Below are 54,679 nucleotides of genomic sequence, written 5' to 3'. Positions count from 1 at the left end.
GTCGTGCGGCTGCACGTCACCAGCTGGGCGCTGGGCAACCACGACGCCCACCACGGCAACGTCCTGCGCACCCCCGCCGGCGGCCTGGTGCCGATCGACCAGGGCCAGGCGTTCAAGAACTTCGGCCGCGACAAACTCGCCCTCGGCTACCGCCCGAGCACCACGGCGGTCTACCACGAGATCTACGACGCGCACCTGGCCGGCACACTCGGCAAGGGCGTGCAGGTCAACCCGGCCGTCGCGCACTCGGTCATCCGCCGGCTCGAGTCCGTCCCCGACGCCGAGTGGCGCGCCACCCTGCACACCACCGCCTACGCCGGAGCGAGCCAGGACGTCACGTGGGTGGCGCCGATGCGCACCCGGGCGGCGAAGACTCACGGCAGCGCGGAATCCGCGGTCACCTCGAGCCAGATCGCGGAGTCCTTTCTGGACTACGCCGTTGAGCGCAAGAAGAACCTGCGGCGTGACTTCGTGAAGTTCTTCACCGAGGAGGTCAAGATCTCCTCGGCTGCGGCCCTGCAGCACCTCGGCAAGACGTGATGGGCACCAACGCCAAAACCACCCATGTTCCCTACGCCATCACACCAGCTGAGACCGCGACCGAGGCACAGCCCGCCCCAGCCGACGACGCACCGGAACTCGTACCCGTCGCCGATGAACCACTCGAGGTCGAGCCGGGACAGTTGCCGGTCACCCCGATCCCGCTGACCCCTGATGTGGGACATGCGTACGGGGAGCCGGTCCTGGTCGGTGGCGCCGACCTGCTCGCTTCCACCGCCACCTTGGTCAGCTACGAGAGCACGGACGGCCCGCGGATCGTGCTGCACGCGCGGGTGGACGAGGCCGCGGACGCCAAGTTGCTGGATGCGCTCAACATCAGCCCTGAGATGGTTCCGACGCAGGTCGAGCAGCAGGTCACCGGCCGGCTGCCGGTCGACGAGCAGCACGCTCTCGCCGAGAAGCTCATCGCCGCGGCCAAGAGCGTCAGCCACCACATCACCAACGGCACCCTCGACGCGCAGACGGCGCCGCCGGCGACGACCGCGAAGAAGATCGCCGCCGCCGACGCCGCGATCGCCGGGCTCGCGGCCGACCTCGGCGACGCGGCGTCCCCAGTGGAGCAAGCCATGCTTGAGTACTACGTCGGCCGGTTGGAGGCCGTGCAGCACGCCACTACGACCGGTACCCCGATCGACCATGTCGCGCCGTTCCTGCACGAAGGCACCGCGCTGGTCACGGTGATGGTGCCCGCCCTGCCGCCCGAAGCGTCCAGCGACACCGCGGTCGCGGTGCTGCGGGACGCCACCCGGATCAAGCCGAAGCTCGACACCACCACCGGGCAGGCCAGCTGGGACGGTGCCCGCGCGACGAACGTCCTGGGCAAGGAGTACGCCATCGACCTCGGCGACGGGTTCCAGGCCGTCTACCGCCCCTACAGCGTCAATGACCCGGCGAAGTCGGAGTACTCGCTGCGTGGCCGGCTCGAGGTCATCGCGCCCGCAGGCGAGGGCCACGGCCCCGAGCTTGTCCGCCGCCTCGGACAACTGAACCTGGCCAACCGCCCCATGACCCGTGATGAGGGCGAGTACAGCTACCTGACCGCCAACGTCACCGCCCAGAGCCTGGGCACGCACGCCGAGGTTGCTGCGGCGCGGGTGACGGGGGAGCACTTGGAGGAGATGGTCCGGCAGGAGATCTTCTACGAACGCGCCCACGAAGCCGTCGGCATGACCGACACGCAGCTGGCCAGCTTCGCCAAGGGAATTCAGCTCGAAGCCCACACCCGTGCTCTGCCGGCGAAGGTGCAGGTTCTGCGCGACGCGGTCGCCAAGGCGACCGGCTTCGCCGACGGCGCCGCTCTGGCTGGCAGCCCCGGTTACGATCCGGCGCCGCAACGTTCGGCCGGCTGGCTGACCTGGAGCCGGTTCGACGTCGGCAACTCACTGTCGAAGCTCAGCGGCGCCGTCGCCGGCCGGTCGCTGGTGCACAAGACGTCGGCTGCCGGGCTGAAGGCGATGCTGGCGACGGGAGTGCTCGCCTCGACCGAACGCCGCACGACGATGGGTACGCACCAGGGCGTCGGCATGAGTGAAGGGGCGGACAAGCTCAGCGGTGGCGCGAGCTCGGTGTTCCTGCGCGTTCGCAAGACCTCGTTGCTCGAGTCGGAGCCGAGCCTGGTGTGGGATCAGCCCGAGCGGCTGCTCGCCCGCGCGGACTACTACGGCGCCAACGCCGACACCTACGGCGCGGTCAACCCGGCCGGCAACCACTCGATATCGAAGGCCACCCGCGACCCGTTCAAGATTGCGAAATTCACCAGCGCGAGCAACGAAGTCATGTTCGCCGAGGGCATCGACCTGCTCGGTCCCCAAGGCCCCAGCCGAATCCTCTGTGGCAGCAAGGCCCAGCGGGACGAGATCCGCATGATGCTGCTGGCCAAGGGTGTCACCACGATCGCCGGCAAACCCATCGAGGAGGTCGTGACCGTATGACCGACAGCCACCAGCTCTCCCCGGCACAGCTCATCGCCGTCATGGACGATCTGCTCACCGGACGCGGCGACGATGCCGGGCACGACCTGCCCGGCGCGGAGCTTGTCGTGTTCGACGACGACCGTGAGGTGTTCCGCGCTGCTCTCGCCCGCCACGCGCGCCTGGATGACGAGGACCCTGACGTGATCTGGATCCGCCCGATCGTCACCACGGGCGGGTCGGGCTCGGGCCTTCCGGGGTTCGACCTGGCGATTGTCCGCCGTCGAGCCCTGCACGTCGCCGCAGCTCGGCGCGACGGGCGGCGCGTCGTTCTCGACCTCGTTACCGGGCAGCGTGCGCACGTCCGGCCCGCGCGCGGTCCTCAGCTGGCGGTGCTGCAGGACTTCGACACCTGGATGACCACCCTGACCGCCGCGCAGCGCGCCGAGATCGGCGCACTCGATCACGACTGAATCCACGCCGATCCCTGAATCCATGTCTTCAGCGACGGCGGGGCGGTGGTGGGGATGCAGAACGTCAGCGGGCCGGTCCCGCAGCTGGAGATGGTGGAGTGGGTCGTCGACCATTACGAGGCGCACGGCCACCTGCTCATCCACGGCACGACGCTCGGCGAGATCGTCGGCCGGGCAAGGGCACTCTGACCCGGTGGGCTGCCGGCACGCCCGGCGGCGTCCGGCTGAAGATCGTTCATGCTGGGTGGTGGCGGGCCGAGCCGTGCCGGTGCCGCCGGTCGCTGGCCAGCTCGAACCATCCCGGCTGGCACTATCACCGTGCTGCCGCGGGCGACGTTGGCGCGTGGCGAGGTGCCGAAGTCCGTCTCGTGCTCAACCCGTGTCGCCGTGGCGGCGATCAATGAGCCTGCTGCTGCGGGTGATCGCGGCGGGCACGCCGGCCTCATCGTGCATCAACGCCTCATGACCGAGGACATGTCTCCGGTAGAGCAGCCCGGTGATCGGAGACGACATGGACGACTACGCCGAGAACGACCTCGACTACGCCGCGACCTCCGCGGCGCAGCGTTTCGATCTGGACCAGGTTCAGGCCCGCGAACTGGTCGACCTGGTCGCAGGCGCCTTCACCGAAGGCGGCGACGCCGTCGAAGACGCCGCATGGGACGTCCAGGACCGCGAGCCCGGCGTGGCCGGCGAGGACTTCGTCGACGACGTCGCCGAGAACCTCGGCTACGACCTGCCCCGATGACCGCCGCACCCGACGACAGTGCCGCGCGTTACCTCGTGCTGCAGCGCAAAGGCACGCTGTTTCCCGCGATCGCCACTGCGGCCTACCAGCTCGTTCACTCGCCGGTGTGGCGCGGACGGCGCCCGGTCGATCCTGCGCCGCTGCTGGCGACGCTGGAGGACGCTGCCGTGCAGGTCGCGTTCTTCAGCGGCCAGGAGCTCAACGCCACGTTGGAACGGCTCGTCGCCGCGGGGCACGAGTTCGCGGCCGGTGCTCAGGCGATCCAGGCCCGCAGTCGGCCGAGCTTCGGCGGCGCAGTCGAAGAACCGGCCCGAGCAGAGGACGACGCCGCGCGCCGCGCACTCGACCGGGCGATCACAGCGTTTGTTCAAGCAGCACGGGCGGACTTGGGTATCGAGGAGCCGTGGCTGTCGATCCATCCGATACCAGACGTGCGTTCCTGACCAACGCCACAGATCTGTCATGAGGCCGGAGGGCGATCGACGGGCGTGTCGACGAGGTTGACCGTTTTGGAGATTCGTACGGGCGCATCAGCTGGTCCGCGCCAGTGGCCTGCGATCGGCGTCAAGCGGCGGAACTGCCGGCCCGGGCCATAGGCCTGGTTGCGGATGAACGGTGCGACCGGGAACCGGACGCTGACGGTGCGACCGCTCGGTTCGCCCGGCTTGGCGGAGCCTCGAACGCGCTTGCGGCTGACGGAGACGACGCGGACCGGCGTTGCGTTGTGGCCGGCGCGCTCCGCGCGGATGCGTTGCGTGCGGGGAAGGTGTTCCTCGGACGTCTCGGTGAGTGTGTTGGGAGTACAGAAGATCCACGCTGCGTGCACGGTTTGCAGCCAGCCCAGAGTGGTCTGCGCGGCGGCGATCCGCCGGGAATCGACCGCGCGCACCCCGTCTCCCGGGTCCGGCACTTCCGGACGTCCGGCACCCCACGGCATGTAGACCTCGTTGTCCCAGGTGAGTTCCGCGGCTTGCGACCGGGCCATGACGTCGGCCTCCCGCGGGTTCGCTCCGGCGGCACGCGCGAGACGGCGGAAGGCGGCGAAGTCCGTGGCACTCCAGAACGTGACCCACAGCCCGCCGGTCGAGCTGGAAAGCAAGTCGGTCTCGCCCCACGACACAGCCACGATGTCGATGCGCACGCCGTCGTCGCGGATGTACTCGGCCATCGGTTCGGCGAACAGCATGAACCCGGTGTGTGCCGGGATGTCGTGCGGCTGGATGCCCCACTCGTCCTTGAGGCTGGGCGCCGCCTGCCGGATCAGCGTCGTGATGTCGGCGGTCACGTAGAAGAGCTGCGCGTGGCGCAGCCGTTGGTGCTCGTCCTCGAGCAGGAGAGCAGCGCCGACTTCAGGGCCGGTGTCGGGGCGGATCGTTCCGCGGCCCGCCGTCAACGCCGCCAACGTGAACAGATAACCCGGCTCGGACCGTAGGTGGTCAGCCAGGTGCCGCGCAGCGTCGGCAGTTGGCGGGGAGGCGGTGGTTTCCAGGCAGGTGAATCGGCTGGCTGGCTCATCAGGTGACCTCCGCAAACCTTGTGTACTAAGTGTTCTCGGTTTACCGTAAGCAAACATTGAGTACGAAGTCAACAAGGTTTGTCGTGAAGGAGGACGCCGTGAACGATCCGAAGCACCGAACGAGTAAACCGGGCTCCAGCTCACCCATCGACGCCGAATGCCGCGCCCTGAAGATCGCTGTGGACGTCGCCGAGGCCTGGCACAAAGGCAGCGGCCCGGCACGGCCCGAGGTGCCCTTGGGGGTGGTGGCCACCATCGCGGTAGCCGGGATGAACGCGCAGCGTGGCCCGGAACTCGCGCAGGTGCTACGAGAGCAGTCGCCGGAGGAGTTCATCACCATCGCCCGCTACACCTGGGCGGTGACGCTCCACCTGCGACCAGACCTGACAGCCTGGGTTTATCCACTCCTGAGCTGGTTGTTCGAGAACACCGATCAGCAACTGCGTGCCCGGATCAAACGGACAGCGGACGCGGCCTTGGACGCCCGCCAGCTCGACCTGACCGCCACCGACCGCCGCTACGCCGCTGACCTGCTCGGCCCGGTCCTCGGCGCGCTGCGGGCACCGTCCAACGCGAAGGTCAATGCGCAGATGTACACCCCCGGCGACGTCGCCCGCGCCCTGACCGCGCTGACCCTCGACGACATCAAGCCCGGCCGGTCGTTCTGCGACGACACCGTCGGCACCGGGGGTCTCTTCCGGGTGGCCGCCGAGGTGATCCGCAGCCGTGGCCTGGACCCGGCGGACATGGTCTGGGTGGGCGCCGACATCGACGAACTCGCCGTCGCCGCGACCGCGGTCAACAGCGTGATCTGGCGGCTGGGACCCCGGATCGTCCTGTACGTCGGGGACATCCTGACCCAGCCGGACTGGCCCGCCGAAGCCCAGCGGCGACGCGCCCGGTTCCTCGAACAGGCCGACGGGCTGTTCGCCGCGGCGAACGTGCTGGACTTCCTCAAGCGGTTGTGACCTGACACGCCAGGAGCGTCGAAGATCGAGGTTGGCCGCCGCGACCTGCTAGTTTCGCTCGGTGGATCCCGTCGAGCACACGGTCGAGGACGGCCCGCCCGCCGAGGCAGGCACGACCTACCGCTACGTCGACATGGTCGAGATCGGCACCTGGTTCGGCATCGGCCACCGCGCCGTCGCGAACTGGCGCACCCGCTACGCCGGCACCCACCCCTTCCCCGAACCGGACGTCATCATCGGCCGTACGCCCGGCTGGTCACGCGACCGAAAGGGTGAGATCGAGCGCTGGGCGGCCAGCAGGCCGGGCCCCGGGGCGGGCGGAGGACGCCCGCGCAAAGAGCGGTGAAGACGACGGGGAATGTCCCGCGACACCTGTCGCTGCTGCTGGGGCCGGTGTGGAGAACTGCCTGATCTTCCTGTCGACCCAGCGTCGGCGGCGGTCGTCAATGTCGGCGCGGCGCCAACATCATCATGCGGCAAGCACTCCGGCGAACTCACCGTCGCCGTCTACGCCGCCGTTGCTGGTGGCTTGTTCGCGCGTCTACCTGGGGCGCACTACCTGCGCTACCCGCACGACGTGCTCGCGGGCGCAGTTCTCGGTGCCGTGGTCGCGTGCCTGGGCCTGCCGCTGCGGCGCTCGTCAGCCACCTGCGAACCGGTGGGCTGCGGCGCCTGGTCGGGGCCGGTTCGGTAGACCGGCCCACAGTCGAGGTCCGATGACCGCGGTGTCGATACTCGGCACTGACACCGACGAAGGGTCGCGCAAGGTCAACCGTCGAGCAGGATGATGCCGACCTCCACCGGGGGACGGCTGGCGTGGTAGGCGCGGATCTCGTCGGGCCGGCCGGCGGGCCGGGCCACGGCGATGACGACTTGCAGGACGGTAGGCCAGCGGGCGGCCAGGGCCTGGTCGGCGGCGGACAGGACGGGGCCGCCGCCAGGGTGCGAGTGGTAGATCGCGATGATGCGCAGCCCGGTCGCGCGCAGGCGACGCTCGGCGAGGAACTGGGCCCGTGGGTCCGCCAGGAAGGTCCTGGAGCCGGCCACCGGGTCGGTGACATTGGGCAGGGGGATCGCGATCCGGGCGGTGGTGGTTGTGTCGCCGAGCAGGCCGACGGCCTCGGCCGGGATGGCCTCCCGGGCATGCTGGATCAGCTGCTCGTACAGGGCCCTGGTCAATGTCAGCACGGTTACCTTGGCACGAAATCCAGGTGGGCGGGGTCGGGGCGGAAGTGGGCGTCCCGCCAGTGCGAGCTGGGGCGCCTCGGCGTGGCAGAGCATGTGGCCGAGGTCGTCGGCGTCGTAGATGCGCAGGCCGATCTCAGGGGAGAAGGTGCAGACGTAGTCGTGTCCGCTGGCGGCGGCGCCGTCGCCGGCGACGATCATCGCGATCGGTTCGGCATAGCTGAGGTGGCCGCGTCCGCCGTCGGAGTCGGGTTCAAGGGTGGCCGCGTCCAGGCGCATGAGCAGCGGTGGGACGTGCCGGATGGTGTCCAGTTCGACCACTCGCCCCGGGTAGGCGCCGGCGATGTGCCTGGGCAGCAGGCGTGGCCGGAAGCCGCTGAACGAGCAGAACAGACGCCGTCCCGCGGGATCGAGCTGGATGTTGATGGGCAGCCAGGTGTGGCCCAGGGAGGTCCGGCCGGGGTCGTAGGGCCGGGCGAACGTGTTGATCTTCGCCTGCCCGTTGCGCCACTCGTACCGCAGCACCAGACCGTAGTTGAGCGCTTCGACGATCATCCCCGAGTAGTGCTCGGCGACCCTGGCCGGCGGCTCGCCGTAGACGTGGGACCCCGGGTTTCCTCGCCCACGTCAGCTTCCTTGAAGTTGGCGTAGAGCACGAACCCGTTCCGCCCGGAGGCGTCGACGTCGAGATGCGACAGGGCCAGGCCGTCGAGCTCGCGGACGCCGGGCAGCAGCCGGGCCCGCAACTCGGTGCGGCCGTAATCAAGTTCGACGACCCAGACGGTGGATGCCCGCGCTGGTCGCACCGGATGGTCGTCGGTGGCGCGCGGCGTGAGGGTCTCCAGCACCGCGCCGGTGCGCAGTAGCCCGACGTAGCACCGGCCGGCCTCCTCGAAATAGAAGGCCGAGTGGAAGTTGGCCGACTCGGGGGCGTCGTCGCCCGGTGGCGCGACCAGCCGCCACGAACGCTCGCGCCCGGTCTCGACATCGAGCTCGTACGATGACGGCTGACGAACTCGTGTCAGCGACTGGCGGGTTCGTCCTTGACCAGCGAGAACAGCGCTGGTGACCCCCTCACTGTCAGTGAGGGTGGGTCATGGTCCTGACCTGCGACGATAGAGTATCGCCTGGTGAGATGATGCGCTTCGGTGCCGTTGCGGGCAACTGTGTGTTGGTGTGTGCAGTTGAGGCAGGGGGTTTGCCCCAGCTGTGCCCCAGTGAAATCAGTGAGAGGACTGCCGCGCGCATGTCGAACGTCTGGCGCATCCGGGAGGCGACGTGGGCTTGGTTGCACGAGCGCGGTCACCCTCTCGCCTGGCCGTCCGAAGGTGCGGGTCGCTGTGCGGACGCCCGGGCCAGGTAGCGGTCAGTGCGGCCCGGCCCGGCCCGGCCCGGCCCGGCCCGCCCGCTCGATCAGGATCGGCACGAAAGTGTGGAGGTGAGGACCGGAAGGTGTACCGAGGTGAATTACAGAATCGCCGAATGGGATTCGGTTGCCGGAGCGTTTACGCGCGCGGAGGTGGGTACACATTTCAACGGCGGCCGACCGAAGGGCGGGGATCATCGATGAAGCGCGAGACGGCCTGGTGCGGTGCGCGCGACCTCGGCTTGGCCGTGTGCTCGGCGGAGCGCTGATGGGCGCGGTCGGGCTGAACGGGACCGCGGCGCGGGCCGTGGATCGGGTGGCGGCGGCGCGAATCACCAGTACGGGGTGGTCTCGGTGGACACCCGTCGGGGCCGGTGCCATCGCCCTGCACTTGATCGGCCTTGCCGGCATGGTCACGATGCAGCGCCGTCGCGTCGTCCGGCCCGCGACCGTGGTCGAGGCCGCGACCACCGTGGCCGCCATGGCCGCGTCGACCTACAGCTACATCGTCGGCAAGCAGATCCAGCATGCGGCGCTGGACGGCGACGTGACGACCGAGGCCGACCTGGACGCCGAACGCCACCAACGCCTGCTACGCGCCGAGCGCGCTCTGGGGTGGGTGCAGTGGGCGGTGCCCGCACACTCACCACGGCCCTGATCGCCGGCTACGCCCGGGCCGAGCCCGATCGCACGCGGGCCGGGGTCCTGCCGACCACGCGTGTGCGCGTTCGCGGATGAAGCAGTGGATTCCCGCACGGCGGCTGGGCTTGGAGGCGGGCGAAGGCGTCGTCCGTGGTGATCGTGAGTTCGGTGGCGAGCAACTCGAACAGCGGGCTGTTCCTCCGGCGACGGATCCGCAACCCGCAGACACGCCGGGGACGTAGTATCCGGATGTGCAGATACCCGAGGGGGCCGGCACGCCGTCCCCGCCGGCGCACGACCACGTGTGCCGGGGTTACCGTCGGCCGGCGGAGTTCGCCGCCCCGGGCGCAGGAGTTCCTCGCCGAGGGTCTGGCCGCGGGGGAGCGGGTGCTCTACGTCGCCTCCGGCGACCAGGGCTTCCTCGAGGGGCAGTTGCGGGCGGCGGGGCGGTTCGACGCGGGCCTGCGGCGCGGTCCAGGTCGCGTCGGTGGACGCGACCTACACCACCGGCACCGTCGTCGACCCCGCCGGCCAGGTGGAGCTCTACGCCACGGCGACCGCGGAGGCGCTGGCCGCCGGGTTCACCGGGTTCCGGGTCGCGGCCGAAGCGACGTCCCTGGTGCGCACTCCCGCCCAGCTGGACGCTTTTCGCGCGGTACGAGCACCTGGTGGACCGGTTCATGGCCACCCACCCGATGTCGGCGATGTGCGGCTACGACCTGGGCGAGCTCGGCGATGAAGCCGTCGCGCAGCTGGCCTGCATGCATCCCCGAGCCCACCAGGGCGCGACACCGTTTCACCTGCACGGCCACGCGCGGGACGGCAGCACCGCCGCGCTGGAGGGAGACCTTGACATGGAAGCCCGCCGGCTGTGGCCACTGGCCCTCGAGCGCGCCGACCTGCGACCCACAGCGGGAAGGGTCGTGATCGACGCCGCCGAGCTCGGGTTCATCGACCACCGCAGCCTGACCGCGGTGGCCGATTACGCCGAGCGGAACGCCACCGAGGTGGTCCTGCGGACCCGGTTGTCCACTCCGGCGCGCCTCCTGGAACTGCTTGACCTGACCGGTGTCCGCGTGGAGCGCGTGTGATGATGAGCACCGACCTGAAGACCGCCCAGCGGGGCTACGACCACGCCGCCATCCACTACAACTCCGACGCCGGACTGCTGGCCGTCGTCGTGCCGTTCCTCACCGGCGGGCTGACCGCGGGCGAGCCGACCGTGGTGTCCTTGGCGCCGGAGCGGGCCGAGCTGGTGCGCCGGGCCCTGCCACCGGCTGCGGGCGTGGAGTTCCTCTCCACCGACGACGTCTACGCGCGGCCCGCGGCCGCGATCAAGTCCTACCGCGAGCTGATGGCCGATTTTGTCGCCGACGGCGCTTCGGGCATCCGGATCGTCGGCGAGGTGCCGCCCGCGGCGATCGAGACTTCCTGGGACTGGTGGGCCCGCTACGAGTCGGCGGTCAACCACGCCTACGACGAGTTCCCGCTGCGCAGCATGTGCGCCTACGACACCCGCACCACCCCACGGCACGTGCTCGACGACGTCGCCCGCACCCACCCCTTCCTCGCCACGCCCGATGGCGGCCACCACGCCAACACCGGCTACGTCGACCCGCTGTCCTTCCTGGCCGAGCCGCGGCCGATGGTGCCCTACCCGATCCAGCAGACCGCGCCGCTGGCCGAGCTGACCGACCCCCAGCCGAGGGCAGCCCGCCAGGCCGTCACCGACTTCAACAAGACCGATCTGCCCGCCGCCGAGATCGACGATCTCGTCCTTGCGGTGAGTGAGATCGTCGACAACGCGCTGCGCTACGGCCGCTCGCCGGTGCGGATGCGGCTCTGGGCCGACGCCGAGCACATGGTCGTCACCGTCCACGACACCGGCGAGGGGCCCGGTGACCCGTTCGCCGGGCTGCTGCCCGCCGCCCGCGACATCGGCGGTCGCGGGCTGTGGATCACCCACCAGGTGTGCAGCCAGGTCGCCCTGCACCGCGACGACACCGGCTTCACCGTCCGTCTCACCGCGGGACGCCCTGGACATGGCCACCGGGCGCACTGACACGTCTCCCTGTTTATCGCCGCGTTTCCCGGGCACCTACCGGCGAGTAGGAGTCGGGTGAGAGACATCCGGCCGAAGGGAGAACCATGACCAGCGCAGCACGCCCGGCCGGACCCGTGCCCGGACAGCCCGTTCCCGCGAACGCCGCTCCGGCAGGCCCCCAGACGAGGGACCTCGGCCCGGCGGCTTCCGGGCACGCCACGGGGACAGAGACGAAACCGGCTTTCAAGACGACCGAGTTCTTCGTTTTCCTGGCCGGTGTCGTGGCGATCGTGATCACCGCCCTGACGGTCGACGGCGACGCCGCCACCGGCGGTGACCCGTTCAACGCCGAACAGGCGTTGCGCTACATCACGTTCCTCGCCATCGGCTACATGATCAGCCGTGGCTTGGCCAAGGCCGGCGCTCGTCAGCGGGCGGACCGCCGCTGACCGATTCACGAACCGCTCTATCCGGTGAGAGCGGACAACGCCTCCGCTGAACCCGAGAGTGGCAGCCGCACTCCCGGGTTCAGCGGGTGGGCCAGGGCGGGTCGAGCCCGTCCGGCGGGGTACTTCGCGGTCGAATTCCGGGCGAACGCGGCCTGAACCGCGACGACATTGACCCTCGGGGCGGAATCCTTCCGGGGCGTCCAGCGCCACGACGTGCCCGCCGACGATCACCATGGCCGGTTAGTCAAGAAGGTTCGTTGCCGCTGAACGTTCCCCTGCGTGACACCCACGGCGCCTGGCTGGGTGCCGCGCCACGTCGACGTCATCACCGATCTCGACGGCCTTTCATCAGCGACGCCCGGACACAGCCGGTGAAGGCGTCGTTTCCCCGGCGGCCCGAGCACGCGTGACCGCGAGCTGCGCGGCGGCGCCGGCCGCGGTCGCCGCCGGTGTCCTGGTGGTCCAGGAAGCCGGCGGGACGAGCGGTGACGTGCTCGCAGCGGCCGATCCGCGGTGGCGCGCCATGAAGGACATCTTGACCGCGGCTTGGACCGCGCCCGACCGGGTATAGGCCACCAGGACGACCCCGAGGAGGCAGATATGACGGAAGACCAGCACAGCCAGGAGACCGCGGAGCGGCACCCGAGCCCGGAGCAGCAGGAGGGGCAGCAGCAGCCGCACCCGGGTTCGGGCGAGGCCATGGACCCGGCACCGGACCACGGTGAGGAGTCCTACCGCGGCAGTGGACGGCTGGAGGGGCGTCGCGCGGTGATCACCGGGGGTGACTCCGGGATCGGCCGGGCCGTGGCGATCGCGTTCGCCCGCGAGGGCGCGGACCTGGTGCTGTCCTACCTGCAGGAGGAGCAGGACGACGCCGAGCGCACGGCGGAGCTGGTGCGTGCGGCGGGCCGGCGGGTGGTGCTGGTGCCCGGGGACATCCGCGATGAGCGGCACTGCGCGCAGATCATCGAGACGGCGGTGTCCGAGCTCGGCGGCCTCGACGTGCTGGTGAACAACGCCGCGTACCAGATGGCGCAGGAGAAAGGGCTGCTGGCGATTTCCACCGAGCAGTTCGACCGGGTGCTGAAGACCAACCTGTACGCGATGTTCTGGTTGTGCAGGGCGGCCGTGCCGCACATGCCGCGGGGGTCGGCGATCATCAACACCTCGTCGATCCAGGCGTTCCAGCCGTCGCCGGAGCTGCTGGATTACGCCACGACCAAGGCGGGGATCGCGAACTTCACCAAGGGGCTGGCGCAGGACCTGGCGGAGAAGGGGATCCGGGTGAACTCGGTGGCGCCGGGCCCGGTGTGGACGCCGCTGATCCCGGCCACCATGCCCGAGGAGAAGGTGGACTCCTTCGGCGAGCAGACCCCGATGGGCCGCGCCGGACAGCCGGCGGAGCTGGCCCCGGCGTTCGTGTTCTTCGCATCTCAGGAGTCCAGCTACGTCACCGGCGAAGTCCTCGGCGTGACCGGCGGGCAGCCGTTGACCTGACCGGGGTCCTGGCGAAGAAGCACCGCTTCCGCTCGGCGAAGGGTGGGGGAGACCTGCGAGCGGAAGCGGTGGCTTGAAGGGTCGGTACGGGGGGTCGCCTCTCGGCGAGTGGCGCGACCCGGCTCCGGGGTGATCCGGTGGTCCGGGAAGGCGGAAGGGGTGAGGCCCGGGGGACTCCGCCGTACCGACACCCGTTACAACGCCCCGCGCGGCGCGGTGTTCCCCGCTGCCGGTGTCGCGGGCGTGACCTGCGTCGCTCACAGGTCCCGGTGGTGCTCGACGAGCCAGGTGGCGACCTGGTGCAGCTTCATGTTGTTCTGCTGGGAGGCCTCGACGAGGATCCGGAACGCCCGGACCGGGTCGACGTCGTGGTGCTGCATGAGGATGCCTTTGGCCATGCCGATGGTGTCGCGGTGCTCGACCGCGGCGCGCAGGTGGGCTTCCTGCTGGGCGGCGGCGAGGGCGATGGCGGCGTGGGTGGCGAACATGCGGCCGTCCTCGGCGGTCCGGTCGCTGAAGGCGTCCGGGTGGCCGGAGTAGAGGTTGAGGGCGCCGAGCGTGCTGTCGGTGAGGAAGAGCCGGTAGGACAGCATCGACCGCACCCCGGAGCCGGCGGCGGCCGGGGCGAACTGCGGCCAGCGGGGGTCGGTGGCGAGGTCGTCGACGCGGAAGATTTCGTGTTCGGCGATGGCGTCGACGCAGGGTCCTTCGTGGGTGCGGTACTGGATCCGGTCGATTTCGGTCACCAGGTCCGCGGTCGGGGCGACGGTGCGGATCCGGCCGCGGCGTTCGGCGAGGGAGATCCCGGCTTGTTCGGCGCCGTCGATGTGGTCGACTGCGGCCTTCACGATCGCCCGCAGCGTCGTGTCGACGTCCGGTTCGGCCTGCAGTGTGCGCGCGATCCGGCCGAGGACCTCGGCGAGCCCGGTGTCGGCCTCGGTCCCGTGTTCGCTGTGGTTCATCCCCCGCCTCCCGCCCTGTTTTCGACGCTGCCGGATACCCACTTCCGGGTCGATCATCACATTCGGGGAGCCGCGGACCGGCGGCTGTCCGGACGGGACGACGGGCCAGGTGGACGCTCCGGATTTTCTGCATGCCCGGGGTTCACCGGCCCAGGGTTCCATCGGCATTCGGATTTCGAGACCTGGCGGCCGAGGACGGCATGCCCCGCGCCCCGGGCGTGAGCCTGTCGCCGGCGTTGTGCGACAACTGCGTGGCCGACGTGCCGAACTGCCGTTCGAACCTCCCGGCCGGACGCTCGGCGGCCAGGAGCTGCGGGCGATCGCGGCGAAGGTGGCGACGTCTCGTGTGGTGCGGGGCATGATCCGGCACGAGCACCTGCGGCTCGGAGACCGTCCCGTCGGCGCCGCCGTGACGGTTCCTGCTTCGACGACGCCTTCCTCCACCGGGTACGGCCGGAATCGCGCGCGGGGCGGTCGAGTAAAGGGATCCGCGAGCCCGGCCCGGCCGGTTCGAGTCGGCTACCCGCCGCGCCTGGACCGATGCGCCCGGCGGTCCTGCCGGCAGGACGTGCAGATCATGACCTGGCCGAGGAGTGCCCCCTCGCCCGAGACCACTCTGGCGACGTAAAGGGTGTCCCGGCCGCATCGCTCACACGGAATGGGGCTGGTGTCAGGGCTGATCAACACCCGGTTCGGCGCACGACGTCCTGCCGGCGAAGTCGATTCCGACGGCGACGGGGTGTCAGACACCCGGAACCGCGGCCGGCGGTGGCGGGGACAGCGGGACTTCGCGCAGGGCGTCGGCGAGGATCGGGTAGATCCCGACGCGGGTGTCGATGCCGAAGATCCGCAGTGGCCGAAGGACCGGCCGGGTCGCGGAGACGATCCCGATGCGGCGGTGCTCGGCGCGGGCCCGGTCCACGGCACCCTCGAGCGCACGCAACCCGGCCGAGCCGAGGAAGGTCACTCGTGACAAGTCCAGGACGAGGCAGGCCGGCAAATCCTCTGGCAGCGCCTGCTGGAGCAGCCGGACGGAAGCGGTGTCGATTTCTCCGGCGGCGGCGATGATCGCCAGATCGTGGCGCCACGGGACGTGCCGCACGGTCAGGATCGTTTCGGCGTGCTGGCGAGTGGATTTCCGCTTGGTCGCGGTCGGTGCATATGCGGAATTCGAATGTGGTGCAGGCATGGCTGGGTGCTCCCGAAAAATCGGGGCGAAGCGTCGGCGCGGCCACCGAGAAGAGTCGAACGCAACAGGGGGGAGCCCGGCACCTCGCCGTGACATTTGTCGCCGGACGAGGATGGTACGCAGCTAGCAGACTCAACCGCGCTCGACTTCACGGTAGCCGCTTTTTCGTCTTTTGTCGCGGTCGGCAACCGTCCGAAAAGATATTCACATGTGGACGGTCGGCATCCGAGGTGGTTTGCCGACAAGGACACCAAGGAGATCAACCCCGACGCGCAGGTGCCGCCCGGCGCGTCGACGTGCGTGCCCCGAAGTCCTTTTCGCTCTCGATTCCGCCGTCGCAGTCGTGGATGACGTGGCTGACGCGTCGTTTTTTCGCTGCCTGCCGGCCGGCCAGTACGGCGTCCACCCGGTGCGGCGAGGTGTTGGAGGCGCGGACGCCGCCCTCGACCCGGTTCTTCCACTGGCCCTCTTCGAAGTAGGTGTGCACGTCGCCTTCGGCCATGGGAAGCCCCTTCAACCAGCTTGGGTGAGCGCGTGAGCGAGCGGCGTCGTTTCCGTGTCGAATCGGTTGGCGGGCGCCCTTGGCAAGGGGCCGTCGCAAACGTCGTGCTGCCCGAACGCACTGATGGCGGTGATCACGACGCGCGAGCTGGGGTTGAACCCGAGGCCACGCCGAGGGCGGATCACGGGGATCCGGCGTCGGTGGTGGCTGCCTGCCTCACCGCTTCGCGGATACCCAGGACAACCCCATCCAATCGTCGGGTGCGAAGGCGATGCCCTCGCGGGGTTCAGCGGCTCAGAGCCGGCCGCTCACTCCCGCCTGGGCGAGGTCGCGCTCGCCGGCCCAGGCGGTGAGCACCGGTTCGATCGCGGAATACCCGTCGGGGTCGAGGGGCAGGCCGAGGTGGGTGCTGCGGACCTCGGCGTGGGTGGCGCTGGGGTCGAGCGACGATTGCCACGGCACGATCGCATCGCGGCGGGAGAACACCGACAACGCCGGGACGTCGGGGGGCAGCGGTGCCGCGAGGGCGGCCACGTTGTCGTCGCGGCAGCGGCCGGTGAGGCAGTCGGCGGTCAGCAGCCCGGGCAGCCCGGCGGCGGAGAGGCGGGCGAGCAGGCGGGCGGCGCCGAGGACGACGGGGTGGGCGCCCAGGGGGTCCACCACCGGCGAGCCGAGCATGATCAGCCCGCGCGCCAGGTCCGGGCGGCGGGCGGCGGCCAGCCGGGCCAGGCCGCCGCCGCGGCTGTGCCCGAGCAGCACCACGCGGCCTCCGGTGTCGCGGACGTGCTCGGTGAGCTGCTCTTCGAGCCGGTCGACCAGTTCGCCGGTGCAGCCGATGTCGAAGCCGATGTCGGCGTTTCGCGGTGTGAATCCGCGTGCCTGCAGCCATCGGCGGGTCAGGGCGAGGCTGGGCGAGCCGGCGCAGAAGCCGGGGACGAGCAGTATGCCGAGTCCGTGTCCCGGGTTTTCGCGGCCCGCGCGCCATATCGGGTGCCGGAGCAGTCGGGGCAGGTCCCGCAGCGAGGTGTAAGCGTTTTCGCGGGCGAGCAGCCGCGCGGCGCCCGCGGTGGCGGCGAGCACGGACGCGCTGGACGGGTGCATGGCCCTCCTCAGGGTGGTGGCACCCGGATACCGCACGACGGCGCGGGCAAACTGTGTCGAATTCGACGGCGTCAGCCGCGCCTGCCCGGGCTGGTTCCCGACAACCTGCGATTTCCGTGATGTTTCGGAGTCAGCCGTGCCGGGTGCCGGACCGCACGTCCGCCGTCGTGGCGATCCGGCCGTTGACGGCGATCCCGTGGGCCTTCCCGGCGGCCATCGCACTGGTCACCGGACTGGCCGCGCGCCGGTCGAACGTGGGTGAGAACGAGGTGCCCGCGAGAGCGACGTACCCGGCCGCCAGCGCCACGACCCACCGCCACGGCGGGCGGTAGCGGCCGGGTTCGGTTTCGACGGGTACCGCGTGCGCCCGGCCGTGGGCCGGCCTCGGAAGCCACGAGGGTGTCATCGCGATCTCCAACTTCGACGGGCCGGCTCGAGAGCGGGTGTACCCGGCGCGGTCCTGGCCAACCGGCGGCCTCTCCCGCGCTCCGCCCACGCGGCCTTGATCGGCCCTGCCCATTCCTCCGCGCGTCTCCAACGGCTTGTTGGCCGGCCGGCGTTGGTTTAGCTTGCGGGGCGCGGGTACTTGCCGTGGATGGCAGGAAGACGCGACGAACTCCAGCGGATCGCGGCGGAGACCTTCGGCTGGTCAAAGCTGAGCGGCGAGCAGGTGGCGGCGATGGAGCAGGTGGTGGCGGGGCACGACGTCCTGGCCGTGTTGCCCACCGGGGCCGGCAAGTCCGCGATCTACCAGGTGCCGGCGCTGCTGCTGGACGGCCCGACCCTGGTGGTGTCGCCCCTGATCGCCCTGCAGAACGACCAGATCGAGGGCATCGAGGGCAGCAGGGCCCCGGCGGCCGTCGCCCTGAACTCCGCGCAACGGGCCGCCGAGCGGCACGCGTGGGAAGCGGTGCGCCGGGGCGAGGCCGAGTACCTGTTCCTGTCCCCGGAACAGCTGGCCTCCGACGAAGTGCTCGACGCGGTCGCCGAGCTCGGTGTCTCGCTGTTCGTGGTGGACGAAGCGCACTGCGTCTCGGCGTGGGGGCATGACTTCCGGCCCGACTACCTGCGCTTGGCGCCGGTGATCGAGCGGCTGGGACACCCGCGGGTGATCGCCCTGACGGCGACCGCGGCACTGCCCGTGCGAGCCGACATCGTGGAACGGCTGGGACTGCGCGACCACCGGGAGATCCTCGCCAGCTTCGACCGGCCCAACCTGAGCCTCGGGGTCGATCCGCTGCCGACCGACGACGACCGGCACCAGGCCGTCATCACGCGGACGCGTGCGCTGACCGCGGACCCCGCCACGCGGCCCGGGCTGGTGTATGTCACCAGCCGCAAGGACGCCGAGACCTACGCCGGGGAGCTCGCCGCGGAGGGCGTCCGCGTGGCGGCCTACCACGCCGGGATGAAGGCGGCCGACCGCGAACGGGTGCACGAGGAGTTCCTGGCCGGCGAGCTCGACGCGGTGGTGGCGACTTCGGCGTTCGGCATGGGGATCGACAAGGCCGACCTGCGGTTCGTGCTGCACGCGGCGGCGCCGGAGTCGCTCGACACGTACTACCAGCAGATCGGCCGCGCCGGCCGCGACGGCGAACCGGCGGAAATCACGCTCTACCACCGGCCGCGCGACCTCGGGAGGCAGAAGTTCCTCACCGCGGCCAAGGCGCCCGAGCAGGCGCTGGCGGAGGTGGCCACCACCCTCGCCGAGCACGATGCCCCGCTGAAACCAGCCGAACTCGGCAAGGAAGTGGCCGTTTCGGCAGCCCAGCGCACCAGGGCGGTCAACCTGCTGGAGCGGACGGGAACGGTCGGCGTCACCGCCGACGGCCGCCTCGAATACCGGGATTCCGGGGCGGACCCCGGACAGGCCGTCGAGCAGGGCATCGAGGTGGCCGAAGCTCACCAGCGGCTGATCCGGTCGCGGATCGAGATGATGCGCGGCTACGCCGAGACCACCGGATGCCGCCGCCAGTTCCTCCTCGGCTACTTCGGGGAACAGCTCGAGCAACCCTGCGGGAACTGCGACACCTGCATCGCCGGCACCGCCGAAGCGCAGTCGTCCGTTGGCGGGACATTCCCGGTCAACAGCATCGTCGAGCACGCGGAGTGGGGCCGCGGCACGGTGATGTCCGCGGACGACGAGAAGGTGGTCGTCGTGTTCGACGACCACGGCTACAAGACGCTGGCGACGCCGGCGGTCCTCGAACACGGCCTGCTCACCGCCGTCGACGGGGATTGACCGGCGGCTGCCCGGGTAGCCGGAGGCCATGACGGACAGCGTTGGACCTGCGAACGACGAGACTCCGGCCGCGCCCCACCGCCTGCTTTCGGCGGTGGAGCGGGCGCGGATCCTGGACGGGCCCGCGGAGGCCGTCGCGAGGCCGTTGCGGCGGTTCTTCGGCGGCCGGGCGGGCCGGTCGTTGCGCGGGCGCGAGCTCGGGCACCCGCTACATCCGCTCGCGGTGACGCTGCCGATCGGGGCGTGGCTGTGCTCGTCGCTGCTGGACTTCCTGCCCGGCAACGATTCGGCCGCCCGGCGGCTGGTGGCCGTCGGGTTGCTGGCGACGCCGGCGACGATGGTGCTGGGCGCTGCCGACTACAGCGGGCTGGACGTCCGTCAACGCCGTGTCGGCCTGGCCCACGCCGCGGGCAACGCGCTCGCCGCGATGGTGTTCGCGAAGTCCTACGCCGCTCGCGTCCGAGGTGCGAAAGGAGCGGGCAGGACACTGAACCTCGTCGGTCTGCTCGTGCTCAGTGCCGGTGGAGCGCTCGGCGGCCACCTTTCCTACGCCCAGGGCGCCGGGGTGTTCCGCTGGCAGCCCGCGAACGAAGGCAGTGCGTTATGACCGACTACCTGGCCGTCTACCTGCGCGATCAGCTCGCCCTCGGCGTCACCTGGCGGGCTCTCGCGCGCCGCGCGCGCGACAACAACAAGGGCACCGAACTCGGCAAGGCACTGGCGGAGGTCGCCGACGGCATCGCGGAGGACGTGCGCACCTTCAAGGCAATCATGCGCACCCTCGGGGTTCGGTCCAACCCGGCCAAGGTCGTTCTGGCGGCGGCCGCGGAGCGGTTCGGTCGGCTCAAGCGCAACGGCCGGTGGGTGTCGTACTCGCCGCTGAGCCGGTTCGTGGAGCTGGAGGGGCTCGCGATGGGCATCGAGGGCAAGAAGATCCTCTGGCACACGCTGGGCGAGCTAGCCGGGTTGCGGGAACGGTTGCCGGGCACGGACTTCGAGGAGCTGCTCGCCCGTGCCGCCCGGCAGCGGCAGACCTTGGAGCCGTTCCGGCGCGAGGCCGGCACACAGGCATTCGCCGCGAGGACTTGACCACCGGCCGCGGCTGAACGGTTTGTCTCGGGGACAGCTCCACGGCGTGCCGTGGAGTTCACGGCCGCGGTCGCCAGCGGGTCCAGGATCTGCGGTCCGTGCGCTCCCCCGTGGCGGCGGCGCAGCGGTGGCACAGGACCAGCCGCTGGTCGGTCGTGTCGGCCAGCCAGCGGGCGTCCAGCCACAGCACGTGCGGGAATCGACGCAACCCGGCCTTGTGCAACGGGATCCCGCACAGGGTCTGGTTGGTGCCCATCCGCCAGGCGTGCACGGACCCGCGGGGTTCGCGCACGCCTTCGTCGTCGAGCCACTGGTCGGACGCGGCCACGGCCGGGTCGCGGCGTCCGGCCACTCAGGGCCGTCCGCGCTTGGGGGTCTGCCCGGCGACGCCGTGCCGCAGCGGGGTGGTTCCCTCGGTCGCCGTCGCTTCACCGACGGGCGAGCCGGCGGCAGTGTCGCCCGACGGCGGTGCGGCGGCGGGGTTCCCGTGGGCGGGCTCGGCGCCCTGCCGGAGCTGGGCGAGGCGGGCGTCCAGGAGCTGCAGCACCGGTGCGCGGGCGCCGTGCTCCCGCTCGTGGTCGATCAGCGTGGTGAGCTGCTGTTCGTCGAGGGAGCGGATGCGGTGGCGCAGCGCGCCGAGCGGGGTCTGGTCGTAGTCGGGCAGAGGCAGTTCGCTCATTGTCGTTCCTTTCACCGGCCGCGGGGGTCGTCGGTTTCACCCTGCTCGTCGGGCTGGGTGGCGGCCGCGGCGACTTCGAACGGGGACGGCGCGTCCTTGGGGTGGCCCTTGGTGATGTGCGCTTCGGCGCGCATCCGCTCGATCATGTGCGGGTAGTGCAGCTCGAACGCCGGGCGCTCCGAGCGGATGCGGGGCAGCTCGAGGAAGTTGTGCCGGGGCGGCGGGCTCGTGGTCGCCCATTCCAGGGAGTTGCCGTAGCCCCACGGGTCGTCGACGTCGACGGGTTCGCCGTAACGGTAGGTCTTCACAACGTTCCAGATGAACGGCAGCACCGAGAGCCCGAGGATGAAGGCGCCGATCGTGGAGATCGTGTGCATCCAGGTGAAGTTGTCGCTGGAGAGGTAGTCGGCGTAGCGGCGGGGCATGCCCGCGTCGCCGAGCCAGTGCTGGATCAGGAAGGTGGTGTGGAAGCCGATGAAGGTGGTCCAGAAGTGCCATTTGGCGAGGCCTTCGTCGAGCATCCGGCCGGTGATCTTGGGGAACCAGAAGTAGATGCCGGCGAAGGTCGCGAAGACGATCGTGCCGAACAGGACGTAGTGGAAGTGGGCGACGACGAAGTAGCTGTCGTGGACGTGGAAGTCCAGCGGCGGCGAGGCGAGGATGATCCCGGTCAGGCCGCCGAGCAGGAAGGTGACGAGGAAGCCGACCGACCACAGCATCGGCGATTCGAACGTCAGCTGCCCCTTCCACATCGTGCCGATCCAGTTGAAGAACTTGATCCCGGTCGGCACTGCGATCAGGAACGTCATAAAGGAGAAGAACGGCAACAAGACCGCGCCGGTGGCGAACATGTGGTGGGCCCAGACGGCCACCGAGAGCGCGGTGATGCCGATGGTGGCGAACACCATCGTCTTGTAGCCGAAGAGGGGTTTCCGGCTGAACACGGGAATGATCTCGGTGACGATCCCGAAGTAGGGCAGGGCGACCACGTAGACCTCGGGGTGGCCGAAGAACCAGAACAGGTGCTGCCAGAGGATGGCGCCGCCGTTTTCGGGGTCGAAGACGTGGGCGCCGAGGTGTCGGTCGGCCATCAGTCCGAAGAGGGCGGCGGTGAGGATGGGGAAGGCGAGCAGGATCAGCACCGAGGTGAACAGGATGTTCCAGGTGAAGATCGGCATGCGCCACATGAGCATGCCAGGGCAGCGGAGGCACACGATGGTGGTGATCATGTTGACCGCGCCGAGGATGGTGCCGAGGCCGGTGACGATGAGGCCGGTGATCCACAGGTCGCCGCCGATGCCGGGGGAGTGGATGGCGTTGGACAGCGGCGTGTAGGCGGTCCAGCCGAAGTCGGGCGGGCCGCCGGGCGTGGCGTAGGCGGAGAGGACGATCGTGCCGCCGAACAGGTACAGCCAGTAGGAGAACGCGTTGAGCCGCGGGAACGCCACGTCCGGCGAGCCGATCTGCAGCGGGAGGACGAAGTTGGCGAACCCGAACAGGTTCGGCGTGGCGTAGAGCAGCAGCATGATCGTGCCGTGCATGGTGAAGAGCTGGTTGTACTGCTCCGGCGAGAGGAACTGCAGGCCGGGCCGGGCCAGCTCGCCCCGCATCAGCAGCGCCGTCAGCCCGCCGATCAGGAAGAACCCGAACGACGTCGTCAGGTACAGCACGCCGATGGTCTTGTGGTCGGTGGTGCGGATGGTCTTGAGGATCGCCGAGCCGCGCGGGGCACGCCAGGCCGGGCGGTGCGGAATCGGCGTCGGCCGGGCGACGGTGTCGGTCACGGGATTCCCTTCGGGAAGGTCGGCGTCGCCGCCGCATACCCGAGCGGGCCGTCGATACGCCAGTTTCACCGGATTGGTTCCGCGCGGGCCGGGTAGCCGGGGCCCGGTGCACGGCGGGAGGAGCGGCGATGGAGCGGCTGAGTCACGAGGCGCGGAGCCTGCGGGCGATCGAACGCGGCCTGCTGGCCACCGACGCGGCCTGGATGCGGGAGGTGTTCGGCGATGTCGCCCGGCCGAAACGGCGGAGCTGGCTGGTCCTGTGCGCGGTGCTGGACGTGCTCGCACTCGGCCTGATCGTGCTCGGCGTGGTCGCGGTGCTTCCGCTGGCCTTCGCCGGGTTCGTGCTGATGAACGTGGCGGCCTGCGCGCACCTCGAACGCGCGCGGCGGTGAACGGGCGACGGCCCGCCGGGTTTGTCGGCGGAAACCCGTGGTAGCCCGACCGGACCCGCACCGGGACCCGCCAGGCCGGTGCGGGCCCACTTCGCGGCGGTCGCCGCGCCGGCCCGCCGCGTCAGGAGACACATGGACATCGAGACCCCTATCCCGGCCCAGATCACCACCGTGCTGCTCGACGCCGACGGCACCCTGTTCCCCTCCGAGGAACCGGCGTTCGAGGCGTCGGCGGAGGTGACCCGGGCCTTCGCCGAGCGGTTCGGCCTGACCGGCGACTTCTCGCCGGAGCACCTGCGGCGCACCACGACCGGCAAGAACTTCCGGACCACCGCCCAGGACCTGCTCGCCCGCCAGAACGCGTCCTGCACCCCGGCCGAGCTGGAAGAGTGGGTCGAACGAGAAAAGGTCGAGGTCAGCGCCTACCTCGGGCGGGTGCTGCGGCCCCAGCCGGACGTCTTGGCCGCACTTTCGGCGCTGCGCGGCCGGTACCGGCTCGCCGTGGTCAGCTCCAGCGCCCTGGCCCGCCTGGCCGCCTGTTTCACCGCGAGCGGCCTGGACGACCTCCTGCCCGGGGATGTGCGCTTCAGCGCCGAGGACAGCCTCCCGGAGCCGACCAGCAAGCCCGATCCGGCGGTCTACCAGCTGGCCCTTGACCGGTTGGGGGTTACTGCCGGTGAGTCGCTCGCGGTGGAGGACTCGGTCACCGGTGCCCGGTCGGCCATCAACGCCGGCATCGCGACGACCGGTCTCGTCCAGTTCGTCCCGGTGGACGAGCGGGCCGAGCGCGTGGAGGCGCTGCGCTCGGCGGGGGTGACCGAGGTGGCCGGAAGCTGGGACGCCCTGGCGGAACAGCTGGCCGGGGACCGGACGGCGGTACGGACATGACCCGACGCGCGAGAAGAGTGGCCGGGCTGGTCGTCGCCGGTGGGCTGGCAGCGGGGATGCTCGCCGCCTGTGGCAACGACGGCGGTGGAGCCGCCGGGGACGCGAACAACGCCACGCTCACTTTCGTCAACGCCCAGGACCCGGGCACCTTCGACCAGGTGATCGCCGCCTTCGAAAAGGCCAACCCGAACATCAAGGTCAAGCAGCAGGTCGTCCCCTTCGATGACCTGAACCCGACGGTCCAGTCCCGGCTGGGGGCCAAGGACGCGAGCATCGACCTCTACGACGTCGACGAGCCGCGGCTGCCCGCGTTCGTCGCGCGGGGCTTCCTCGCCGATCTGACCGACCTGCGCGGTCCGGCGCAGGGGAAGATCGATCCGAAGGCCCTCGACCTGACGAATTACCAGGGCAAGCAGTACGCGTTGCCGCGGTGGACCTCGACCCAGCTGCTCTACTTCAACAAGACGTTGCTGGCGAAGGCCGGCGTGCCGGAGCCGAGCAGCGACCCGAAGAGCCCGATGACGTGGGAGGACGTCGCCGCGGCGGGGAAGAAGGCGCAGGCGGCCGGTGCCAAGTGGGGGTTCGTGTTCGACCAGGTCGACCGGTACTACCAGCTGCAGCCGCTGCCCGAGTCGCTCAACGGCGGCCCCGGCCTGACCGGTCCGGGCCTGCTGACACCCGACGTCGCCAACCCCGGCTGGGTGAAGGCGTTCACCTGGTACCAGTCGATCTTCCGCGACGGGATCGCCCCGCGCGGCGTGGCGGTCGAGCAGACACCGGGGTTGTTCTCCGCGGGCACCACCGCGTTCTTCGCCGGCGGCCCGTGGGACGCGCCGCTATTCGACAAGGCGAAGGACGTCGACTACGGCGTCGCGCCCTTCCCCAAGTTCGCCGGCGGCAAAGCAGCGTCGTCGACCGGGTCGTGGGCCACCGGGATCAGCCCATTTTCGAAGAATCAGGCCGCGGCGAAGAAGTTCCTCGCCTACCTGACGACGGATCCGGTCGGGGCCTGGAAGGCGAGCTCGCGCAACATCCCGGTGCAGCGGGACGCCTTCCGGCAGTACCTGGACGCGCTGCGAAGCCAGGGGCCGCGGGCGGCCCAGCTGGCGGCGATCGTGGAGAACGAGCTCGCGGCCGACGCTGTGCCCCGGCCGCTCACCACCGGCTTCGTCGACTTCGAGACCGTGCTGAACAAGGCGTTCGCCGACATCCGCAACGGTTCCGATCCGGCGCCGCGCCTGCAGCAGGCGGGGCAGGAGCTCGACCGCGTGCTGGCAAAGTACCGGAACAAGTAGCCGCCATGCCGAAGAGCCGGACTCGGGACCTGCGGGTGGCACTGGGGTTCCTCGCGCCCGCCGTCCTCGCCGCGGTCCTCCTGCGGCTGTGGCCCACCGTGCGGGCCGTGTGGGACAGCCTGCACAGCACACCGCTCGGGTTCGAATCCCCGTCTTGGGTGGGGCTCGACCAGTTCGCCGCGTTGTTCGGTGATCCCGGCTTCCGCAATTCGCTCGGCGTCACGGTGCTGTTCGGCGTGATCGTCAACCCCCTGCAGATCGTCGTGGCCCTGGCGCTGGCGATGCTGTTCAACCAGCGGATCCGCGGTGCCGGGCTGATGCGCAGCCTGGTGTTCCTGCCGGTCGCCATCCCGCAGAGCGTGTCGGCGGTGATCTGGGCGGTCGCGTTCCGGCCGGACGGTCCGCTCAACGGCACGCTCGCGTTGTTCGGCCTCGGCGGGCTGGCGTACACGGCGTCGCCGGTGCAGGCGCTGCCGTCGATCATGCTCGTCGTGTCGTGGATCGGCGTCGGGTACTGGATGATGTTCCTGATCGCGGGTCTGAAGGAGATCGACCCGGCGCTCTACGACGCCGCCGCGATCGACGGAGCCGGCATGTGGGCGCGGTTCCGGTACGTCACGGTGCCGCAGCTGCGGCGGCAGCTCGGGTTCGTCCTCGTCGCCGACACCGTCTCGAACCTGCTGCTGTTCGCGCCGGTGCAGATCCTCACCAAGGGCGGCCCGAACGGGCGCACCGACGTGCTGATGAACGACATCTTCGAGCGGGCCTACACCCAGGGCGACGTGGGCGGTGCCGCCGCGGCGACGGTCGTCCTGGTGGTCGTCGCGCTTGCCATCGTGATCGTGCAGTTCCGGCTGCTGTCCCGAAGCGAGGCGTGATGGTGGCTCAGCGCCGCGGTTCCCGGACCGGCATGGTCGTGCTGGGGACGATCATCGCGATCCTGTTCGTCCTGCCGCTGTGGTGGATGCTGGCGAGCGCGCTGCGCAGTCAGGACGAGACCTTCCGCACGCTGTCCCCGGTGTCGGTGTGGACGGTGCTTCCCCGTGACCTGACGGTCGCCCACTTCGTCGGGCTCTTCCAGGGCGAGTTCGGCCGGGCGATGCTCAACTCGGTCGTCGTCACGGCGGTGACTCTGGTGCTCGGCCTGGCGATCTGCGCCACCGCGGCCTTCGCGCTGGCCGTGCTCGACTTCCCGGGCCGCACGGTCGTGTTCGCCGTGATGGTGGTGTCGTTCCTGATCCCGTTCGACGCCATCGCCATCCCGCTGTCGTCGATCTTCCGGGACGCCGGGCTGCAGAACTCCTACGCTGGTCTCGTCCTGCCGGGGATCGGCAATGGCTTCGCCGTGTTCCTCCTGCGCGGGTTCTTCCGCGGGGTGCCGAAGGAACTCGCCGACGCGGCGCACGTGGACGGCTTGGGCTGGTGGGGCATCTTCTGGCGGGTCTATCTGCCGCTGTCGAAACCGGCGCTGGTCGGGGCCGGGCTCATCCTCTTCGTGTTCCAGTGGCAGGCGTACCTGTGGCCGTTGCTGATCGCGCCCGACCCGGCGATGAAGGTCGCCCCGGTGGCCATCGCGCAGCTGTCGGGCGAGCACGGCGTTGACTTCGGCGCGATCTTCGCCGGTTCGGTGCTGACGGCTCTGGTGCCGCTGCTCGTCCTGGTGTTCTTCCAGCGCTACTTCACCCAGTCGCTGTCGAGTTCGGGGCTGAAGGGCTGACGCACGTCCGGGGTGAGCGGCTCCACAGTTTGCGTGCCGCGCGGGCGGCGTACGGTGGAAGCGGTGCCGGCCCGATCTGACCGGCCGAGGAGTCCACTCCCGTCCTTTTCCCCGCTGAAACAGGTCTGTTCGCCATGCGCATCATCCTGGATACCGACCCGGGCAACGGCGTCCCCGGGGCCGACATCGACGACGCGCTGGCGATCGCGCTCGCCCTGCGGTCGCCGGAACTCGAACTCGAAGCCATCACCGTCGTCGCCGGGAACGTCCCCGTCGACCGTGGCGTGCAGTCCGCTCTGGAAACCCTGGCGGCCGCCGGTGTGACCAAGGTGCCGGTGCACCGCGGGGCCGAGCGGCCGCTGCTGGAAGATCCGACGGTGTGGCGAACCCGGCTGGACGCCCGTCGCGACGAGCGGACCGCGCAGCAGCTCTGGCGCGACCTGCCCACCCGTCCGGCGACACCCGCGCCGCACCCGACGTCGGCGGCGCAGGCGCTGGTCGACCGGGTGAGCGCACGTCCCGGCGAAATCACCGTCGTCGCGATCGGGCCGCTGACGAACATCGCCACCGCGATGGCGATCGACCCGGGCTGGGCGGGCAAGATCGCTCGCCTGGTCATCATGGGCGGCGCCTTCGACCTGCCCAACGTGCTGCATGAGCTGAACGCGGCGTACGACCCTGAAGCCACGCGGGTGGTACTGGCCAGTGGCGCGCCGATGCTGATCGTTCCGCTCGACGTCACCACGCGCACCTTCCTGCGGCTGGCCGACGTCGACCGGCTGGAGGCCGCGGGCACGCCATTGGCGGCCTATCTCGCCCAGGTCGTCCGCCCGTGGATGACCTGGCTGGCCGCCCGCTTCGGTGCCGACGGCTGCGCCCTGCACGACCCGCTTGCTCTCGCGACCCTCCTGGATCCCGCGGTGATCACGACGCGGGCCGCGTCGGTCGACGTCGAACTGCGCGGCACGCTGACCCGCGGCCGGACGGTGGCGTGGGACCCGTTGTTGCTGCGCGGGGACCTGGACCTGCCCGACCGGCCTCCGGTGCTGATCGCCGACGACGTCGACAACGACCGGTTCATGCCCCTGCTCCTCGACCGCCTCGCCGCATGACCGCGCTCAACGCCCGGACCCTGGCGCGCCACGGACGTCAGGTGGCGGTGCCGGGCTACGACCGCGGCCGGGTCCGCACCGGCATCGTCCACTTCGGCGTCGGCGGCTTCCACCGCGCCCACCTAGCGTGGTACCTCGACCGGCTGATGAACCGCGGCCAGGCCCTGGACTGGGGCATCTGCGGGGTCGGCCTGCTCCCGGCCGACCACCGGATGCGGGACGTCCTCGCCGCGCAGGACGGCCTGTACACCTTGGTGGTCAAGCACCCGGACGGCACCCGCGAGCCGCGGATCATCGGCTCGCTCGTCGAGTACCACTACGCCCCGGACGACCCCGAAGCGGTGGTGGGGAAGCTCGCGGACCCCTCGACGCGGATCGTGTCGCTGACCATCACCGAGGGCGGCTACACCTTCGACGCCGCCGACCTCGCGCACTGCACGGTGTTCGGCCTCGTCACCGAGGCACTGGTCCGTCGGCGCTCGCGTGGCGTACCGCCGTTCACGGTAATGTCGTGCGACAACATCCCGGGCAACGGCGCGGTCGCTCGGGACGCGTTCAGCGCCTTCGCCGCGTTGCGCGATCCGGAACTGGGGGAGTGGGTCGCGCGCGAGGTCGCGTTCCCGAACTCCATGGTCGACCGCATCACCCCCGTCACGACGGACGACGACCGCGCCGAAGTCGCGCGGGGTCACGGGATCGAGGACCGGTGGCCGGTGGTCTGCGAACCGTTCGCCCAGTGGGTGCTGGAGGATTCGTTCACTTGCGGCCGCCCCGCGTGGGAGGAGGTGGGCGTGCAGCTCGTGCAGGACGTCGAACCGTACGAGCTGATGAAGCTGCGGTTGCTCAACGCCGGTCACCAGGCGCTGTGCTACCTCGGCTACCTGGCCGGTCACCGGTTCGTCGACGACGTCTGCCGGGACCCGGTGTTCGCGGAGTTCCTGCTGCGGTTCATGGACCGGGAAGCGGCGCCGACGCTGCGGCCGGTGCCCGGGATCGACCTCGCCGGCTACCAGCGGCAGCTGCTGGAGCGGTTCGCCAACCCCCAGGTCCGCGACACCCTTGTCCGGCTGTGCGCCGACACCTCCGACCGGATCCCGAAGTTCGTGCTGCCGATCATCCGCGACAACCTCGCCACCGACGGCGAAATCGCCCGGTCCGCGGCCGTCGTGGCCGCCTGGGCTCGGTATGCCGAGGGCGTGGACGAATCCGGGGAACCCGCGCCAGTCGACGACCCGCTGCGGTCGCGGTTGATGGGGGCGGCCCGGCGCTGGCCCGAAGAACCCCTTGCTTTCCTCGCCCAGCGTGATCTATTCGGTGATCTCGCCGACGACCGCCGGTTCGTCGCGGCCTACATCACAGCGTTGACTTCACTGCACCACCGCGGTGCCCGCGCGACGCTGCGCGATCTGACCTGACGGCGGTCACGACCGGACGACGTGGGCGACGAAGCGTTCGGCGACTTCGCGCAGCTTGACGTTTTCGCGCTGGGACTGCTCGACCAGCAGGGTGAACGCCTCGTCGGCGTCGATCTGGCGGATGGCCATGAGGATGCCCTTGGCCTGGTCGATGACGGCTCGGGAGGTCAGGACAGTGCGCAGGTTCGCGGCGAGTTCGGTGGCGTCGCGGTAGCGGCGGTGGACGCGCAGGATTCCTTCGGCCGCGGCGGTGTAGAGCTCGAGCAGCCCGACGTCGAGTTCGGCGAAGCCGGCGGCGTGGGTGCCGTAGCAGTTGATCCCGCCGGCGTTCTCGTCGTCGATGATCAGCGGCGCGGACAAGTAGCTGTCGAACCCGGCTTCGTGGGCGTGGGCGGCGAACTGCGGCCACCGCTCGCGGGCCTGTTCGATCGAGACGCGTTCGACGTGGCCGTGGCGGGCCGCTTCCAGGCAGGGGCCGCCGTCGCGGTACTGATCGCGGTCCATGTGGGCGATGAGCTCGCTAGTGGCCGCGGCGGTGTGCGGCTTCCCGTCGCGCAACAGGGTGACGGTCGCCTCGTCGGCGCCGGGCACCGCGGCGACCACCTGGCGGCACGTCTGTTCCAGCAGCTGCGGGAACTCGTCCTCGGTGTCCAGGACCGACGTTAGGGACTTGAGCGCGCTGGTGACCTCGTCGATGACTCGCGGCCACGACCGCGGTTCAGCCGGTGTCATGGTGAATCTCCCTTCCGTCGTGTGGACCGGTCGTGCCGGGACAGCCGGTCAGAACCATCCGGAGGACCTCCCGTCGCCGAAAGGGCGTAGCAGCAGAACGGTGGCGTCGTCGGCCAGATCGCCGTTCTGATGGGCCGCCACCGCCTGGGTGATCCGTCGTGCTGCTTCGGGCAGCAGCCGGGCAGGGCTCTCCCGCTCGAGTACCCGCGCCAGCCCGGGGAGTCCGAAGGTGCGACCGTCGCAGTCGCGGGCGCCGCTGATGCCATCGGTGTAGAGCGCCACGACGTCGCCGCGCTGCAACGGGTGCTCGGCCGTCAGCCGGTCCGTTCGCCGGCCGAACGGCGGGGCCGGGTCGGCTGCCGGGAGTTCGGCCGTGGTGCCGTTCCGGAGCAGCACCGGCGGCGGGTGCCCGGCGGTCACGTGCGCGAGTCGCCCGGTGCCGGCGTCGAACCGGCCGATCACCCCGGAGACGGTCGCACCACCGAGTGCTTCGTCCACGGCACGCGCCTGCTCTTCGAGTCCGAGTCCGTCGTGGCGGGCCGCCCGGTAAGCGGAAAGGGCGATGGCCGCGGCCAGGGTGCCGGCGGAATCGTGGCTGCCGGCGTCGAAGATCGCGAAGGACACCGACGTCTCGGAAAGGGCGTAGTCGAACACGTCGCTGGTGATGTCGTAGGCGGGTTCGGTCGCCGCGGCGATGGTGACCGTGTCCGTCGCGGCCGTCAACGGCGGCAGCGCGGCCCAGAGCAGCTCGGTGGCCGGTCCGCGGTGTTCGCGCCGCCGGATGCGGTCGAGCCCGTCGCCGTAGTGGGTGGTGATGGTGACCAGGTGGCCGAACAGGTAGGCCAGCCACCGGCACTGGTCGCGCAGGAGGGGGTCGCGTGGATCGGTGCCGTCGATGGGTTGCGCCTCGAGCACGCCCAGCCGTTCCACCCCGTCCAGGAGCGGGGCCCAGAGCCGGACGTCTTCCGCCTCGCCGGTGAGGACCACGTCGCCGGCTCGGAAGGCCCGGCCGGCCGGGGTGGAGTCGATTTCAAGGGGCCCTCGGCCGCCGCGCACCGGCACGAGGGTCTGCTGGGTGTAGTCGGCGAGGTAGACGCCGACCCGCAGGCCGAGGGCGCGCCCGGCGGCGTCCAAGAGGGACGGCAGGCGTTCCGGGGGTGCGCGGTGGGCGCCTTCCAGCAGGTCCACGAGCGCGGCAAGCGGTCCGCTGACGGGGTGGGCCTGGCGGACCGGGCGGCTGTAGGGCACCCGGTCGCGGCCGAGGAGTTCGTCGAGGCGTTCGTTGACGGCGTGGGCCAGCATGTCGCGCTGCACCCCGGGAAGCGGCATCGCTCCGTTGAGGTAGGCGTCGAGTTCGAACAGGTCCACGTCGCCGCCCAAGGCGAAGTAGCGCATCCACAGCTGTTCCAGCGTAAGATCAGCGTGCTGGAAGCACCGGACGAGCCGGTGCCGCTGTTCTTCTTCCGTCGCCGCCATGGACCTCAGCGTCCCCCGTGCCGCGCGATCATCGCCGCAGCCACCTCGGCGGCGTCCTGGCTCCGCGCCTTGGCCAGGCTGAGCAGCATGCCGAACGCCGCGTCTTCGGTGATGTTCTCCCGTTCCATGAGCGCCCCCTTCGCCATGTTGAGCACGTCCCGGCTGCGCAGGACGTCCTTGAACCGTGCGCTCGTCCGGTGGGTTTCCTCGCGGGACCGCACGTGCGCGAGGAGCACGCCCGCCTGGCCGGCGAACAGCGTGAGCAGCCGTTCGTCCCGGACGGAGAAAGCACCGGGTTCGCGGGCGTAGACCTTCACCGCTCCGACGCATACCTCCTGCGCAAGCAGCGGCGCGCTGAGGGCCGCGCGCATCCCCATCCCCGCCGCGGCAGGTCCCCACCGCGGCCAGCGCGGATCGGTGCGCACGTCGCCGACTCTCCGCACCTCGCGGTCGGCGCAGGCGGAGAGGCAAGGCCCTTCGCCGAGCGCGTACTGCAGATCGTCGGCTTCGCGCACCACCTCGTCCGAGGCCGCCGCGGTGGTTCGCCGCCGTCCTTCGAGCAGGCTGACGCCGGCTCCGACCGACGACGGGATCGCCTCCGCGGCGAACACGGCGGCGATGTGCAGGGCCGGCTCGACGGTGTCCCAGGTGAGGAGCAGGCCGGACATCCGGGCCATGACCACGGCCAATTCGTCGGCCAGCGGCAGTTCGGTCGTCACAGTCGTCCCCCGTTCCGGGTAACCGGGAAGGTTCCCCCTCGCCCGGCTACCCGGGCAACGCGTCCTTACCCCTTTCGTCGTCGCCGTTTCCGATGGCCGACACGGTGCTCGTGCGAGACATGGCGGAGGCTCCGCCTAGGGGTGGGACGACTCGGAACGCGGGACGATCGCCTGGCGCACGCTGTTCAGCGGCGACACCACTTCGACAACGGCCGACGTCCGGTCTCGCCGAACTCCCGCCGGGAGGTGCCCTCCGCACCCGCCACCACCACCCCGCGGAGATCCCATTGCGGTTCTGCTACGTCCTCACCGCGGATTCCTTTGCAGACGTCGAATACCACTTCTGATCCGTGCCGGCCGACCATCGGACCCGATCGGGGCGTTTGTCCGCACGGGACGGAGGTATTCGGCGTCCGACCTCGGGATCCGTTCGACGGAACCGGGTTCGTGTTTTCGGTGGGCGGTCAAAAAGGTGCCACTCCCGTCTCGACGACGGCCGGGCACGGCCGTATGACCGATGAGGACTCTCTCATGACCGACAATCTCGCCGCGGCACCGGTTTCCGACCACGCCTTCGACCACGGGAGCGCCCGGCTGGCTGTGCCCGCCTACGACCGCTCACGGCTGCGGCCCGCGGTCGTCCACTTCGGCGTCGGTGGGTTCCACCGCGCCCACCAGGCGGTGTACTTCGACGAACTGGCCGAACTGGGCTTCACCCACTGGGGCGTCATTGGCGTCGGGATGAGACACCCCGAGATGGGTGAGGTGCTGGGCGCGCAGGACAACCTGTTCACCGTGGTGCAGCGGGGTTCGGGGGACAGCGAGGCCCGGGTGGTCGGCAGCATGGTCGAGTACCTCCTGCTGCCCGAGGACCCGGACGCGGTGCGACGGCGGCTGGCCGATCCGGAGATCCGGCTGGTGACGCTGACGATCACCGCCGACGGTTACGCGGTGCCCGACGACCCTGGGCAGGCGCGTGACTCGGTCTTCGGAGTGCTGGTCGACGCCCTGGAAGTCCGCCGCCGCGCCAACGACGCGCCGTTCACCGTCCTGTCGTGCGACAACCTGCCCGACTCCGCCGCGGCCGCGAAGGACGCCGTGCTGACACTGGCCCGGCGGCGCGATCGGGAGCTCGCGGACTGGGTCGCCGAGCGGGTCACCTTCCCCGGCAGCATGGTCGACCGCATCACCCCGGCGACCACGCCGGAGGACCGCGAGGAGGTCGAGCGCGAATTCCGCGTCGAGGACCGGTGGCCGGTGATCACCGAGCCGTTCACCCAGTGGGTGGTCGAGGACGCGTTCGGCAACGACCGGCCGCCGCTGGACCGGGTGGGCGTGCGGTTCGTGCCGGACGTGGCGCCGTACAAGCTGATCAAGAGCAGGCTGCTCAACGGCACCCACTGCGCCCTCGGTTACGTCGGCTACCTGGCCGGGCATCGCAGCACCGACGAGGCGATGAGCGACCCGGCCGTGGCCGCGTACGTGGCTCGGCTGATGCGCGAGGAGATCGCCCCGCTACTCCCGGCCGACATCCCGGGCATGGAGCCGGACGCCTACTGCGCCACCTTGCTGGAGCGGTTCCGCAACCCGGCGATCGGCGACCGGCTGAGCCGGCTGTGCCGCCGCGGGTCCACGAAGATGCCGGACTACCTGCTGCCCTCGCTGCACGACGCTCGTCGCCGTGGTCTTCCCCGCGCACGGCTCACCTTCGCCGTGGCCGCGTGGCTGCGGTACCTGCGCGGCACCGACCTCGACGGCGAGCCGATCGAAGTACAGGACGCCCGGGCGGACGAGCTGCGGGCCGCGGCCGAGCGAGGAGGTGACGATCCGCTGCCCTTGCTGGAGTTCACCGACGTCTTCGGAGACCTGGCCGAAGACGAAGAGTGCGTCGCCGACCTCCGGCGGTTCCTGACCAATTTGGACAGTGACGGGGTCGTCAGCGGCCTCCAGTCCCTGCCCGCGAGCCGTTGAAGGCGAGGGAGAGCCATGGCCGACGCCGGCACCGCCGGAACACCGAAGTGAGCCGGCCCGCGCAGACCCCGTCGGCACGGGGGATCACGCGCCTCAGCGTGGCCGCGGTCCCGGTCCCGGTCCGCGATGCGGCGCCCCGGCCGGTCCCGGGCCGCCGCACCCTGTTGGGCTATCTGCTCCTGCCGCGTCCGGGGGACCTGGTGAAAGCCCTCCTCATGCCGGCCGGTTTCGTGCTGGGCGCGCTGGCGGCCGGCGGGGTCGACCGGGACGCGGTGCTGCGGGCCGTCGTGGCGTGGATCGCGCTGGAGCTGCTGGTGTACCCGGCGCGATACCAGTGGAACGACGTGCGCGGCTTCGTCGCCGACCAGCACCACCCCGGTGAACGCGGCCGGCTGCCGGGGCCGCTCGACCGCGTCCGGGCGCACGTGACCGCGAGCTGTGCCGTGGCCCTGGCCCGGCTGGCCGCCGTCGCCGGGCTGGGCCTGCTGCTGCCCGGCCTGCACCTCGGTGGCGTGCTCACCGCCATCACCGTCGGTGTGTTCGGCATTGCCGTCGTCTACGAAGCCCTGCGCGCGGGCACCGGCCGCACCGGGCAGGTGCCGCCGGCCCCACGGCCCAGGCTGGTCGCCCTGTGGATCGTTGTGGGCGCCGGCTACGCCTTGCGCGGGATGACCGGGCTGGTGCTGGCGGCCGGAGCGCACCCCGCGGCCCTCGTCGCTTCCGCGGTGACGCTGTGGGCGTTCGGCGGGGCGTTCGTGACCAGCCGGTGGGCCCTGGAAGCCACCGCGTTCGCCCGGATCGAGAACGGTCGGCTGGTCTGGACCGCCCGGGCGGAACAGGCGCGGGAGCACCTGCTGGCCTTGGTCCGCTGGCTGCCGACCCGGACGGCCGCGACCGACCCGGCCGGCTGGGCGGCCCTGCGTGAGCGGACCCCGGTGACAGCGCCGTGGAACCTGGCGCTGGTGCTGGCCGGTGCGGCCGCCGGCCCGGCCGGACGGTTGCTCACCGGGCCGGCGCCGGTCGCGCAGGCCGTCTTGGCCGGGGTGCTCGGCGGCGCGGGCGCGGGCGCGGTGGTGCTGCTGCCGCGCTGGCGAATGGCCATCGTGCTCGCCGGTGCGGTGGTGCAGTGGTGGGTGTTCGACGCGGAGTGGGCGCCGCGGCCGGTGGCCGCCGTGCTGCCCTGGCTCGCGGTGCTCGGCGCCTTCCTCGTCTTCGCCGGCCAGCGGCCGGAGACGATCGGGACCGGGATGCGGCACGTCCGGACCGCTGCGGCGGCCATGCTCGCGCCGCTCGCCCACGCCGTGGTCGGTGAAGCCACCTGGGATGCGCTGCGCGGTGGGGGCCTCCGTGAATCCCGATGAGCTCCTGACGGTGGCCCGCGAGGCGGCGGGGGAGGGCGCGCGCACGGCGATGGCCTGGCGCTCCCGCGAACTCGTCGTCGAGGAGAAGGCGGCCTCGGACGACCTGGTCAGCCAGGCCGACCGCGACACCGAACGGGTCATCACGGCGGTGCTGGCCCGCCATCGTCCGCACGATGCCGTCCTCGGCGAAGAGGCGGGCGTCACCGACGGTGCCGGGCGAGTGCGCTGGATCGTCGATCCGATCGACGGGACCACGAACTACCTCTACGGGCGCCCGGACTGGGCGGTGAGCGTCGCCGCCGCGGACGCCACCGACGGCACCCTGCTGGCCGGCGTGGTGCTCGAACCGATGCTCGGCCGGGCCACCGAGGCCCGCCTCGGCGGTGGCACCCGGGCGGACGGGGTACCGGTCCCGGCGCTGCGGCAGGACGACCTCTCACGGGCGCTGGTCGAGCTGAACTTCGGCCGCCCCGACCAGCGCGCGCTGAGCGGGCGGGTGATCGACGTGTTGCTGCCGCAGGTGCGCGACCTGCGCCGCGGCGGCAGCGCGGCCGCGGCCCTCGCCCAAGTCGCCACCGGCCGGGCCGACGCGCTGTGGGCTCCGGGGCTCCAACCGTGGGACTGCGCCGCCGGCATCCTCCTGGTCCAGGAGGCCGGCGGGACGACTGGCGACCTCGGCGGCCCGGTCTCCGGCACCTGGCCGCCCGGCGGCGACGTCCTGGCCGCCGCCGACCCGCTGTGGCACGCCATCAGAAGCCTCTTGACCGCGCCCTGGCGAGGAACCGAGCGTTAGTTCACCGCTCCCCGCCGTCGCGCCCACGTCGCCAGTTTGATGCGCAGACGGTGCACGACGGCTTCGACGACCTCCAGCCCGTCGGTGTCGGCGAGCCGCCGCAGCTCGGCCAGCGACAAGTCCGTATCGGATGCCCCACGGCCTCTTCGTCACGCACCGCGACCAGCACGGTTTTCCGCGCTGTTCTTGTGGTGTCACCGCCGGCGTGGTCGCCCAACAGCCACGCACCCGCCATCGTTCCCGCTCATCCCGCTGACCATCGGCCTCGGTTGCTCGTGGAATACCGCGGTGCGGGACCGGTCAGGATCACCGGTCCCGCACCGAAGCGGTCAAAGCGCCTTGGTGGCGCCCTTCGCGGTGCCTTCCGCGTCCTTCAGCGGCGCGTAGGTACCGAACAGCGCAGGATCGGGTGCCGGAGCGGTGCCCGGCCCGCCCAGGGCTTCGGGGTCCATCAGGTACTCGATGCCCGCGTCGGTGGTCCAGCTGGTGCCCTTGGCGCCGTCGGGGCCGTCGGAGAGGTGCCAAATCGTCTTGTTGTGGGTCTGGTTCTCTTCGTCGAACAGCGCGCTGGGGGCGACGTCTCCCTCGAGACCGTCGGCCTTGAGCTCTTCGATCGCGGCCAGCCACTGCTTCTGGTGGACGGTGTCGCGGGCGAGGTTGAACCGGAGCATCGCCTTGACGCCGGGGTCGTCGGTCATGTTGTACAGCCGCGCGGTCTGCAGCCGGCCCTGGGCCTCCGCGGCAACATTCGCGCGGAAGTCGGCCAGCAGGTTCCCGGAGGCGACGATGAACTTGCCGTTCCAGGGGTAGCCGTTGCTGTCGGCGGGCAGCGCCCCGCCGCCGCCGACGATCGCCTGCTGGACGTCCATCCCGCCGATCATGGCAGCCATCACCGGGTCCTTGACGGCCTCGGCGGTGACGGTCGAGGGGGCGCCTTCGAGCAGGCGGGCGACCATGGTGGCGAGCATTTCGACGTGGCCGATTTCTTCGGTCGCGGTGTCCATGATCAGGTCTTTGTACTTGCCTTCGATGCGGCAGTTCCAGCCTTGGAACAGGTACTGCATCGTCACGGTCATCTCACCGAAGGCGCCGCCGATGAGTTCCTGGAGCTTGCGGGCGTAGACGGCGTCCGGCTTTTCGGGCTTGGCTTCGAACTGCAGCAGCTTCGTGTGACGGAACACGACAATTCCTTCCGTCGTCCGGGTTGGCACCGCCGGAGTGGTCCGGCGCGTGCGTGGCGCGTTCCCGGTCGGCGCGCGGCTAACCGCGCCTCACCCGTCGATCCGGTCGTAGCCCATCGCGACGGCATCGCCGGCACCGCACAATATTTTCGGCCACCCACGCCTGGCTGACTCTGCAGCACGCCCGCCATCCCGGTGAGGTGGCCGAAGCGGAGCGCGCGCAGAACCGGGGCCGAGGCGGTGGCGAGCACCGCCATGGTCTCCCGGGTCCGGTGTGAAAGCCGGCATGGGCGAACCTAGGCGTCGATCAGCCTCCCGGTCCGACCGCGGCGAGGAGGTCGCGTGCGCAGGCCCGCGTCGCGTAGACCGCCGGGCCGCGGTAGCCGGGGCCGTCGTGCTGTGCGGGGTCGAGCAGGTTGCGGGCTCGCGTGGCGGCCGCGATCGCGAGGTCCCGGCTGCCGTTGCCCGCCAAGACGTCGCAGGCCCGTGCGAGTTCGGCGACCGCCTCGCCCAGGGGACGCGGGAGCTCCTCTCCCGCGTCGACGGCGGCCCGGGTGACGCGCACCAGGCTGAGTACGGCGTTGGCCTGCAACGTCAAGTGCCGGCTGCGGGCGATGGCGCGGTGGACGCTCGCCCGCGACTTCCAGCGACGCGGGGCGATGAGGACCACCTGCCGCGCGGTTCCGCGGGCCTGGGTGAGCGCGGCCAGCCGCGCATGGATTCGTTGCCCCGCCGCCAATTCCCGGTCGACACCGTCGCCGGCCGAGGCAGGGCCCTCGAGCTGGAGGCCACTCAGCGCGTCCCGCAGTTCGCCGAACAAGCTCCGGGTGGCTTCCCCGAGCAGCCGGTGCGGGTCGGCGGGCACCAGCAGGACTCCGATCACCACCACCACGCCGCCGCCGATGAGTGCGTCCACCAGCCGTTCGGTGCCGGATCCCGGTCGGTGCAGCGCGAGGATCAGGATTGCCGACGCGGCGGTCTGGTTGACGAACATCAGGCCCTGGCCGAACGGGCCGCCGCCGAAGGCGAGCGCGCCGTACATCGCCACGAGCGCGGCGAGCGCGAAGGCCGGGGCGCTCGTGCCGGCCACGGCTTCGACCGCCGTGCCCAGGACGATGCCCAGTGCGACCCCGCTCATGAGCTGCACGGCACGCTGGCCCCGCAGGACGTCGCTGGCCGACAGCGAGACCGCAGCGGCGATCGGCGCGAAGAAGGGTTGAGGGTGACCGAGCACGTCGTGCGCGATGAACCAGGAAACGCTCACCGCGACAGCGGTCTGCGCCACGGCCCACCGCGCCCGCCGGAACCGCCCGGCGGCCGACCGGGCCATCGCTCGCAGTCGTGCACACCATCGCGGCGTCATCGGTTACCCGCGGCGCGGCAAGCGGGAGCGGGACGCCGACGGCCGGTGGCGGTCAACCGCCGGCGTCCTCGGTGACCACGCGGTGCGTGGTGGCTAGCCGCGTGCGGGTCGCGTTCGCGCATCGGCGCGTGAGGTGAGCAGGCCGAGTCCGATCATGCCGACACCCAGGACGAGGTGCAGCCAGTTGTCCGCGGTGTTGAGCGGCACGAAGTTGGCGTCGCTGCCGTGGTCGATCAGCAACCCGTAGAGCCACAGGACGAGGTAGACGGCCCCGCCGACGATCAGGAACAGCTTCGCCCCGCGGGCGGTGCGCGCCGCGGCGAGCCCGACGATCCCGAACAGCAGGTGCACGATGTTGTGCAGCACCGACACCATGAACACGCCCAGCAACATGGCCATCGAATCGTGTCCGGCGAAGCCCAGCCGGTCGTAGTCGGTGGTGACGCCCGGGATGAAGCCGAGCACCCCGACCAGGAGGAAGACCACCGAGACGACTCCGGCGGCCACCTGCACCGGCGTCCGGGTGCGCGAGGGTGTGGCTGTCGACATGACTTCCCCTTCCGCGCGCCGCCGGACGAACCGGGATTGGCTCGCGCGGCGGCCGGCGCTGTGGCGACCGGCATACCCCGGCCCTGATCCGCTAATCCCGAAGCCATCGACGCGCCCGCTCGCCAGGCGCGTCGATCGACGGGTAGGGGTGCAGGCGGCGGGTAGTCGCCTTCGATCGGCCGCGAGGCCGGAGTAACCGGTGAAGGGAAGTGACGACCGACGCGGTGCACCGCAGCCCGGACATCGAGCAGATGCAGGTGCGCCACGAAGAGCGCAACTTCCCCGTCCCTGAGGCCGCACTATCCAGCGTTCGCGAACCGGCTCCCGCTCGATCCGGAGTCGCCAGCTGTGCTCAACGATTTCCGTCCGCTTGGCCGCGCCACAACCGCGGGTGCATCACCGGACGGTTCCCCGGCGACCAAGGGGGAAACGACCCAGCCGACGACCTCCCCCGGATGGCCGAGCAGGCGGGCGCGTGTGTCGGTTTGCCGGTCGTTTCCCTGCGTGCAGGGATGTCGGCAAACCGCTGTCCAGGTTTCGGATCCGGTATGCGTTGTCGGCGCGGTTGCCGAGGCGACAGCCGGGTACTCGCGGTGGAATCGAGCGGGCAGGAGGCAGAGATGACCGGGTCCGTCCACCGGCAACCTCGCTCAGCTTCGGGGGTCGGCACGGCGGCAGTCCCGGTCGAGAACACCACCGCGCCGCGGTGCCGGTTTCCGCTCCGGTCCAGGTCGTCGCGGTTGTTCGATGGAGGTTCCGGTGAGCGCGGACGCGCCAGCGGCCTCGGGCTCATCCCGGTCGGCCGTGGTCGGAACCGCGATCTTCCTCGTCGTGGTCGTGGGGGCGCTCTGCTGGGCGAAGTGGTGGCCCTACGCCGGAAAAGTGGCCGGCGTCCTGACGACCGGGAAGTTCGCCGGTCGAGCGTCGCTGCCGCTGGGGTCGGCGCCGGGACCGTCGTGGCAGGCGGCGTGGTCGTTCACGGTGGGTTACTTCGGTTCGGTTTGGGTGGCTCTCGTGGCGGCGCTGGTTATCGCGGCCGCGATGGAGGCTCTCGTGCCCTCGGCGTGGATCCGCCGGGCGTTTCCGGCGGGCCGTGGTGCGTGGGCGGGCGGCGTGCTCGCGTTGCCGTCGATGATGTGCACTTGCTGCACCGCTCCGATCACGGTTTCCCTGCGGCGGTGCGGGGTGGCGCCCGGGCCCGCTTTGGCCTTCTGGGTGGGCAATCCGGTGTTGAACCCGGCGGTGCTCGTCTTCCTCGCCGTGCTGTTGCCCTGGCCTTGGGTGGCTCTGCGGGTGGTCGCGGGCGTGGTCCTCGTGTTCCTCATCGTGCCGCTGGTCGCCCGCCTCGGGGCTGCGGACGCCGTGCCGGTTCCGTTGGCGCCGAACCCAGGCTTCGAACCGGCTTCGGTCGTCATCAGGTTCATGCGACGGCTGGGCGTCCTGGCCGTCACACTGGTCCCGGAGTACCTCCTCGTGGTCCTGGCAGTGGGCGCCGCCCGCCCCTGGTTCGCCCACGGCACCGCCGGGCCGTGGCCGGTCATCCTCCTGGCGGCAGTGCTCGGGACGCTGTTCGTGGTGCCGACCGCCGGTGAGGTGCCGATCGTGCTGGGGCTGCTCGCGGCGGGTGCCGGGCCAGGGCTGGCCGGGGCGTTGCTGCTGACGCTGCCCGCGCTCAGCCTGCCGTCCCTGGTCATGGTCGGCCGCTCGGTCCCGAAGCGAGTCCTGCTGGCTCTGAGCGCCGCGGTAATTGCGTTGGGAGTTGCCTGTGGTGGCCTGCTCGCCGTCCTGGCCTGATCGCCACCTGTTCGCGTGGAGCCCGGAGCTTGCAACGGTTGACGGTAGTGGCTTGGCCCGCAGGAGCTGCCGATTGTAAGAATGCACCAGCCCGCGGATGGCTCGGTGTTGTGGAGGTCTCTGGTGAGTTGGACCTGTTCACCGCTCCGGTGCTGGAAGGCGCGCGGTGGGACTCCCGCGACAGCGGCGCGGTCATACTTCGGCCGCGAAGAATTCTAAGACTAATGTCTACATTCGGACGGTCACCGTGTTTTTCGGTGGTCGATACGTCGGGCTCCGCGTGGAACAACTCGCGCAAAATCGCCCTCTCTGAAGGTGGAAAGATGAACCGATGTGCGCGGAGATCGCGCGTCTCGACTTCAGTGTGATTTATTCAACTCAAGTTTATGTATTCGACGACCGGGTAACTGTTGTCCGACAGGAACGGACGACGGCAGCCCGTTTGAAAGGAGAGCAATCATGACGAGTGCAGCACGCCCCGCCAGTCCCGTTTCCGGTGGGCAACCCGTACACGACGGTCCGGTGGTCGGCAGGACGGCCGGACCAGTCGGCCCGGCCCGCTCCGCAGCGGCGGAGACCAAGCCGAGCTTCAAGACGACCGAATTCTTCGTCTTCCTCGCTGGAGTCGTTGCGATCATCATCACGGCACTGACAGTCGACGGTGACGCCAGCACGGGCGGCGATCCGTTCAACGCCGAACAGGCAATCCGCTACATCACCTTTCTCGCCATTGGCTATATGATCAGTCGGGGCTTGGCCAAGGCGGGCGCTCGCCAGCGCAGCGCCGACGAGCGCTGACTCGATCAAGGCGACAGCCACCGTCGACCGTCCACCGAAATTTCGCGAACTCGAACTGCGATAGTACGTGATCGCATGATTCAACGCTAAACGCGCAGTCGTCTGGCGATCTGCTCGCTGTCAGGCGACTGCGCGCTGCGTATATTTGCGTTTCCGGGAGCGCTACTACTGGCATGCCTACGCTACGAAGACAGGGTTGCGCTCGACACCTCGAGACCCGGCCGATTCGGGTCATGACCTGATCGTCTTGGAGGTGAAGAGAAAATCTGGCGCTTCAACATCTGCGGCTGCGGCAAAGCCAGATCGGCACGGCGCGAGCCGAAAGACCCTTGCAGAACGCTGTGTACCAGGAAGAACCGGAAGTCAGCATGCTCCGGGTTCGCCTCGCATCCGTGGGAATTCGCCCTCTCGAAAATTCTCGAGGAGAAGAGTATCGCGTGGGTGCGGCGAATGGAGCGTGCCTGACCCTGACGCCGCGACATGCCCGCCAACCACCGCGTGTGCGCACTGCGGTGCCGCCTACGCCAGGCTGCACCGCCGCCGTGCGAAGCCCGCTGCCGAAAACCGCTACGGAGTCGATACCTCAGCAGGTCGGCAACCTACGTGGCCCACAGGGCTGGTGGAGTCTTGTGGTTAGGCGAGCTTTGTGCTGGGGTGCGCTTGTGCCCGGATGTCGCGTTCAGGTGCTGGTTCGGAACGTGTAGCGTTAGGTGACTCGCCGAGTTACGGAAGCCGCGCGCAGGCCTTCTTGGGATCGGTGATCACAAACGAGGGGGCATTTACGCTCTATAAACGGCGTCGACCGACGTCGATTGACGCCGAATCAGGGCATGAGCGAATGCAAACATCCCAGCTGGATCGACTGACGTCGACCCACGGCTAGAACCTCCAGTTAACCGGGAGGCTTCAGGTTCGAGTCCCGGTGATGGGGCGCGAATACAGGTCTGTAGGACGTGGCCAACTTCGGTTGGAGCGTGCGCTGTGTGCCTCCGCGGGCTCCTACTCCGGCGGCGTCCGCTGAGGAGTCCGGGCCCGGTCGTCTGGCGGCCCCGGAGCGCCGACTGCCTGCTCGCCGTGCTGGAGGCGCTTGTCACCGATACGGAGGACAATCAGGTAGGCATCAGTGAAGGGGGTTGGCGGGAGAACGCCGCCGGTGATTTGTCCGTGCCGTTGGCCGCCGAAGACGAGGAAGCCTCTGTCTCGCAACGCTTCCAGGTCGCTCGCGAGCGACCTCTTGGCTTGGCGAATCGCCTGCATACCCTGGTCGTTGACGTCGCTGCTGACTTCGCCCCAGTCCTTGGCGTTCTGCAGGAACGTCGCGGAGCAATCGAGGTCGTCTGAACTTGCCCCATCTTCGTCGAGATCTTCAAGATAGAACCGGTCAGCCCCGCTGACGATGTCCCAGACGTGGCCACCGGTAATCATCGGACGAACGCGGAAGACGAGGTTGTCTGCGTCGACCTCGAACCGAATCGGAGCTTGGACGTCACTGAGGGTCCGTTCGATCCACGCTTCGTGGTCTTCCTTAAGTCGCCTGAGGTGCGCGGCTGTGTAGTGTTCTGGCTGGTCATCGACCTTCTTGTGGTCGCTTCGGCACAACAGGATCAGGTTCTCGTAACTGTCGGTCGCCTCGGAGGGACACTCGCCGTAGCGTGAGCCGCCGGGCGAACGTGCTGCGATGTGTGCCTCGTCGCCGATGACAGCCTCTCGGTCGAGCGGTGTCCGCTCCGCGACGAGCGCACGGCGGCACAACGCACAACGGTTGCCGGAACGCCCCCAGAGGATCTTGCGATCCTTGTCGCTGATGCTCACCCGAGCATGATGCCGTAGGCGTGGCTCGGCCGGTGAGGGCTCCCGACGCTGCCAGCTGGCTTGCCTGACGCCGAAGTCTTTCGGTCCGCTCACTTGGGTGAATCGACCCGTCTTCCTGTGGCCGGCACGCCGAACCCCTACCGGCGGTCGCAGACGCTGGACTTGCATACCGGCGGACCCACCTCCACCCAGGCATACAGGCGTTCTCGTTCATCTTCGACCGAGCGGTCTCCGTGTTCGCGGTTCGACAGGACGGGTTCGACTATGCCTGGCTCCTGACCTGGCTGGATCGCCCCGACGTGCCGTGGTCGCTGACCCAAGCCCAGTATCTGCTGCGGCGGGAGGGCCTGCAGATGGGGATCTTCGCCACCCGCAGCCAGCGCTGGCCGAACCCGATCGGCCTGATTTCTGGTTGCGGTGGTGTTAATCGGGGGTGTGCGGCCGGTTCCCGCGCGGGCGGATGGAGCGTCCGGCGACCACAAGATCGATGATATCCTGCTCTCCGGCGGATCCGTCCGAACTGGTGATCGTCGACCGACGTGGCGTGGACGTCGTTCGTGGACGGTACGGCTAAGTTGGGGTCATGTTCACGCTACAACCCGGTTCTTCAGCGACGTCGTCGACGAGCTGCGAAGGCCTGCAGGTCTACGTGGCGGGCCGGCGGCTCGTGCCGACTCCGGTCTTCGACACGTACTGGAGGTTCGCTGCAGCGCGACAGACGCTGTTCTACTCTCGACTGGTGGATCGGGACGATCTTGCACCGGACGATGAGGTTCTCCGCGTGTACAGGTTCACCAATTGTTACCGCGCTTCGGACCGTGTCAGTCAGTTTTGTATCCACGACGTCGCGTATGCCGGCAGCCAGGACCCGGCAGACGTCGTGTTCCGAGTCCTGCTCTTCAAGCTGTTCAACAAGATCGACACCTGGCACTTGTTGAACGATGAACTCGGGCCCATCACGTGGCGGACCTGGAAACCCGACGTGGCGCGCGCCGTGCTCGATGCCGCGTGGGCAGCCGGACGACGGCTCTACTCGCCGGCGTACGTCATACCTCCGCCTCGGCTGGGTGGTCCCCGGAAGCATCATGACCACCTGTTGCTGCTCGAGACGATGATGCGTGACCAGTTGCCTCGCAAAGTGCAGCAGGCCGCTGGGTTGGGAGAAGTCTTCAGGCTGCTGAACCAGTACTCGGGTATCGGCGACTTCCTCGGATTCCAGTTCGCGATCGACCTGAACTACACGAGTGCTGTGGACTTCGACGAGAACCAGTTCGTCGTCGCCGGACCCGGCGCGAAGGACGGGATCCGCAAGTGCTTCGGGCGCGCGGCATCGGGCATCGAAGCCGACATCATCGCGTACATGGTCGACACACAGCAGGAGCACTTCGACCGGCTTGGCTTGCGGTTCGCGACGTTGGGTGGGCGGCCGTTGCATCTGATCGATTGTCAGAACCTCTTCTGCGAAGTCGACAAGTACGCGCGCGTCGCGCACCCGGATATCGCCGGGATCTCGGGGCGGACCCGGATCAAGCAGATTTACCGTCGAGCGGCGGATCCCGTCCCGGCACCCTGGTTCCCGCCCAAGTGGGGAATCAATCGAGCTGTGGAAGATCAGGTACGCCGGCTCAGGTCACTTACCACAGTGACGTCTGATTGAGGCGCGCCAGATGACCTCGGAGCGCGGACGGGGTGATGTCCAAGGTGGCCAGCCCGGCATCGACGGACAGTTCTCCGACCTGCAGCCCTGCGGCATTCGCGACGTAGTGCTGAAGGAGACCGAGAGCCAGGTAGTTGCCGTAGGCGCGTTCGATGAGGTACTGATGACGATACTGCGCCAGCAGGTGGAGATGCCCGTCGATCCGTTGCCAGGAGAGGTGGGACAGGCAGGGAAACCCCATCGGGATCGTGTCAGGCGTCGGTGCGTACACCTGCATCTCGTCGACGGACACCTGCGAAGTGGTGGCTACCCTAGCGGAGGAGTCGGTCGCGTCGTCCAGCGGCTTGCGATCCTGGGCCGGAACAGCGGCTGACGTGGTCGTAGTCGTCTCGTAGATCGCGGCTGGGCGAGCTTTCTGGCCGTTCTGGTCACGGCGGAGCTGCCCGATGAGCCTGGTCAACTGGTTGACCGGCTTGTCTCGCGCGGGGTAGTGGACCAGCCGGCCGAAGTAGGTGCCGCGGTTGTTGGCACCTACTTCGCGCTGGATTCGTTTGTACATGCCGGTATATCGGGATGAAAGCTCTTCGGGATCCTTGCTGAGACGAGCGAGGACTGCGGGGAAAAGGGTGTTGACCACGGTTTGTACCGGAGGTTTGCCCATAGCGGTGAGCATGCCGTCGACGACGGCACGGACTTGGGGGTCCTCCGAGCCGGGGTCGGTGATCGTCAATCTCAGGTGCAGCAACCGGTCGGGGTGGTTCGCGGCTGCGAGGTCGACCACCTTCAGCCATGCGGCTCCGGTGGTGGCTTGGCGGATGACTTGGTTCGTTGCGTGCAGGGCCGCTTCAGTCATGACCCATCTCCCTGAATCTCGTGGAAAATCTGCTCCTGAGTCTGGTACAACGCATCGATCTCTTCATCGGACATCGTAGAAAGATCGGGTATGGACGACGGGTCCGAAAGTCCTTTCAGGACACGGTCCACCCGAGCCGGGATCTCACCGTTGTGGTGGCAGAGAGGCGTCATGCTTCTGTGGTCGGTCTCGTCCGCGATGTCCTTCGCAACCGCCACGAGCACCGAGTGTTCCCTCGACTGCCAAACCGGCTCCGCGAGTCCGAGGTCGACCAGCTGGGCACCGAGCAGTTCAGCGGTGCCTGTCGCGTCCACCACGATCCTGTCGCCTTCGGCGAAGACCAACTCTTCGAAGTCAACTACTTCGGCTAGTCGCCAGACGTCGGCACGTGGATCGCGAGGTGGAGCGTCGGCCACGTCCAGGCTCTTCTTGATGCGGCCAGGCGGGACACGCATGAGTGCCGCTGAAACCTGCCGATCGATGAGGTGCGCTGTCTCCAGATGGCGCGCTGTGCCAGCGTACGAAGTGCCCAGCAGCAGGGACGTCGCGTAACACTGGGCGGGAGTCACGTCGCCGTTCGCTCCGATGGCACGCAAAGCCGAACGCAGTGCACTACGCGGCATGAGCAACCAAGCGGCGAATGCTTCCGCGGTTACCTCGGGGAGGGTTCGGGCGGCGTGCCAGGCCGGGTCCGCAGTGGTTCCCCGTGCCGTCTCGGCGTCATCGGGGACCGAAGCGATCTTGAGTTCGCACGTGGCCGGATGACCCAGCATCCGGTGGCCCCACTCGTGGGCGGCGGTGTGTCGTTGGCCGGTCGCGGTGGAGTTGGAGTTGAGCCAGATGGTCAGCGGCCGCTCGCCCGAGGCGGGGATCGTGGCGCCGAACAGCTTCGAGCTGTGCTGGCCGAACACCTCGACACCTGCGGCATCGATCATGGCGATGACGTCGGCGCGCTGGTCGTGCCGGAGGTTCGCCGCTCCGCGCGCGTTCTGCGCGGCGATCTGGGCGATCCGGTGCGCTGCCGTCCACTTGCTCATGGCTTCGCTTGGTTCTGCAGGCGGGCCCTGACTTCCACCATCTCGACGTAGTCGACGACCTTCGCAAGGTCGTCACGGCTCATGCCGCCGAGTCGTCGAGCGACAACCTGTACGGTGTGGTCGCCGGGGTCGGCGTCGTCGTTCTCATCGAGGAAGTAGCCGACTGGCCGGGTGTAGACGAGGGCGAACTTCTTCAGTTCCAGGCTGTCGACCTTGCGGACACCACGTTCGACATCGGAGATGGCCGATCGGGGGATGCCGGTACGGTCGGCGACGAACTTCTGGCTCAGCCCGAGGTACTCCCGGCTTTGCCGGAGCCGGGCGCCGAGGCGGGCTTGCTCGGGGTCGATGACTGTGGTGCCTTGATCCGGTGCCACGTCGCTGTCTGATGATTCACTCATTGGTGGGAGCTCCTTCCGGTTGATCGGCAGGCGACGCGGTGGCAAGCTCGTCGAGAACGCGATCCGCGAAACCTCGTACCGAACGCATGTCCCGTGCGGTGCTGAACGTCGCCTCGAACTGCACTCCGAAGCGGGCCGACACGCGGGTCATCAGCTCCACAAGGATCACGGAGTCGCAGGGCATGTCCGGCGACAGTTCGACGAGTTCGGCGAGAAGTTCGTCGGCATCCCGGTCGAACTCGTCGGCCAGGAGGCCGATGATGAACTTTTCGACCTCGTCCCGGGTCACTGCCCTGTCGCCCACGGCCACCTCTGTCCTGTTTGCCGACCATCGTGTCCTATGGTACGACAGATACAGGTCGGGTTCAAGGACGTACGTGTCGTCTATCCCGACAATCTTCCCCGTTGTCGGCGTTCCAGGAGACACCCATGCACCTGCGTCAGTACCAGCGAAAAGCCATGGTCACCCGGCAGTCGCTCCCGGAGGACGTCGCTCCCGGAGCCGGCCACCTGCTGAGCATCGTCGCCCAGGTCGGCGACTTGGCCCGGCAGTACCAGCGGGCGCAGCGCGACGGCGAACAGCAGGGCTGGGGCAAAATGCGCCTGCGCGAGGAACTCGGCGACGTCTTGTGGCACCTCACCGCGTTCGCCGACGACCTCGGCCTCGATATGGCCGACGTCGCGGCCGCCAACCTGGCGAAGACTGCCGGCCGCTGGATCCCGAGCTCCGACTGGCATGTCTTCGATTCGGGTTTTCCGGCCGCCGAACAGCTGCCGGCGGTGATCGAGTACGAGTTCCGGACTCACCGCAAGCCCGACGGAGTCCTCGCGACGACGGTCCGCTGCAATGGGCAGCAGGCCGGTGACACGCTCACCGACGCCTCGCGGAACTCGGACAGCTACCGGCTGCACGATGCGTTTCATCTCAGCTACGCGTGCCTGCTCGGCTGGTCTCCGGTGACTCGGGCCTTGCTCGGGTGCAAACGCCGCAGTGATCCGATGATCGACGAAAACGAGGACGGTGGCCGCGCCATCGCCATCGAAGAAGGTCTCACCGCCACCATCTTCGCTTACGCGGCCACGCGCGATTACCTTCGCGGCGCCACGCACATCGATGGGGATGTTCTTGCCTCGATCGCCACCGCGACCGCCCAGCTCGAGGTCGGCGCGCGTACCGCCGCCGACTGGGAACGAGCGATCCTCGCCGGTTTCGACGTCTGGAACCAGCTCAATGCCCACAACGGAAGCGGACTTGTCCGCGCGGACCTGGCTGTGCGAACTCTCGTCTTCCAGGCCGTAGGCCACGACGTGGTAGCCGGCGCCGCGGCGGCACCGACTACCGGTGCGTCGCTGATCTGAAGGCCGGGCTCGCGGCATCACGAATAGCGATCTCTGAGCGCTGGGACCCCGATCGGAGCATTAGTTTCCTGTCGGATGTAGCGCTCGCGCTCGGTGAAGCGACGTTGACTCTAAGGACCACCTGCCACATCAGTGTGTCGCACAGAGTAACTACAACGTCTACCGAGGGGATGGCGCTGGTGCCGCTGATCCTGCACCTGTCCGACCTGCACCTGGCGGTGGGCGCCAACGATGAAGTGTTCGGTGACCACAAGCGCGATGTGGTTCGCCGCGCTGACCGACAGGGGCGAACCAACCTGATCCGCAGCAGCCTGCGCGCTTTGGGTACCCAGTTGCGCCGTGCCGATCGAACGCTCGATGCGATCGTCATCAGCGGTGACATCACTGACCGCGGTAACCCGGCAGGATTCGCTCTGCTACCGCCGACGCTTCAGGAGCTTGGCCGTGCTTTGCCGGAACCGGGTCAGATCATGGTTGTCCCGGGCAATCACGACGTCGCCTGGTTCACCGAGCCGTCCAGCCGCGACCGGTACCAGGGGTTCCTCGAGGGAATTCGCCCGCAGGGGTACGTCACTCCACTGCTTGAGGGGATAGACATCGATCCCGAGGGCCGCAAGCTCCCGGGCGCGGTCGACCCGCTCATGCAGGTCTGCGGCGGGACGGTGGTGGTCCTCGGCCTGAACACCGCCAACTATTGCGGCGTCGCCGAAGAGGTCGACGCCGAAACTGCCGAGGCCGTCGCGGAGCTGGACCGGCGCTTCGGAGACGACCCGGCGTATCGGCGGCTGCGAGAGAACTGGTACCACCGCGGCGCATTTGACCTTGCTCGCTTGGGGAGCGAGCAGCGCAGGTACGGTATCGAAGCGCTGGAGGCCAATGCGGGAGACGCGCTTGTCCGGGTCGCCACGATGCACCACCAACTGCTCCCGGTGGGCTTTGACGAAGAGGTCAAGCCGTTCGAGTCTTTGCTCAATCTCGCGGTGACTCGCTCGTTCCTGGCCGAGCAGCGAGTCGACGTGCTGCTCCATGGTCACAAGCACACTGCCGACCTCTATCAGGACAGTCCTCGGCAGCGTCATACCGCCCAGGCCAGGCCCCTGGTGGTGTGCTCCGTCCGGACCGTCGGAAAGGGGCAAAGTTCTGACGGGGAGATTGCCAAGCTGGTTCACATCGATGTGACCCTCCCGACGGTGCATCACGTGGGCTTCAGCGCTGTACAGGCCTGCGACGACGGTGCCACCATGCCCGAGTCTGTCCTGGCCCCGGACCTGACCTTCACGCTGGGCGGAGGTGACCCCGAGCACGGCGAGTTCACCGGAGCCACTGCTGACCAAGTGCACGAGCAGTTGCTGACCGCTTTTCCCGATGACACCGTCCCGGTCGCGAGGCCGGTGGTGTGCCGGATTGCCAACGGAGCTTCGGCCTTGCGGTTGCCGGCGACGTTTCCGCCGATTCCCGGCCACGAGGGGCAGGAACGCCGGGAGCAGTGGTTCACGGAAATGGCTCGGCAGTGGCAGCGGCGGGAACCAGGCCCGGGGATGGAGTTCAATCACGGCCAGCGCCTGCGCAGCTACTGGCGTGGAGTGGATCAAGTCGCTCGCGTGGTCGCCATGCTTGCGCGAGAAGCGGATAGCAGCCGTGGAGTAGCGGTGCTGATCGATCCGACCACTGATCCCATCGAAGACCAGGCTGCCCGGTTCCCGGCGTTCGTGCTCAGCCAGTTCTTTATCCGAGATCGTGCCTTGCACTGCGCGGCCTATTTTCGCAAGCAGGAGATGCGCTTTTGGTGGGCGATCAACGCTGCGGAAATCGCGATGTTGCAAGAGACCATTGTGCGTGACCTCGCTCGGCGCGGTAAACGGGTACAGTTCGGGTCGATCACCACTGTCACGGCGATTCCGACCAGTGCCGAGAGCCTTCCGCAGGTCGGTATTCCCATCGTCGATCGCATCGCCGCCGACGACGCGCCGGCGATCATCCGATACAGTGTTCCGCTCATCACGTCGAGTGCCGCGCCTGCGGGCATTTCTGAATGGTGGTCCTCTCTTTTCGAGGACTGGTATCCGGCGGATGTTCCGTCCCGGACGGTGATCCGGCGCCCGTCTTCGGTCTCCGAGTTGTAGCCGATACGCTCGAGGCCGTCACCGCTGCCTACGGCGTGGCAGAACGAACCAGCGCCTTGGTCGGGATGCTTCGGCAGATGGCTGAAAACAACGAACGGTATCTGGAGCAATTGCGTCGGACCACGGTCGGCGACCAGCGTGGCAGGTGGGCACAGCGCAGCCGAGACGACATCACGCGCGCCATTGCTATGGTCAACAGCCTGCTCGGGCATTGAACCTTCACCGGCTGACACCAGGCTTAGGTCAGCTGTGTCAGTGGCTCGGGCGGCAGAGTGTAACCGGCGACCGTCGCGAATTTCAGGCCGAACAAGAGGACGTCCGGAATCCGATCGGATACGTACGAACTCTGCAAAGCCGGTGTTGTGCTGGCGTCGTCGGCCAGCCAAGTCAAGTACTGCAGGTGAAAGGCGAAGTGCCGGACCTGTTCGTACTTCGAGAGCCCGAACACGTCGGGGTGGTAGGTGCGATCGTGGCGCAGTTGCGCGAGCTGCCAATCTCGCCAAGTCGCCGCCTCGCGAACAGCGGCTGGGCCGTCGAACTCGCCCAGCGCATACGCAGGGCTGCGAGTCTCCACCCGGTGTAACCGTTGCGCGTACAACTCGCCCAGGTCCTCGCCGAGTTCCTGGGTCAGGTTCACCGCTTGCTCGCGAAGGATCGCGCCCACCTCGGTGAATACGGCGACCGGGCCCTCAGCGTGCTCGGACCGGTCGCAGAACTTGCCGACCATCCCGCCGGCGCGGACCAACGCGTGCATGTGGTCTGTGAATAACTTGGTGTGCTCCACTGTCGACAACATCCGGCATCACCTTTCCGTCAGCTCCACCGGCTCCGCGGCCGTCTGTGGTGGCGCCAACGGTAAGCCATCAGCCGCTCGCTTCAGCGACGGCACGCGCACCGCGACGTTCACCCACTTGGACGTCTCACTGCAGATATCGTCGTTGCGGCCTGTAACGTAACTGCTCGTATGGCGGAGCCTAACCGCACGGAGCAAGGGCGACGTCCGCGCGCTTGCCCAGGTGAATCGTGCACTTCGTCGCCTCCTCCATGCGCCGTCAAGATCGCGACTTCATGGGGCGTCTCCGTCCATACTGCGGGCGGCAGGTGACCAGACCGCGCCCGGATGCGATTCACTCGGATGAGTGAGCTTCATGCTCGTGAAGCGGCCCAGCGCTGAACCGAGTCGTCGCGTCGCGGTGCTGACGTCGAGTGCTCAGGTGACCAGTCCATTGCGGCGGGCAGGCGCGACGGCGTCTGCGCGGCGGCGGAGGCCGACCCGCGCGGATCTGCTGGTCGAACCGGTTCCCTTGTTTGGGTATCCCCGTCGGAGGGGTGAACCCGCACGTTGAGGAGGACTTCTCGGTTCCATGATCACAAACGAGGGAGCATTTATGCTCCATAAACGGTGACGATCGACGTCGACTGGCACCGAATCAGAGTATGAGCGAATGCAAACATCACAGCTAGATCGACTGACGTCGACTCAGGACCAGAACCTCCAGTTAACCGGAGGGTTCTTGGTTCGAGTCCAAGGGGGGGAGCAGGGGCCCGGGTTATCGACCCGGGGCCTTCTTCGCGTACGACGTCGAGGGCGATGTGCGTGCGGAGATCATCGACGGGGCCGTGACGCGGGGCGGCCTGCGGTAGAGGCCGTCTCGAATGGTGCGACCTGACGGGGATGCGTCGACACGTGCCAGGGGACGGGCTTCGGCGCGGTCGGCGGCAGTGTCGTCTGGCTAGTGTCTTGAACCTCAAGTTGGTTATCAATGTGTAGGTTTGGGTCATGTCGAGGATGGGACGGCCGACTGTGCGGCTGGAGCTGACCGAGGACGAGCGGGGGACGCTGGTGCGGTGGTCGCGTCGAGCCTCGTCGTCGCAGGCTTTGGCGCTGCGGTCGCGGATTGTGCTGGCCTGCGCCGAGCCGGAGGCCACCGACGGGTCGGTCGCCGCTGCGACCGGGGTGTCGAGACCGACGGTGGCCAAGTGGCGTAAGCGGTTTGCGGCCAGGCAGCTGGAAGGCTTGTGCGACGAGCCGCGGCCGGGCCGGCCACCCTCGATCGCCATCGACCGGATCGAGGATGTGGTGGTGGCGACTCTGGAGCAGACGCCCCGCAATGCCACGCACTGGTCGCGGGCGTCGATGGCCGAGCACTCGGGCCTGTCCAAGACGACGATCGGCCGGATCTGGAACCGGTTCGACCTCAAACCGCACCTGGCCGACACCTTCAAGATCAGCAACGACCCGTTGTTCTTCGACAAAGTGGTCGACGTTGTCGGGCTCTACCTGGATCCGCCCGTGGGTGCGATCGTGCTGTGCGTCGACGAGAAAAGCCAGATCCAGGCCCTGGACCGATCGGCTCCGGTACTGCCGATGATGCCGGGCATGCCCGAGCGGCGCACCCACGACTACATCCGGCACGGCGTCACCACGTTGTTCGCCGCGTTCGACACTGCCACCGGCGAGGTCATCACCGCCATCCACCGGCGCCACCGCGCCGCCGAGTTCCGCAAATTCCTCAACCGGATCGACCGCGAGGTACCCGGCAACCTCGATGTTCACCTGATCTGCGACAACTACCAGACCCACAAGACCCCGGAAACCAAGCGGTGGCTGGACAAGCATCCCCGATTCCACATCCACTACACTCCCACCTACAGCAGCTGGCTCAACCAAGTCGAGCGCTGGTTCGCCTACCTGACCGGCCAGCTGCTGCAACGCGGCGTACACAAGAACCTCCAAGCACTGGAACGGGACCTGCGCAACGGGGTGGACGACTGGAACGCCCACCCCAAACCATTCGTCTGGACCAAGACCGCCGAAGAGATCATCAGCAAACTCGGACGACTTTGGGGTCTATCCCGCGATCGGTGTTTCCGGCGTTGTTGATCAGTAGGTCTCGGCTCCCGGCCAGCGGTCACCGAACGTGATGGCGAAGGCGTTGATCACTGGCTTCCAGCGCATCGTCCATCGGGCGCG

The 54,679-nt window shown here is 69.2% G+C and carries 60 protein-coding genes (1 of these 60 cut by a window edge); 36 read left to right on the top strand and 24 right to left on the bottom strand.

Features of this window, described 5'->3' with window-relative positions; genetic code table 11:
* The 6 genes from ACLJOU_RS39145 to ACLJOU_RS39120 form a co-directional block, all read left to right on the top strand.
* Positions 1 to 540 carry the final stretch of a hypothetical protein gene (locus ACLJOU_RS39145; protein WP_410574320.1) on the top strand. It extends 1,860 nt beyond the left edge of the window, so 540 of the gene's 2,400 nt are visible here — the last part of the coding sequence; its start codon lies off the left edge, out of view; its stop codon occupies positions 538 to 540.
* Positions 540 to 2,492, top strand: coding sequence for a hypothetical protein (locus tag ACLJOU_RS39140; protein ID WP_410574319.1), 1,953 nt, complete (start codon positions 540 to 542; stop codon positions 2,490 to 2,492). Before ACLJOU_RS39145 ends, ACLJOU_RS39140 begins: the two co-directional genes overlap by 1 nt.
* Entirely contained in the window at positions 2,489 to 2,944 is a 456-nt protein-coding gene (locus ACLJOU_RS39135) for a hypothetical protein (protein ID WP_410574318.1), read from the top strand. The genes ACLJOU_RS39140 and ACLJOU_RS39135 overlap by 4 nt, the downstream gene beginning before the upstream one ends.
* 54 nt (positions 2,945 to 2,998) lie before the next feature.
* Entirely contained in the window at positions 2,999 to 3,133 is a 135-nt protein-coding gene (locus ACLJOU_RS39130) for a hypothetical protein (RefSeq protein WP_410574317.1), read from the top strand.
* A 307-nt stretch (positions 3,134 to 3,440) separates the two neighbouring features.
* Positions 3,441 to 3,692: a hypothetical protein gene (locus ACLJOU_RS39125; protein ID WP_410574316.1), complete on the top strand. Its 252-nt coding sequence runs from the start codon at positions 3,441 to 3,443 to the stop codon at positions 3,690 to 3,692.
* Positions 3,689 to 4,135 (top strand): hypothetical protein, encoded by a 447-nt coding sequence (locus ACLJOU_RS39120; RefSeq protein WP_410574315.1) that lies wholly within the window; start codon positions 3,689 to 3,691, stop codon positions 4,133 to 4,135. Before ACLJOU_RS39125 ends, ACLJOU_RS39120 begins: the two co-directional genes overlap by 4 nt.
* A 17-nt stretch (positions 4,136 to 4,152) precedes the next feature.
* Here the strand turns inward: ACLJOU_RS39120 and ACLJOU_RS39115 are convergent, their stop codons facing one another.
* Positions 4,153 to 5,094: a hypothetical protein gene (locus tag ACLJOU_RS39115; protein ID WP_410574314.1), complete on the bottom strand. Its 942-nt coding sequence runs from the start codon at positions 5,092 to 5,094 to the stop codon at positions 4,153 to 4,155.
* A 212-nt stretch (positions 5,095 to 5,306) separates the two neighbouring features.
* On the opposite strand from ACLJOU_RS39115, the gene ACLJOU_RS39110 reads away from it, so the two are divergent.
* Both ACLJOU_RS39110 and ACLJOU_RS39105 read left to right on the top strand, forming a co-directional pair.
* On the top strand, positions 5,307 to 6,176 hold the full coding sequence (locus tag ACLJOU_RS39110; protein ID WP_410574313.1) for an N-6 DNA methylase: 870 nt from the start codon (positions 5,307 to 5,309) through the stop codon (positions 6,174 to 6,176).
* A gap of 61 nt (positions 6,177 to 6,237) precedes the next feature.
* The gene (locus ACLJOU_RS39105) at positions 6,238 to 6,522 is read left to right on the top strand and encodes a hypothetical protein (RefSeq protein ID WP_410574312.1); all 285 of its coding nucleotides are present in this window, start codon (positions 6,238 to 6,240) and stop codon (positions 6,520 to 6,522) included.
* Between the two features lie 422 nt (positions 6,523 to 6,944).
* On the opposite strand, the gene ACLJOU_RS39100 is transcribed toward ACLJOU_RS39105, so the two are convergent.
* A complete protein-coding gene (locus ACLJOU_RS39100; RefSeq protein ID WP_410574311.1) occupies positions 6,945 to 7,916 on the bottom strand; it encodes a M67 family metallopeptidase in 972 nt (323 codons plus the stop codon).
* Complete coding sequence (locus tag ACLJOU_RS39095; protein WP_410574310.1) at positions 7,913 to 8,209, bottom strand: hypothetical protein; 297 nt, start codon at positions 8,207 to 8,209, stop codon at positions 7,913 to 7,915. The genes ACLJOU_RS39100 and ACLJOU_RS39095 overlap by 4 nt, the downstream gene beginning before the upstream one ends.
* A gap of 927 nt (positions 8,210 to 9,136) precedes the next feature.
* Here ACLJOU_RS39095 and ACLJOU_RS39090 point away from each other — a divergent pair.
* From ACLJOU_RS39090 to ACLJOU_RS39060, 7 genes are all read left to right on the top strand, one after another.
* Positions 9,137 to 9,385: a hypothetical protein gene (locus ACLJOU_RS39090; protein ID WP_410574309.1), complete on the top strand. Its 249-nt coding sequence runs from the start codon at positions 9,137 to 9,139 to the stop codon at positions 9,383 to 9,385.
* A 288-nt stretch (positions 9,386 to 9,673) separates the two neighbouring features.
* On the top strand, positions 9,674 to 10,108 hold the full coding sequence (locus ACLJOU_RS39085; protein WP_410574308.1) for an MEDS domain-containing protein: 435 nt from the start codon (positions 9,674 to 9,676) through the stop codon (positions 10,106 to 10,108).
* A complete protein-coding gene (locus tag ACLJOU_RS39080; RefSeq protein WP_410574307.1) occupies positions 10,038 to 10,460 on the top strand; it encodes a hypothetical protein in 423 nt (140 codons plus the stop codon). Before ACLJOU_RS39085 ends, ACLJOU_RS39080 begins: the two co-directional genes overlap by 71 nt.
* Positions 10,460 to 11,431, top strand: coding sequence for an anti-sigma factor RsbA family regulatory protein (locus tag ACLJOU_RS39075; protein ID WP_410574306.1), 972 nt, complete (start codon positions 10,460 to 10,462; stop codon positions 11,429 to 11,431). The genes ACLJOU_RS39080 and ACLJOU_RS39075 overlap by 1 nt, the downstream gene beginning before the upstream one ends.
* An 86-nt stretch (positions 11,432 to 11,517) precedes the next feature.
* Positions 11,518 to 11,862 (top strand): hypothetical protein, encoded by a 345-nt coding sequence (locus tag ACLJOU_RS39070; RefSeq protein WP_410574305.1) that lies wholly within the window; start codon positions 11,518 to 11,520, stop codon positions 11,860 to 11,862.
* Between the two features lie 406 nt (positions 11,863 to 12,268).
* Positions 12,269 to 12,433, top strand: coding sequence for a hypothetical protein (locus ACLJOU_RS39065; RefSeq protein ID WP_410574304.1), 165 nt, complete (start codon positions 12,269 to 12,271; stop codon positions 12,431 to 12,433).
* A 29-nt stretch (positions 12,434 to 12,462) separates the two neighbouring features.
* On the top strand, positions 12,463 to 13,359 hold the full coding sequence (locus ACLJOU_RS39060; RefSeq protein WP_410574303.1) for an SDR family oxidoreductase: 897 nt from the start codon (positions 12,463 to 12,465) through the stop codon (positions 13,357 to 13,359).
* A gap of 257 nt (positions 13,360 to 13,616) precedes the next feature.
* On the opposite strand, the gene ACLJOU_RS39055 is transcribed toward ACLJOU_RS39060, so the two are convergent.
* From ACLJOU_RS39055 to ACLJOU_RS39035, 5 genes are all read right to left on the bottom strand, one after another.
* Positions 13,617 to 14,321, bottom strand: coding sequence for a GAF and ANTAR domain-containing protein (locus tag ACLJOU_RS39055; protein WP_410574302.1), 705 nt, complete (start codon positions 14,319 to 14,321; stop codon positions 13,617 to 13,619).
* A 742-nt stretch (positions 14,322 to 15,063) separates the two neighbouring features.
* Entirely contained in the window at positions 15,064 to 15,423 is a 360-nt protein-coding gene (locus ACLJOU_RS39050) for an STAS domain-containing protein (RefSeq protein ID WP_410574301.1), read from the bottom strand.
* Positions 15,424 to 15,769: 346 nt separating this feature from the next.
* A complete protein-coding gene (locus ACLJOU_RS39045) occupies positions 15,770 to 16,012 on the bottom strand; it encodes a DUF2188 domain-containing protein (protein WP_410574300.1) in 243 nt (80 codons plus the stop codon).
* Positions 16,013 to 16,306: 294 nt separating this feature from the next.
* On the bottom strand, positions 16,307 to 17,113 hold the full coding sequence (locus ACLJOU_RS39040; RefSeq protein WP_410574299.1) for an alpha/beta hydrolase: 807 nt from the start codon (positions 17,111 to 17,113) through the stop codon (positions 16,307 to 16,309).
* A 130-nt stretch (positions 17,114 to 17,243) separates the two neighbouring features.
* Positions 17,244 to 17,519, bottom strand: coding sequence for a hypothetical protein (locus tag ACLJOU_RS39035; protein WP_410574298.1), 276 nt, complete (start codon positions 17,517 to 17,519; stop codon positions 17,244 to 17,246).
* Positions 17,520 to 17,708: 189 nt separating this feature from the next.
* Here ACLJOU_RS39035 and ACLJOU_RS39030 point away from each other — a divergent pair, with 189 nt between their 5' ends.
* From ACLJOU_RS39030 to ACLJOU_RS39020, 3 genes are read left to right on the top strand one after another with little or no spacing between them, the layout of a single operon-like run.
* On the top strand, positions 17,709 to 19,355 hold the full coding sequence (locus tag ACLJOU_RS39030) for a RecQ family ATP-dependent DNA helicase (RefSeq protein WP_410574297.1): 1,647 nt from the start codon (positions 17,709 to 17,711) through the stop codon (positions 19,353 to 19,355).
* A gap of 28 nt (positions 19,356 to 19,383) precedes the next feature.
* Entirely contained in the window at positions 19,384 to 19,962 is a 579-nt protein-coding gene (locus tag ACLJOU_RS39025; RefSeq protein WP_410574296.1) for a DUF2231 domain-containing protein, read from the top strand.
* Entirely contained in the window at positions 19,959 to 20,444 is a 486-nt protein-coding gene (locus tag ACLJOU_RS39020) for a hypothetical protein (RefSeq protein WP_410574295.1), read from the top strand. Before ACLJOU_RS39025 ends, ACLJOU_RS39020 begins: the two co-directional genes overlap by 4 nt.
* A 58-nt stretch (positions 20,445 to 20,502) precedes the next feature.
* Here ACLJOU_RS39020 and ACLJOU_RS39015 read toward each other — a convergent pair whose 3' ends face one another.
* The 3 genes from ACLJOU_RS39015 to ctaD are packed head-to-tail and all read right to left on the bottom strand — an operon-like array spanning position 20,503 to position 22,907.
* Positions 20,503 to 20,796 carry a hypothetical protein gene (locus tag ACLJOU_RS39015; RefSeq protein ID WP_410574294.1) on the bottom strand — a complete coding sequence of 98 codons (294 nt, stop codon included), beginning with the start codon at positions 20,794 to 20,796 and terminating at the stop codon, positions 20,503 to 20,505.
* Positions 20,797 to 21,123: a hypothetical protein gene (locus ACLJOU_RS39010; protein WP_410574293.1), complete on the bottom strand. Its 327-nt coding sequence runs from the start codon at positions 21,121 to 21,123 to the stop codon at positions 20,797 to 20,799.
* A gap of 11 nt (positions 21,124 to 21,134) precedes the next feature.
* Positions 21,135 to 22,907, bottom strand: coding sequence for a cytochrome c oxidase subunit I (gene ctaD, locus ACLJOU_RS39005; protein ID WP_410574292.1), 1,773 nt, complete (start codon positions 22,905 to 22,907; stop codon positions 21,135 to 21,137).
* Positions 22,908 to 23,035: 128 nt separating this feature from the next.
* Here ctaD and ACLJOU_RS39000 point away from each other — a divergent pair, with 128 nt between their 5' ends.
* From ACLJOU_RS39000 to ACLJOU_RS38970, 7 genes are all read left to right on the top strand, one after another.
* Positions 23,036 to 23,299, top strand: a complete 264-nt coding sequence (locus tag ACLJOU_RS39000; protein ID WP_410574291.1) for a DUF3040 domain-containing protein — start codon at positions 23,036 to 23,038, stop codon at positions 23,297 to 23,299.
* A 132-nt stretch (positions 23,300 to 23,431) separates the two neighbouring features.
* Complete coding sequence (locus tag ACLJOU_RS38995) at positions 23,432 to 24,187, top strand: HAD family hydrolase (RefSeq protein WP_410574290.1); 756 nt, start codon at positions 23,432 to 23,434, stop codon at positions 24,185 to 24,187.
* Complete coding sequence (locus ACLJOU_RS38990; RefSeq protein WP_410574289.1) at positions 24,184 to 25,482, top strand: extracellular solute-binding protein; 1,299 nt, start codon at positions 24,184 to 24,186, stop codon at positions 25,480 to 25,482. The genes ACLJOU_RS38995 and ACLJOU_RS38990 overlap by 4 nt, the downstream gene beginning before the upstream one ends.
* A 5-nt stretch (positions 25,483 to 25,487) precedes the next feature.
* Positions 25,488 to 26,360 (top strand): carbohydrate ABC transporter permease, encoded by an 873-nt coding sequence (locus tag ACLJOU_RS38985; protein ID WP_410574288.1) that lies wholly within the window; start codon positions 25,488 to 25,490, stop codon positions 26,358 to 26,360.
* Positions 26,360 to 27,199: a carbohydrate ABC transporter permease gene (locus ACLJOU_RS38980; RefSeq protein WP_410574287.1), complete on the top strand. Its 840-nt coding sequence runs from the start codon at positions 26,360 to 26,362 to the stop codon at positions 27,197 to 27,199. The genes ACLJOU_RS38985 and ACLJOU_RS38980 overlap by 1 nt, the downstream gene beginning before the upstream one ends.
* A 134-nt stretch (positions 27,200 to 27,333) precedes the next feature.
* The gene (locus tag ACLJOU_RS38975) at positions 27,334 to 28,311 is read left to right on the top strand and encodes a nucleoside hydrolase (RefSeq protein WP_410574286.1); all 978 of its coding nucleotides are present in this window, start codon (positions 27,334 to 27,336) and stop codon (positions 28,309 to 28,311) included.
* Positions 28,308 to 29,726, top strand: a complete 1,419-nt coding sequence (locus ACLJOU_RS38970; protein WP_410574285.1) for a mannitol dehydrogenase family protein — start codon at positions 28,308 to 28,310, stop codon at positions 29,724 to 29,726. Before ACLJOU_RS38975 ends, ACLJOU_RS38970 begins: the two co-directional genes overlap by 4 nt.
* Before the next feature lie 6 nt (positions 29,727 to 29,732).
* On the opposite strand, the gene ACLJOU_RS38965 is transcribed toward ACLJOU_RS38970, so the two are convergent.
* From ACLJOU_RS38965 to ACLJOU_RS38955, 3 genes are read right to left on the bottom strand one after another with little or no spacing between them, the layout of a single operon-like run.
* A complete protein-coding gene (locus ACLJOU_RS38965) occupies positions 29,733 to 30,458 on the bottom strand; it encodes an ANTAR domain-containing protein (protein ID WP_410574284.1) in 726 nt (241 codons plus the stop codon).
* A 48-nt stretch (positions 30,459 to 30,506) separates the two neighbouring features.
* Positions 30,507 to 31,934: a PP2C family protein-serine/threonine phosphatase gene (locus ACLJOU_RS38960; RefSeq protein ID WP_410574283.1), complete on the bottom strand. Its 1,428-nt coding sequence runs from the start codon at positions 31,932 to 31,934 to the stop codon at positions 30,507 to 30,509.
* A 5-nt stretch (positions 31,935 to 31,939) separates the two neighbouring features.
* A complete protein-coding gene (locus ACLJOU_RS38955) occupies positions 31,940 to 32,653 on the bottom strand; it encodes a GAF domain-containing protein (RefSeq protein ID WP_410574282.1) in 714 nt (237 codons plus the stop codon).
* Positions 32,654 to 33,184: 531 nt separating this feature from the next.
* Between ACLJOU_RS38955 and ACLJOU_RS38950 the strand changes: the two genes are divergently transcribed.
* The 3 genes from ACLJOU_RS38950 (at position 33,185) to ACLJOU_RS38940 (ending at position 36,778) form a co-directional block, all read left to right on the top strand.
* Positions 33,185 to 34,624, top strand: coding sequence for a mannitol dehydrogenase family protein (locus tag ACLJOU_RS38950; protein WP_410574281.1), 1,440 nt, complete (start codon positions 33,185 to 33,187; stop codon positions 34,622 to 34,624).
* Positions 34,625 to 34,722: 98 nt separating this feature from the next.
* Positions 34,723 to 35,985 (top strand): hypothetical protein, encoded by a 1,263-nt coding sequence (locus tag ACLJOU_RS38945; RefSeq protein ID WP_410574280.1) that lies wholly within the window; start codon positions 34,723 to 34,725, stop codon positions 35,983 to 35,985.
* Entirely contained in the window at positions 35,972 to 36,778 is an 807-nt protein-coding gene (locus ACLJOU_RS38940) for an inositol monophosphatase family protein (protein ID WP_410574279.1), read from the top strand. The genes ACLJOU_RS38945 and ACLJOU_RS38940 overlap by 14 nt, the downstream gene beginning before the upstream one ends.
* Here the strand turns inward: ACLJOU_RS38940 and ACLJOU_RS38935 are convergent.
* The 4 genes from ACLJOU_RS38935 to ACLJOU_RS38920 form a co-directional block, all read right to left on the bottom strand.
* Positions 36,775 to 36,897: a hypothetical protein gene (locus tag ACLJOU_RS38935; RefSeq protein WP_410574278.1), complete on the bottom strand. Its 123-nt coding sequence runs from the start codon at positions 36,895 to 36,897 to the stop codon at positions 36,775 to 36,777. The two genes, ACLJOU_RS38940 and ACLJOU_RS38935, sit on opposite strands and share 4 nt — an antisense overlap.
* A gap of 210 nt (positions 36,898 to 37,107) precedes the next feature.
* Positions 37,108 to 37,959, bottom strand: a complete 852-nt coding sequence (locus tag ACLJOU_RS38930; RefSeq protein WP_410574277.1) for a manganese catalase family protein — start codon at positions 37,957 to 37,959, stop codon at positions 37,108 to 37,110.
* A 307-nt stretch (positions 37,960 to 38,266) separates the two neighbouring features.
* Entirely contained in the window at positions 38,267 to 39,244 is a 978-nt protein-coding gene (locus ACLJOU_RS38925) for an FUSC family protein (protein ID WP_410574276.1), read from the bottom strand.
* A gap of 171 nt (positions 39,245 to 39,415) precedes the next feature.
* Positions 39,416 to 39,871, bottom strand: coding sequence for a DUF4383 domain-containing protein (locus ACLJOU_RS38920; protein ID WP_410574275.1), 456 nt, complete (start codon positions 39,869 to 39,871; stop codon positions 39,416 to 39,418).
* Between the two features lie 759 nt (positions 39,872 to 40,630).
* On the opposite strand from ACLJOU_RS38920, the gene ACLJOU_RS38915 reads away from it, so the two are divergent.
* Both ACLJOU_RS38915 and ACLJOU_RS38910 read left to right on the top strand, forming a co-directional pair.
* The gene (locus ACLJOU_RS38915; RefSeq protein WP_410574274.1) at positions 40,631 to 41,665 is read left to right on the top strand and encodes a permease; all 1,035 of its coding nucleotides are present in this window, start codon (positions 40,631 to 40,633) and stop codon (positions 41,663 to 41,665) included.
* Between the two features lie 459 nt (positions 41,666 to 42,124).
* Positions 42,125 to 42,463 carry a hypothetical protein gene (locus ACLJOU_RS38910; RefSeq protein WP_410574273.1) on the top strand — a complete coding sequence of 113 codons (339 nt, stop codon included), beginning with the start codon at positions 42,125 to 42,127 and terminating at the stop codon, positions 42,461 to 42,463.
* 999 nt (positions 42,464 to 43,462) lie between these two features.
* Here the strand turns inward: ACLJOU_RS38910 and ACLJOU_RS38905 are convergent.
* Positions 43,463 to 44,275, bottom strand: coding sequence for an HNH endonuclease (locus ACLJOU_RS38905; protein ID WP_410574272.1), 813 nt, complete (start codon positions 44,273 to 44,275; stop codon positions 43,463 to 43,465).
* Between the two features lie 233 nt (positions 44,276 to 44,508).
* Here ACLJOU_RS38905 and ACLJOU_RS38900 point away from each other — a divergent pair, with 233 nt between their 5' ends.
* Both ACLJOU_RS38900 and ACLJOU_RS38895 read left to right on the top strand, forming a co-directional pair.
* Complete coding sequence (locus tag ACLJOU_RS38900) at positions 44,509 to 44,766, top strand: hypothetical protein (protein ID WP_410574271.1); 258 nt, start codon at positions 44,509 to 44,511, stop codon at positions 44,764 to 44,766.
* Between the two features lie 92 nt (positions 44,767 to 44,858).
* Positions 44,859 to 45,932 carry a nucleotide kinase domain-containing protein gene (locus ACLJOU_RS38895; protein ID WP_410574270.1) on the top strand — a complete coding sequence of 358 codons (1,074 nt, stop codon included), beginning with the start codon at positions 44,859 to 44,861 and terminating at the stop codon, positions 45,930 to 45,932.
* Here the strand turns inward: ACLJOU_RS38895 and ACLJOU_RS38890 are convergent.
* The 4 genes from ACLJOU_RS38890 to ACLJOU_RS38875 are packed head-to-tail and all read right to left on the bottom strand — an operon-like array spanning position 45,910 to position 48,533.
* On the bottom strand, positions 45,910 to 46,785 hold the full coding sequence (locus ACLJOU_RS38890; protein ID WP_410574269.1) for a hypothetical protein: 876 nt from the start codon (positions 46,783 to 46,785) through the stop codon (positions 45,910 to 45,912). The two genes, ACLJOU_RS38895 and ACLJOU_RS38890, sit on opposite strands and share 23 nt — an antisense overlap.
* A complete protein-coding gene (locus ACLJOU_RS38885) occupies positions 46,782 to 47,822 on the bottom strand; it encodes an ImmA/IrrE family metallo-endopeptidase (protein ID WP_410574268.1) in 1,041 nt (346 codons plus the stop codon). Before ACLJOU_RS38885 ends, ACLJOU_RS38890 begins: the two co-directional genes overlap by 4 nt.
* Positions 47,819 to 48,223 (bottom strand): helix-turn-helix domain-containing protein, encoded by a 405-nt coding sequence (locus ACLJOU_RS38880; protein ID WP_410574267.1) that lies wholly within the window; start codon positions 48,221 to 48,223, stop codon positions 47,819 to 47,821. The genes ACLJOU_RS38885 and ACLJOU_RS38880 overlap by 4 nt, the downstream gene beginning before the upstream one ends.
* Positions 48,216 to 48,533, bottom strand: coding sequence for an acyl carrier protein (locus tag ACLJOU_RS38875; RefSeq protein WP_410574266.1), 318 nt, complete (start codon positions 48,531 to 48,533; stop codon positions 48,216 to 48,218). Before ACLJOU_RS38875 ends, ACLJOU_RS38880 begins: the two co-directional genes overlap by 8 nt.
* Positions 48,534 to 48,652: 119 nt before the next feature.
* Between ACLJOU_RS38875 and ACLJOU_RS38870 the strand changes: the two genes are divergently transcribed.
* The 3 genes from ACLJOU_RS38870 to ACLJOU_RS38860 all read left to right on the top strand — a co-directional run bounded on the left by ACLJOU_RS38870 (position 48,653) and on the right by ACLJOU_RS38860 (position 51,920).
* On the top strand, positions 48,653 to 49,582 hold the full coding sequence (locus ACLJOU_RS38870) for a MazG nucleotide pyrophosphohydrolase domain-containing protein (protein ID WP_410574265.1): 930 nt from the start codon (positions 48,653 to 48,655) through the stop codon (positions 49,580 to 49,582).
* Between the two features lie 179 nt (positions 49,583 to 49,761).
* Positions 49,762 to 51,705 carry a metallophosphoesterase gene (locus ACLJOU_RS38865; protein WP_410574264.1) on the top strand — a complete coding sequence of 648 codons (1,944 nt, stop codon included), beginning with the start codon at positions 49,762 to 49,764 and terminating at the stop codon, positions 51,703 to 51,705.
* A 77-nt stretch (positions 51,706 to 51,782) separates the two neighbouring features.
* Entirely contained in the window at positions 51,783 to 51,920 is a 138-nt protein-coding gene (locus tag ACLJOU_RS38860; protein WP_410574263.1) for a hypothetical protein, read from the top strand.
* A gap of 23 nt (positions 51,921 to 51,943) precedes the next feature.
* Here the strand turns inward: ACLJOU_RS38860 and ACLJOU_RS38855 are convergent, their stop codons facing one another.
* Complete coding sequence (locus tag ACLJOU_RS38855) at positions 51,944 to 52,501, bottom strand: hypothetical protein (protein WP_410574262.1); 558 nt, start codon at positions 52,499 to 52,501, stop codon at positions 51,944 to 51,946.
* Positions 52,502 to 53,485: 984 nt separating this feature from the next.
* Between ACLJOU_RS38855 and ACLJOU_RS38850 the strand changes: the two genes are divergently transcribed.
* Complete coding sequence (locus ACLJOU_RS38850; protein WP_410574261.1) at positions 53,486 to 54,589, top strand: IS630 family transposase; 1,104 nt, start codon at positions 53,486 to 53,488, stop codon at positions 54,587 to 54,589.
* The last annotated feature ends 90 nt before the right edge of the window (positions 54,590 to 54,679 follow it).

Origin of the sequence: Amycolatopsis sp. cmx-4-61 (genome assembly GCF_046548775.1) — a bacterium.
Lineage (GTDB): Bacteria > Actinomycetota > Actinomycetes > Mycobacteriales > Pseudonocardiaceae > Amycolatopsis.
Note: the sequence above shows the minus strand (reverse complement) of the source record. Positions and strands in the feature narration are given on the sequence as shown.

Bases quoted from the DNA above. Each gene is read 5' to 3' on its own strand.
- ACLJOU_RS38890 (WP_410574269.1), bottom strand. From the start codon at position 46,785: ATGACTGAAGCGGCCCTGCACGCAACGAACCAAGTCATCCGCCAAGCC.
- ACLJOU_RS39040 (WP_410574299.1), bottom strand. From the start codon at position 17,113: ATGCACCCGTCCAGCGCGTCCGTGCTCGCCGCCACCGCGGGCGCCGCG.
- ACLJOU_RS38960 (WP_410574283.1), bottom strand. From the start codon at position 31,934: ATGGCGGCGACGGAAGAAGAACAGCGGCACCGGCTCGTCCGGTGCTTC.
- ACLJOU_RS39030 (WP_410574297.1), top strand. From the start codon at position 17,709: ATGGCAGGAAGACGCGACGAACTCCAGCGGATCGCGGCGGAGACCTTC.
- ACLJOU_RS38870 (WP_410574265.1), top strand. From the start codon at position 48,653: ATGCACCTGCGTCAGTACCAGCGAAAAGCCATGGTCACCCGGCAGTCG.
- ACLJOU_RS39130 (WP_410574317.1), top strand. From the start codon at position 2,999: ATGCAGAACGTCAGCGGGCCGGTCCCGCAGCTGGAGATGGTGGAGTGG.
- ACLJOU_RS38920 (WP_410574275.1), bottom strand. From the start codon at position 39,871: ATGTCGACAGCCACACCCTCGCGCACCCGGACGCCGGTGCAGGTGGCC.
- ACLJOU_RS39060 (WP_410574303.1), top strand. From the start codon at position 12,463: ATGACGGAAGACCAGCACAGCCAGGAGACCGCGGAGCGGCACCCGAGC.
- ACLJOU_RS39135 (WP_410574318.1), top strand. From the start codon at position 2,489: ATGACCGACAGCCACCAGCTCTCCCCGGCACAGCTCATCGCCGTCATG.
- ACLJOU_RS39140 (WP_410574319.1), top strand. From the start codon at position 540: ATGGGCACCAACGCCAAAACCACCCATGTTCCCTACGCCATCACACCA.
- ACLJOU_RS38880 (WP_410574267.1), bottom strand. From the start codon at position 48,223: ATGAGTGAATCATCAGACAGCGACGTGGCACCGGATCAAGGCACCACA.
- ACLJOU_RS38885 (WP_410574268.1), bottom strand. From the start codon at position 47,822: ATGAGCAAGTGGACGGCAGCGCACCGGATCGCCCAGATCGCCGCGCAG.
- ACLJOU_RS38850 (WP_410574261.1), top strand. From the start codon at position 53,486: ATGTCGAGGATGGGACGGCCGACTGTGCGGCTGGAGCTGACCGAGGAC.
- ACLJOU_RS39075 (WP_410574306.1), top strand. From the start codon at position 10,460: ATGATGAGCACCGACCTGAAGACCGCCCAGCGGGGCTACGACCACGCC.
- ACLJOU_RS38995 (WP_410574290.1), top strand. From the start codon at position 23,432: ATGGACATCGAGACCCCTATCCCGGCCCAGATCACCACCGTGCTGCTC.
- ACLJOU_RS39090 (WP_410574309.1), top strand. From the start codon at position 9,137: ATGGTCACGATGCAGCGCCGTCGCGTCGTCCGGCCCGCGACCGTGGTC.
- ACLJOU_RS38860 (WP_410574263.1), top strand. From the start codon at position 51,783: ATGGCTGAAAACAACGAACGGTATCTGGAGCAATTGCGTCGGACCACG.
- ACLJOU_RS38985 (WP_410574288.1), top strand. From the start codon at position 25,488: ATGCCGAAGAGCCGGACTCGGGACCTGCGGGTGGCACTGGGGTTCCTC.
- ACLJOU_RS39120 (WP_410574315.1), top strand. From the start codon at position 3,689: ATGACCGCCGCACCCGACGACAGTGCCGCGCGTTACCTCGTGCTGCAG.
- ACLJOU_RS39025 (WP_410574296.1), top strand. From the start codon at position 19,384: ATGACGGACAGCGTTGGACCTGCGAACGACGAGACTCCGGCCGCGCCC.
- ACLJOU_RS38970 (WP_410574285.1), top strand. From the start codon at position 28,308: ATGACCGCGCTCAACGCCCGGACCCTGGCGCGCCACGGACGTCAGGTG.
- ACLJOU_RS38895 (WP_410574270.1), top strand. From the start codon at position 44,859: ATGTTCACGCTACAACCCGGTTCTTCAGCGACGTCGTCGACGAGCTGC.
- ACLJOU_RS39070 (WP_410574305.1), top strand. From the start codon at position 11,518: ATGACCAGCGCAGCACGCCCGGCCGGACCCGTGCCCGGACAGCCCGTT.
- ACLJOU_RS39010 (WP_410574293.1), bottom strand. From the start codon at position 21,123: ATGAGCGAACTGCCTCTGCCCGACTACGACCAGACCCCGCTCGGCGCG.
- ACLJOU_RS38975 (WP_410574286.1), top strand. From the start codon at position 27,334: ATGCGCATCATCCTGGATACCGACCCGGGCAACGGCGTCCCCGGGGCC.
- ACLJOU_RS38910 (WP_410574273.1), top strand. From the start codon at position 42,125: ATGACGAGTGCAGCACGCCCCGCCAGTCCCGTTTCCGGTGGGCAACCC.
- ACLJOU_RS39020 (WP_410574295.1), top strand. From the start codon at position 19,959: ATGACCGACTACCTGGCCGTCTACCTGCGCGATCAGCTCGCCCTCGGC.
- ACLJOU_RS38855 (WP_410574262.1), bottom strand. From the start codon at position 52,501: ATGTTGTCGACAGTGGAGCACACCAAGTTATTCACAGACCACATGCAC.
- ACLJOU_RS39055 (WP_410574302.1), bottom strand. From the start codon at position 14,321: ATGAACCACAGCGAACACGGGACCGAGGCCGACACCGGGCTCGCCGAG.
- ACLJOU_RS39000 (WP_410574291.1), top strand. From the start codon at position 23,036: ATGGAGCGGCTGAGTCACGAGGCGCGGAGCCTGCGGGCGATCGAACGC.
- ACLJOU_RS38950 (WP_410574281.1), top strand. From the start codon at position 33,185: ATGACCGACAATCTCGCCGCGGCACCGGTTTCCGACCACGCCTTCGAC.
- ACLJOU_RS39035 (WP_410574298.1), bottom strand. From the start codon at position 17,519: ATGACACCCTCGTGGCTTCCGAGGCCGGCCCACGGCCGGGCGCACGCG.
- ACLJOU_RS38980 (WP_410574287.1), top strand. From the start codon at position 26,360: ATGGTGGCTCAGCGCCGCGGTTCCCGGACCGGCATGGTCGTGCTGGGG.
- ACLJOU_RS39100 (WP_410574311.1), bottom strand. From the start codon at position 7,916: ATGATCGTCGAAGCGCTCAACTACGGTCTGGTGCTGCGGTACGAGTGG.
- ACLJOU_RS38990 (WP_410574289.1), top strand. From the start codon at position 24,184: ATGACCCGACGCGCGAGAAGAGTGGCCGGGCTGGTCGTCGCCGGTGGG.
- ACLJOU_RS38965 (WP_410574284.1), bottom strand. From the start codon at position 30,458: ATGACACCGGCTGAACCGCGGTCGTGGCCGCGAGTCATCGACGAGGTC.
- ACLJOU_RS39045 (WP_410574300.1), bottom strand. From the start codon at position 16,012: ATGGCCGAAGGCGACGTGCACACCTACTTCGAAGAGGGCCAGTGGAAG.